Source organism: Blastomonas sp. (assembly GCF_030373265.1).
Classification (GTDB): domain Bacteria; phylum Pseudomonadota; class Alphaproteobacteria; order Sphingomonadales; family Sphingomonadaceae; genus Blastomonas.
Genome location: NZ_JAUCZC010000001.1, coordinates 169,701 through 224,847 on the forward strand (window position 1 = coordinate 169,701; position 55,147 = coordinate 224,847).

Sequence of the window (55,147 nt, forward strand, 5' to 3'; positions counted from 1 at the left end):
AGATGCGGCATATGTCCGAACAGGCCCGCTTTGGGCTGGAACAGGGCATTCCGGCGGCTGTGGTTCAGAAGAACGGCGATCTCGTGCGGCTGGCACCGGGCAAGCCCGGCGTCATCAGCCGCGAGCGCGCCGGGCGTCTGGTCCTCGATGGCGATGTCATCCTGCCCGCCGATGGCATGACGATGGCCGAGCGGCGCAAGCTGGCGGTCAACGGCCAGGTCAGCGTCGCGGTCGCGCTCAGCGCGCGCGGGGGCCTGATAGGCGACCCGGTGGTGCGCTGCCTCGGGCTTCCGGTCGAAGACGATCTCGATGCGTTCATCGCCGAGACCATCGAGGATGTGCGCGAGGCGATCAGCAAACCCGGCAAGTCCAAGCCGCGGGGCCGGCGCGACCGGTCGGAAGGCAGGTCCGAAGGGAAGGGCGACGACGTGCAGGAGGCTATCCGCCTGGCCGTGCGTCGTGCGGCAACCCGCTGGACGGGCAAAAAGCCCGTTGTCACGGTCTTGATGATCGCGGGCTGACGACCCACTTGGGCGCAAGGAAACAGGAAACACGCGCATGAGCTGGACGAGCATCGCTGCCATTTATCTGCTGTTCTGGGTGATCACCGCGTTCGTGGTGATGCCCTTCGGCGTGCGGACTGCGGACGAGTTAGGGATCGAGAAGGTCCGCGGCCAGGCCGACAGCGCGCCCGCCAACTTCAGGCCCAAGCGCGTGATGCTGATCACCACCATCGTGTCGGCCGTCGTTTTCGGGCTGTTCTATGCTAATTACCTGAATGGCTGGATCGGCCCATCCGACGTCAACATCTTCGGCAGGCCACCGGGGGCAGACTGACGCTGTGTGGGGCCATCGGCGGGTCACACGAATAATATGAGACTTTGGCGCACTTTGCTGCTATAGCATGGTCATCGCGCGATCGATGATCCAAGCCAGCGCGCGACTGAGAGACTCGCGGCATCCATGCTCCACGCTCTTGCTTGCGCAGCAACAAGAGCAAACGCATGCCAGATATCAACCAGCTTTTTGACAATCTCCACGTTGCGCACATGCGCGCGTTGCATTCGCCCAGCGCGGATGAACGCGACATGCAGCGCAGCCTGGCGTGCGTCGAAGAGCAGCGCGTTCATGCGATCGCGTATCCACAGCCGGGCAGTTTCATGCCGGGCTGACGCCATTCGGACGCCGGGCTTGCCGCAAGGCTGGCCTCCAGCGTCCGCATCTTCGCGTGCAATGGCCGGGACCGGGCGTTGCACAGGTCGAAATCGAACTTCCGGTCCCGACTAAGCAGGGGGAACTGTCCGCAATTATGTGCGGCCCCGTGCAATCTACTCGTAAGGAAATGACTATGCCTATTGGCACCGTAAAGTTTTTCAACGCCGACAAGGGCTATGGTTTCATTCAGCCCGATGATGGCGGCAACGACGCGTTCGTTCACATCAGCGCCGTTGAAGCATCGGGCATGCGTACGCTCGATCGCGACCAGCGCGTGAACTTTGAGCTCGAGCAGGATCGCCGCGGCAAGATGGCGGCTGTCCGTCTTTCGGCTGCTGCCTGATTCTCAGGTGCTAGGGTGCGGGGTGGCGATTGCGCCGCTCCGCAGCCTGACCGATACCTCCAGAATGACCCAAAGATTTACGAGGGTTTAACATCTGCCGCCTAGCGTCGCTCCTGGTACAAAAGGGGCTGCAACATGCTGGACAGACTGCTGCGAGATCACGTGCTGATCCGCGAAAAGGCGCAGGTGCTGCTGCATTTGCTCGATAGCGAGACAATGCCCTCGCGCGCCGTCCTGGCGGAGACGCGCTGGAATCTTGGCAGCCTCATCATGCAGCATCTGGCGTATGAAGATCGCCATCTCTACGCAAAACTCCTGCACGACAGCCGAGCCGATGTCCGCGAAACCGGGCGCCAGTTCCACAGCGATCTTGCCACGCTTTTCGCTGCTTATGCCAGCAATGCCCAGCATTGGACGCCCGACCGCATCGCACAGGACTGGGATGGCTTTCGCGCCGATGCCCGCAGGATGACCCTGGCGATGTTTGCCAGAATCGATCTGGAAGAAGCCGAGCTGTATCCGCTCGCAGCCGGTGCGGCGATCGACCTGAAGACCAATTTCGCTCCGACCACCAACTGGACGCGTGAGGCATTTGCGATCAAGGACGCCATCATTCAGGGCGCCCACAAGCCCATTGTCTGACGGCATAAGTTGCAGCGCGCGATAAGGTTTTAACTGGCGCGGTAATCGTCTAAGCGCTTGCGCCATGTCCGAGACGAATCCCGATATTTTGCCCGCAGGTCTTGCCGATCTGCTCCCCCCGCGCGCCGAACAGGCAGCGCGGCTTACCCGCAGCGCGATGGATGTGCTGTCGGGCCATGGCTATGATCGCGTCTCGCCGCCGCTGGTGGAATATGAACGCTCGCTCGCTTCGCGGATGCAGGGTACCGGGCGGCAGCATCTTTTCCGTATGGTCGATCCCTCGTCGATGCGCACGCTCGCCATCCGCTCGGACATCACGGTTCAGGTCGGTCGCGTTGCAACAACCCTGATGGCGTCGGCGCCGCGCCCTTTGAGGCTCAGCTATGCCGGCCAGGTGCTGCGCATCGCTTCCGACCAGCTGAATCCCGAGCGCGAGCGTTTGCAGATCGGTGCAGAACTCATCGGTCACGACAATATCGCCGCAGCGCAGGAGGTGGTTCGGATCGCCATCGAGGCTCTGGCTCAGGCCGGGGTGACCGGCATCACGGTCGATCTGACGTTGCCCGATCTGGTCGATACCCTCGCATCCACCGCCTTTCCGATGCCCGCCGGCCAGATTTCCGCGGTGCGCCGCGAGCTCGACATGAAGGATGCAGGCGGTCTGACCGCCTTGGGTGCGGATGCCTATCTGCCGTTGCTGTATGCCATGGGACCATTCGAGGCAGCGATCGCTTCGCTGGCGGCGATCGATGCCGGCGGCGCGCTCTCCAGCCGGATCGCGGCATTGCGCCAGATCGTTGCCGCGCTGCCCGATGATGTCACCGTGACGCTGGATCCGACCGAGCGGCACGGCTTTGAGTACCAGAGCTGGTTCGGCTTTTCGCTGTATGCCGATGGCTGCGCCGGCGCGCTCGGCCGCGGTGGCACCTATGCCATTCCCGACGGCAAGGGTGGCGAGGAGGTTGCGACCGGCTTTTCGCTCTACCCGGACGCCTTGCTCGACATCGCGTTGACCGATGATCAGATTTCCGTCGGCAAGTTGTTCCTGCCCCTGGGGCACGATCAGGCGGTGGCCGCGAGGCTGCGGGCAATTGGCTGGCGGACGCTCGCTGCGATCACCGAAGCCGACGATGCCGCCGCGCTAGGCTGCACCCACCGGCTCGAAAACACTGAAACGGTACTGATCTGAGGGTGTCTCGTTCAGAAGGCCGCCAGAAACGCTGTCACGGCCCTGGTATGGGCGTTGTCCTCTGCGCCCAGATTGCGGTTGATCGTCATGTGGTTCTCGCCCTCGACCGACCGCACATCCGCCCGCGATCCGGCGGCGCGCAAGGCTGCCCCGAGCGCGTTGGATTGGACAGCGGCATCCTTGCGATTTGCGACATGCATGATCAGCCATTGACCGGCATTGGGCGCCGCGCTGTGCGTTATCGGTGACAGCCGCGCCTGGCGCGCAGGGGCGGTCCCGAACGCGGGGGTATATAGCTGCTTGGCGATCAGCGGCTGGTCCTGCATCTGCCGCGCCACGTCATAGGCTGCCCCATCGAGCAGGATAACGCCTTTGATACGCGCCATATCGGCTTTCAGATAATCCGGGTCGGTAGCGACGAGCGCAGCAAGGTGCGCGCCCGCGCTATGGCCCATGATCACGATGCGGTCCGGATCGATCCCCAGCGCGCGCGATTCGGCCACAAGCTTTCGCAAGGCCGCCGCGACGTCTTCGGCCTGTTGCTCGACGGGCACCTCAGGCAGCAACCGGTATCCCGCCGAGGCAAAGGCCCAGCCTTTGCGCATGAAGAAATCGGGCTTGCCCTGCACCATGCTGCGGTTGCCATTGCGCCAGCCTCCGCCATGAATGTAGACGATCAGGGGATACCCTGCGGTTGGTCGGTCCTGTTCAGGCAGATAGATATCGACCGCCTGCCTTGGGTCGTTGCCATAGGGGACGGTGGTTGCTTGGACATCGGTGGCAGGTGCTCCCGGCCCGGCCCCACGGCGATTGGCGATCGCCTGCACGAATTGCATCTTGCAGCCTTCGGACAGCGCGTCGGCGCGGTCCTGCAGGCACGCGCGGATCCCTGATCGCTGGATTCCGCACAGCCTGACGACCTCGCGGCGGCATTCACGATCCACCCGCCGTTCGCGGCCGCTGGCCTGTGTTGCCAGCACCGGTGCGATCAGTCCTGCTGTCACGATCAGCCCCAACAGCTTCCATCGCATGGCCACGCTCCTGCAATCGCTCTGTGATTGTGCCCAGGATGCCTTGGCAGAAGCGGGCGCGTCCATTCTCGAAGTGCATTAATTTGTATCAAGTTTTGCCCTTACGCACTGGACGCCGCCCCGCGCCGTCACTAGGACGAGCGCGTTTTGCGCGCCGCTGATCGGTGCGTCCATCTTTCAAAAAGGTTGATGTCGTGGCCAATGTTACGGTGATCGGCGCCCAGTGGGGCGATGAAGGCAAGGGCAAGATCGTCGATTGGCTCGCCGAGCGCGCCGATGCGGTGATCCGCTTTCAGGGTGGACACAATGCCGGTCACACCCTCGTGATCGGCGAGAAGGTGTTCAAGCTTTCGTTGCTCCCCTCGGGCATCGTGCGCGGCACCTTCAGCGTCATCGGCAATGGCGTGGTGCTCGATCCCTGGGCACTGCGCGACGAAGTCGCCAAGCTGCGCGGGCAGGGGGTCGAGATCACCCCTGACAACCTCGCCGTCGCGGATAACTGCCCGCTGATCCTGCCTTTTCACCGCGATCTCGACGCGCTGCGCGAGGATGCCAGCGGACAGGGCAAGATCGGCACCACGCGCCGCGGCATCGGCCCTGCTTATGAGGACAAGGTTGGCAGGCGCGCGATCCGCGTGTGCGATCTGGCGCATCTCGATGCGCTCGATCCGCAGCTCGACCGCTTGTGCGCGCACCACGATGCGCTGCGCGCCGGGTTCGGCGAGCCACCGATCGATCGTGCGGCCCTGCTCGCCGAACTCGCCGAGATCGCGCCGTTCGTGCTCGAATTTGCGCAGCCGGTCTGGAAGCGCCTCGGTGAAATCCGCCGTGCCGGTGCCCGGATGCTGTTCGAAGGCGCGCAGGGCGTGCTGCTCGATGTAGATCACGGCACCTATCCCTTCGTCACCTCGTCGAACACCGTCACCGGCACCGCCTCGGGCGGCAGCGGCCTCGGCCCGCAGGCGAGCGGCTTCGTGCTCGGCATCGTCAAGGCCTACACCACCCGCGTCGGCTCCGGCCCGTTCCCGACCGAACTGCAGGACGAGGTCGGCCAGCGGCTCGGCGAACGCGGACATGAGTTCGGCACCGTCACCGGGCGCCAGCGTCGCTGCGGCTGGTTCGATGCGACGCTCGTGCGTCAGGCGTGTGCGGTGGCGGGTGTGACCGGCATCGCGCTGACCAAGCTCGATGTGCTCGATGGCTTCGCCAAGCTCAAGATCTGCACCGGATATCGGCTCAACGGCAAGGTGCTCGATTATTTCCCCGCGCATGCGGGCGATCAGGCCGCAGTTCAGCCGATTTACGAGGAAATGGACGGCTGGCACGAATCGACCGCGGGCGCGCGGAGCTGGGTTGACCTGCCCGCGCAGGCAATCAAGTATATCAAGCGGGTGGAAGAGCTGATCCAGTGCCCGGTGGCGCTGGTATCGACGTCACCGGAACGCGAGGACACGATCCTGGTGCGCGATCCGTTCGCGGACTGACGATCGGCATGAAGGGGGGATTTCATGTCCGAAGACACGAGAACGCCCTTTGGTGACCAACCGTCCCAGGCGCCAGGTTCCTATCGAATAGCAGCGGACAATCCGCACACCGCCTTTCTGGTAGAGGCAACCGGCTGGCCGTCGGACGGCATCGTGCCGGCGGCCAGCGCCGCCGCCGCGGCGGCCCATATCCATGCCTTTGACTGGCGACGGGCGGCGCCCGCGCGCGATGTCCTGGACGCTCTGCCAGGCGATGCTGCGATCCTTGCGCTTGTCAGCCTCGAGACGATCGATGTGGTCGACGTGCTGCTCCACGGGCGCAACGCGGCCTGTGTGTTCGGTGACGCGCCCGTACTGATCGCCATTGCGCTGTCCGATCTCGACGCGGTGCTTGGTACCGGCCGCGCGTTCGATCCCAACCGGGCCGAGAGGGCACGCCTGCAGGCGCTGGCGCTGGAACTGGCCCGGCTGGCCGAGCAACTGGGTGCGATCACCACGGGCGAGGATGATGCTCCCGATACGCTCGCCGACCGCAGCCTTGCCTATCGCGCCGAGGTGGGAGGTGATCGCAGCCCTTCGATCCCGCCCAATCCCCAGCGAATCCGTCACCTGATCAGCATCCGGCGATTGCGCGAGCGCTTCTTCAGCTCGGACCTGTTTGCCGATCCTGCCTGGGATATCCTGCTCGATCTCGCAGCCTCGCGGCTGGAGCATCGCTCTGTCTCGGTCTCCAGCCTGTGCATTGCGGCTGCCGTCCCGCCAACCACCGCCCTGCGCTGGATCCGGCTGATGACCGAGCAGCAATTGCTTGAACGCCGGGCTGATCCTGTCGATGCCCGCCGCATGTTTGTCGACCTGTCCGACAGCGCCTTTGATCAATTGTGCGGCTGGTTTGCACTGGTCGATGAGCGCGGCGGGCTGGGCGGTTGAGCAGCATGCGACGTTGGTTTGGCGCGATGGCTTGTTAGTATCAGCGCTTGCGCCTAATTTGGCGGCATGACCAGCCCGTTCACCGAACTGAACGACCGCGCGCGCGACGTTTTTCGCATCGTCGTCGAAAGCTATCTCGATACCGGGATGCCCGTCGGCTCGCGGACGATCTCCAAGTCGTCCACCGTCAGCCTTTCCCCTGCGTCGATCCGCAACGTGATGCAGGATCTCGAGGAACTGGGGCTGCTCGCCGCGCCGCATACCAGCGCCGGGCGGATGCCGACCGAACAAGGGTTGAGGCTGTTCGTCGATGGTATGATGCAGGTCGCCGAACCCTCGATCGAGGAGCGCGCCGCGATCGAGAAACAGCTCAACAACGCAGGTCCCATCGAGGCGGCGCTGGCGGCGACGACGCAGGCGCTGTCGGGCCTGTCGGCGTGTGCCGGCATCGTCATGGTGCCCCGGCGCGAGCCGGTGCTGCGGCAGATGAGCTTCGTGCGATTGTCCGACACTCAGGTGCTCGCGGTGCTGGTCGGCAATGACGGCAGCATCGAGAACCGCGTGCTGGAGATGAGCAAGCGGGTCACCGAAAGCATGCTGGTGCAGGCGGGCAATTTCATCACGGCGCGGCTGTCCGGACGCAGCCTGCCGCACGCCCTGCTGGCGCTTGAGGCGGAGATCAACAGTGAGAAAGATGCGCTTGACCAGGCCAGTTCCGATCTCGTCCGGCGAGGTCTGGCCTTGTGGTCGCGGGACGGGGCGGACCGCCCTGTGCTGATCGTGCGCGGCCAGGCCAATCTGCTCGACAACGATGCGGTTGCGGATCTTGAGCGGGTGCGGCGGCTGCTCGACGAGCTTGAAGCGATGCAGGACATTGCCCATCTACTCGACAGCGCACGCGAAGCGGCGTCAGCCCGGATCTTCATCGGCGCTGAAAACAAATTGTTTTCGCTTTCCGGGTCATCCGTGATAGCGGCGCCGTATCGCGACGGCGAGGGGCGCGTCGTCGGCGTGGTCGGGGTCATCGGCCCCACCCGCCTCAATTATGCGCGGATTGTACCCATGGTGGACTTTACCGCGCAAAGCCTAACCAGATTGATGAAATGAGCAGGACAGACGTGATTCAGGACGACAAAGTGACGCAGGACAACCCGACCAACAATGCCGAGCCCACCCGGCCGCTCGACCCTGATGCCGCCGCCGAGCTCGAGGGCGTGCCTGAGAGCCTGAAGCAGCAAGGCGACGACCAGTCGGCGCTCGAAGACCGCATCGCGGCGCTGGAAGCGCAGCTGGCAGAAGCCAAGCAGGACGTGCTTTACGCGCGCGCTGACACCCAGAATGTGCGCCGCCGTCTCGAAAAGGATGCGCAGGATGCGCGCGCGTACGCCGCGACCGGCTTTGCCCGCGACATCCTTTCGGTGTCGGACAACCTCACCCGTGCATTGCAGCTGATCCCCGAGGATCTGCGCGAGGACGAGAAGTGGAAGGGGTTGGTTGTCGGGCTTGAAGCCACCGGGCGCGAGCTCGACAATGTGTTTTCCAAGCACAGCATTTCGCGGATCGCTGCGATCGGCCTGCCGCTCGATCCCAACCAGCATCAGGCGATGATCGAATTGCCCAGCGAAGACGCAGAACCCGGCACCGTGGTGCAGGAACTGCAGGCGGGCTATATGATCAAGGACCGCCTGCTGCGCCCTGCGCTGGTGGCGGTTGCCAAGAAGCCCGACTGATTTCGTCGTCATTCCCGCGAACGCGGGGTGACGGTGTGATGGGCTGACCGGCTATACCGGAAACGGCAGTATCTGCCGGTAGGTATGCAGCGGCGGTGCGCCTGGCACCCCGCTGCCCTGCCGGATCAGGAAAGCATGGCGAACCAGCTCCGCCTGCTGCTCGAGCCCGTATTTCTTGAACGGCTGCCCGGGCTTGATCGCATAATCATAGCGGCAGAACGGATGGCGCCGCAGGGGCAGGAAAATGCCCTGCTGGTACTGCCAGACATGCACCATCTCGTGGATGAAAAGCCCCTGACGGCTCATGCTTGCGCAACTGAAATCGTCGCAATAGGCGCTGCCGCCGGGGTGAAAATGGATATGCCCCGTCGGCGCCATGACGGTTTTGCGCGGCTGGAAAAAAATCCATTTCTTCAGGCGGATGCGAACAGTGTCATACGCGATCGCGTCCCCGAATACCGACCGCGCAAGCGCAACCTCCGCAGCTTCCAGCGGCCTGTCGATAGGCTCTCGGCCCATTAATGGCTCATGCCGCCTGCATGGTCACCGCTGGTCTCGCCCGCCGGCTCGATCGCCCGGATCGCAGCGGTTGCTGCAATCTTGTCGCCATTGGCAAATGTGAATATGAACTCGGCGTTGCCACGGTTGCGCGCGCCCTGATCGACCCCCCAGACCATCACGTGCTTGCCGCCGGGCTCGAATTCGACCTTGCCGCGGGCGGGAACAGCCGCCGCGCGCAGCGGGCGCATCATCGACATGCCATTTTCCTCGACCGTTTCGTGCATCTCAAGCCGCAGGATCGATGCCGAACTCACCGACCGCAATTCCGTATCCTTCGGCCCGCCGCGCACCGTGAAATAAAGGACCGAAGGGCTGCCCTCTACCGGCGACAGCTGGATATAGGCCTTTTCGACGAGCAGCTGTGCAGGCGGCTGGCAACCTGCCAGCAGCGCCAGGGCGAGTCCGGCGACAACCAGATAAAGCATTCGAAACATGATGCGCGGGTCCTCCTGTTGGCTGTGCCGTAATCGGCCAGCCCCTGCTTGGGCATGATGTAGATACTGCCACGCCTTGTGCCAAGCGAAAGCAACCCTATATCCGCCGACGGGGACGGAATCGCCGGATGCTTGGGGGCATACCGACGGTACGTAATCTTTCATCTGCATAACGAAAGTCACGTGGGAAAAGCACTATGGCAAAAGTAATTGGTATCGACCTTGGCACCACCAACAGCTGCGTGTCCGTCATGGACGGCGACAAGCCCAAGGTTATCGAAAATTCCGAGGGCGCGCGGACCACGCCGTCGATCGTCGCATTCACCAAGGACGGTGAGCGGCTGGTCGGCCAGCCGGCCAAGCGCCAGGCGGTCACAAATCCTGAGAACACCGTGTTCGCGGTCAAGCGCCTCATCGGTCGTCGGTTCGACGATCCGCTGACCAAGAAGGACATGGAACTCGTTCCCTATAACATCGTCAAGGGCGGCAACGGCGATGCCTGGGTACAGGCCGGCGGCAAGGACTATTCGCCTTCGGAAATCAGCGCGTTCACGCTGCAGAAGATGAAGGAAACCGCCGAGAGCTATCTGGGCGAGACCGTCACGCAGGCCGTCATCACGGTTCCGGCCTACTTCAATGACGCCCAGCGTCAGGCGACCAAGGATGCGGGCCGCATCGCTGGCCTGGAAGTGCTGCGCATCATCAACGAGCCGACTGCGGCCGCGCTGGCCTATGGCCTCGACAAGAACGACGGCAAGACCATTGCGGTCTATGACCTTGGCGGCGGTACCTTCGACATCTCGGTGCTCGAAATCGGCGACGGCGTGTTCGAGGTGAAGGCCACCAACGGCGATACGTTCCTGGGCGGCGAGGATTTCGACTCCAAGCTGGTCGAGTTCCTGGCGGAAGATTTCAAGAAGGCCGAAGGCATCGACCTTACCAAGGACAAGCTTGCGCTGCAGCGTCTGAAGGAAGCTTCGGAAAAGGCCAAGATCGAGCTGTCTTCGGCACAGACCACCGAGGTCAACCTGCCGTTCATCACGGCCGACCAGAACGGTCCCAAGCATCTGGTCAAGATGATCAGCCGTTCGGATCTGGAAAAGCTGGTTGCCGATCTGATCAAGCGCACGCTCGATCCTTGCAAGAAGGCACTCGAAGATGCGGGCCTCAAGGCGTCCGACATCGACGATGTCGTGCTCGTCGGCGGCATGACCCGCATGCCGCGCGTGCGCGAAGTGGTGAAGGAATTCTTCGGCAAGGAGCCGCACACCGGCGTCAACCCCGATGAAGTCGTCGCCATGGGTGCCGCGATCCAGGCAGGCGTGCTGCAGGGCGACGTCAAGGACGTGCTGCTGCTCGACGTCACCCCGCTGAGCCTCGGCATCGAGACGCTGGGCGGCGTGTTCACCCGCATGATCGATCGCAACACCACGATCCCTACCAAGAAGTCGCAGACCTATTCGACCGCTGACGACAACCAGCAGGCCGTGACGATCCGCGTCTTCCAGGGCGAGCGTGAAATGGCGGCGGACAACAAGATGCTCGGCCAGTTCGATCTGGTCGGCATCCCCGCAGCCCCGCGCGGCGTGCCGCAGATCGAGGTCACCTTCGACATCGACGCCAACGGCATCGTCAATGTGTCGGCCAAGGACAAGGGCACCGGCAAGGAGCAGCAGATCCGTATCCAGGCATCGGGCGGTCTGTCCGACGCCGATATCGATCAGATGGTCAAGGATGCCGAGCGTTTCGCCGAGGAAGACAAGAAGCGCCGTGAGGCCGCCGAGGCGAAGAACAACGCCGAGAGCCTGTTGCACAGCACCGAAAAGCAGCTCGAGGAGCATGGCGACAAGGTCGATGCCTCGGTGAAGGGTGAGATCGAAACCGCCCTGGCCGAGCTGCGCACCGCGATCGAAGGCGGTGAGCCCGAGGCGATGAAGACCAAGACCGAAGCGCTGGCGCAGGCTGCGATGAAGCTGGGCCAGGCGATCTACGAGAAGGAGCAGGCGTCAGCTGCCTCTCCGGCGGCCGATGCGGCCCCGGCTGAAGACAATGTCGTCGACGCCGAGTTCTCGGAAGTTGACGGCGACGCGAAAAACTGATTGCCGGATTGATGACCGACAGTCCGGCCGGGCGGGAAGAGCTGGCAGGGTGGCATTGGCCACCTTGCCCGTGATCCCGCCCGGTCGCTGCATGAAGAATCGCGACCGATGACTATGGCCACTACCACCGATTATTACGAGCTGCTCGGCGTCTCGCGCACCGCAGACGATGGCACGCTCAAGTCCGCCTATCGCAAGCTGGCGATGCAATGGCACCCGGATCGCAATCCGGGCGATGCCCATGCCGAGGCGCATTTCAAGGCGATCAGCCAAGCCTATGACTGTCTCAAGGACCCGCAGAAGCGCGCCGCCTATGACCGTTATGGGCACGAGGCGTATGAAAGCGGCATGTCCGGCGGCGGCGGTCGCGGCGGACCCGAAGGCTTTTCCGACCTTGGCGATATCTTCGATACCATCTTCGGTGGCGGCTTCGGCGGCGCCGGCGGCAGGCGGGGACCCGCGCGCGGCGCGGACCTTCGCTATGACATGGAGATATCGCTCGAGGAGGCCTATCACGGCAAGGCCAGCGAAATCACGATCGACGTCGCGGCGACCTGCGAGACCTGCGATGGGGCAGGCGCGGAGCCCGGCACCAAGGTGCGCACCTGCAATCTGTGTGGCGGTAGCGGCAAGATGCGCGCCCAGCAGGGCTTTTTCGTCGTCGAGCGGACCTGTCCCAATTGCCATGGCTCGGGCCAGGTAATCGAAAATCCGTGCCGTGCTTGCCGCGGCGAGGGCCGGGTCGACAAACAGCAGACGCTTTCGGTGGATATTCCGCCGGGCGTGGACAATGGCACCCGGATCCGTTTGTCTGGCAAGGGTGAGGCTGGCCCCAAGGGGTCGCCACCCGGTGATCTGTATATCTTCATCCATGTTGCGCGGCATCGCATTTTCGAGCGTGACGGCACCACCCTGATCACCCGTTGCCCGATCAGCATCACCACGGCCGCTTTGGGCGGCGAGCTGGAAATCCCGGGGCTCGACGGCAAGCGCCACCGCATCACGATTCCTGCGGGCATCCAGTCGGGCAAGCAATTGCGCCAGCGCGGTGCGGGCATGCCCGTGCTGCAGGGCAGGGGGACCGGCGACATGGTGATCCAGATCGATGTCGAGACGCCCACCCGGCTCTCGGCGCGCCAGAAGGAACTGTTGCGCGAGTTCCAGGAAACCGAGACGGGGCAAGAGAGCCCGGAAAGCACCGGCTTCTTCGCAAAGCTGAAGGAAATGTGGGACGGGATCGGCGAGTAAACCCCGGCTGACCTGCGCTATTCGGGCGGGGTCAGCGCGGGAACGTTTCTCGCTGCGTCTTCGGGCGATATGCCCGGCGGCGGCGCGGCAGCGATAGTTTCCTGCCGCCGCATGACCCGGCCCGCGCGCTTGATGGCGGCGCGGACACGCGGATACGTGCCGCAGCGGCACAGGTTGCGGATGGCATCATCGATCTCGGCATCGCTGGGCTCGCTGTTCTTGCGCAGCAGCACGCTGGCGGCAATGATTATCCCCGGCGTGCAGAACCCGCATTGCACCGCCTGTTCGGCAACAAACGCCTGCTGCACCGGATGGGTGCGGTCACGGCTCAGCGCCTCGATCGTGGTGACATAGCGCCCCTCGACCTCGGCGATGCTGACCAGGCACGAGCGGATCGCTTCGCCATCGACCACCACCATGCACGCGCCGCAATCGCCGTTACCGCAGCCATATTTGGTTCCGGTCAGGTTCGAGGCATCGCGAAGCGCCCACAGCAGCGGAGTTTCGGGATCAAGCCGATACTGGACCGGGCGATCGTTGACGGTGAACTTGGTCATGGGATCAGCGCATAACCGGGGGCTGCGGGCCTGTCACCCGCAGACCTGCGTGGCCATGCATCCATACCAAATCAATCGCGCCAGCTGGGGTCGATCTTGTCGACCTTGCGCACCATGGCGGCAAAATCGGGCACGCCCGCGCCCATCGGCAGTTGCACCTGGCTGAGGTCACGCTGGTGGACGTCGATGACATCCTGCGACACCAGCAGCGGCTTGCCCATCGACATCGTCGCCAGCTGGATCTCGCAGGCGCGCTGCAGCGCCCAATAGGTGATGAACGCCTCGGGCAGGGTGCGGCCCATGACCACGGGGCCATGGTTCTTGAGCATCAGGATGCGCTTGCCGGTCACCGCTTCGACCAGACGGTCGCCTTCCTCGGCGCGCACGGTGACGCCCTCGAAATCATGATAGGCGATATTGCCGATGAAATTGCAGGCGTAAAAATTGGTCGGCTGCAGCCCGCCTTCGACCGAGCACACCGCCATGGTGGCGGTGGTGTGCGTGTGGATGATGCAGTGCATCTCGGGAATGCGCTTGTGGAACACGCTGTGCTGGGTGAACCCTGCCTTGTTGACGGGGTAGGGCGACCCATCGAGCTTTTCGCCTTCGGAGTTGATCTTGACCAGATTGGACGCGCACACTTCGCTGAAGTGGAGGCCATAAGGGTTGATCAGGAACGCGTCTTCCTCGCCCGGCACCTTCAACGTGATGTGGTTGTAGATCATTTCCGACCAACCCATCATGTCGAATACGCGGTAACACGACGCCAGGAGCTTGCGCGCCTCGTGCTCTTCGGTGGACATCTGGTTGCTGGGCTTCAAGGCGGTGGCCATCACGCTCTCCTGTCATTATCTTTGGTGGCTATGTGCAACCTGTATCGCATGACAAGCAACGCCGATGCAATCCGGCAGTTGTTCGGTCCGCATGTTGGCGGCGTGACCGTCGCCGATACGAATCTGCCGGCGTTCGACGCGATCTATCCCGATTATGATGCGCCAGTGATCATCGGGGACGGCGAGGCGGCCAAGCTCGGCATGATGCGCTGGGGATGGCCGCCGTTTGGCGAGGTGAAGCGGCCGATCACCAATGTGCGCAACTTGCAGTCGCCTATGTGGCGCAACGCGCTGGCTAATCCGCAGCGCAGGTGCCTGGTTCCGGTCACTGCGTTCTGCGAGTATGGCGCGCAGCCGGACCGGGTCACGAAACGCAAGCCGCAGCACTGGTTTGCGCTTCGATCCGGCGAGCCCTTTGCTTTTGCAGGGATATGGCGCCCCACTGATGCGGGCGCGCGCTTTGCCTTCCTGACCTGCGAGCCGAACCGCATGGTGGGCGCAATTCACCCCAAGGCGATGCCGGTGATGCTGACGGGCGAGAGCCTCGGCACATGGCTCAACGCCGCATGGCAGCAGGCGCAAGATTTGGTGCGTCCTTTCGACGACGCGTTGATGTGCGAACTCCAACCCGACCCGACAACCGGTGCACCCGTGCCACAACCCGGACTGTTCGGCTGATTATCCGCGAAATCCCTTGAAAACGCCGTCATGCACTGGTAACGGCCTGCTCGTGACCGACAGTCTTTTGACTGGCGTGCCCTTGACTATTGGTTGTTTATTAGCCTTTACCTTATGGCTTCGGCATCCGTTTTCCGCGCCCCATGGCGTGGCGCGAGCGGGTTGCTGGCCGGCAAAGAATATGGAGCTGACGTAAGTTTATGCAGATTCTCGTACGCGATAACAATGTTGACCAGGCGCTGCGGGCGCTCAAGAAGAAGCTGCAGCGCGAAGGTGTGTATCGCGAAATGAAGCTGCGTCGGCATTACGAGAAGCCCTCGGAAAAGCGCGCACGCGAAAAGGCTGCTGCGGTTCGCCGTGCACGCAAGCTTGAGCGCAAGCGCATGGAACGTGACGGCGCCAAGTAGGCCCGTTACAGCATCACGAGATTGGCGGAGCCGGTTTACCGATTCGCCGCAACAGCCCCGGGTTGCCACTCCCGGCCTTTGAACAGGCCAGGAAATGCCCCGGGGTTCGTGGTACGATAACCGGAGGCTGCCATGTCCGTTACACACGTTCCCATCCCGCCGATCGCCAAAGGCTCGCTCACCAAATTGTGGCTGGGCGTCGCTGTAGCCGTGCTGGTCGCCGGTGGCGCCGCCTGGGCTGGACTGCAGGGCGTTCCGCAGTCTGCAGCCGGCTTCATGGCCAGCAATGCCGATGAGCCGGGCGTGGTGACAACCGAGAGCGGGCTGCAGATCAAGGAAATCACCAAGGGGACCGGTCCTTCGCCGACCGACGCCGACGTGACGTTGATCAATTACGAGGGCACCCTGGTCGACGGTACGCCGTTCGACGCCAACGAGCGCGTCCCGATGCCGGTGGCCGGTTCCATTCCCGGCTTTTCCGAAGCCCTGAAGCGGATGCAGCGCGGCGGCAAGTACCAGCTGTGGATCCCGCCCGAGCTTGGCTATGGGCCTGAGGAAAAGACCAATCCCCAGACGGGTGAGGTGGTCATTCCCGCCAACAGCCTGCTGGTGTTCAATGTCGAGCTGGTCGAATTCATTCCCGAAGTGCAGTTGCGCGCGATGCAGCAGCAGCTTCAGGGTCAGGCAGGACCGGGCGGTCCGCCTCCCGGGGTTCCGGGCATGCCGGGCAACTGACATCCAGATATAAAAAGGCCGGTGTTTTCACCGGCCTTTTTTGTGTTTGCATGCGGTAGAGGCGGTTGATCGGGCTGCTCAGCAGCCTTCGGGTCTGACGACCTCGAACTTTTCCACCAGATCGCGAAAGAACTGCGGCACAGGTGCCGGCCTGCGTTCGCGCATATCGAGGTGGACGTAGCTGATCGTGACAACGTTGAGCAGTTCGTCATCGCGAAACATGGCGCATTGGCTGGTCATGCTGGAATTGCCGAAGCGCACCATCCTGACCGCCAGATCGATCAGATCGTCGGCCAAAGCGCTCGCCCTGAAATCGACCGAAGCATACCGGACCATCATGTCGTGGTCCGGGCCGAACAGATTGAAGCCGCCGGTCTCCGGCAAGCCGCTGGCCTTGCGCAATTCGCGAAAATATTCGGTGATGCCGACATCGGCAAACATCAGATAGTTCGCGTTGAAGACGATATTCTGCATATCGACCTCGTGATAATGCACCCGTTTGGGTGCGATGGCGCGGAACATGGCGCGGTTGGGCGCGTCCGTCATAGTCTCATTCCCCTGTCTTATGCGTTTGCCCGGCTGACTGGCGCAAAAAAAGGGGGGCGTAAAGCCCCCCTATATCCCTGTTTTCAACCGGTTACGTTTCTCGTGCCGTACCGGCTGTGACCAAGCCCGGTCAACTGTGAGATGGATCAGAACTTGAAGCGGACCGATCCACCATATGTGCGTGGCTGGTTGGGGTAGCCCGAAACGCTGCCCGCCTGAGCAACCGAATCGAACACCGTGGTGATGTACTGCGCATCGAGCAGATTACGGGCCCACAGGCTGACCGCCAGACCGTTGGTCAGCTCCAGCGTGGTCGATGCGTTGACCAGGTTCACCTCGCGGCGGAACTGGCGAGCACCAGCCTGCTGGTTGCCCGGACCAAAGGCGTTCAGGCCCTCGATGATCTGGACGTCGCTTTCGTACGCATAGTCGCCACGGACCGACCAGGTCATGCCGCTTGCGAACTCGTGGGTGTAGCTGCCGCCCATCGAGGCCGACAGGGCCGGGATGCCAGCCGGGGTGGTGCCGCTGAGATCGCCGAACGCCGAGTTGACGAAGCTGTCATAGGTCGGATCGAGATAGGTCATCGCCACGAAGATGTTTACGCCGGGTGCTGGCTGAACCGTGCCGTCGAACTCGATGCCGAAGGTGGACTGCTCACCCGCATTAGCCAGCGCAAAGCCGGTGCCGGTGAAGATGTTGCTCTGGAAGCCCTTGATCGACTGCTGGAAGACAGCAAGGTTGAAGGCAACCAGCGGCCACTGCGCCTTGAGGCCGGCTTCATAGACTTCCGAGTTTTCCGGGCCGGCAAAACGCGAACCGGTGGTCAGGTTGGGCAGTGCCAGGCCGGCATCGCGGATCGGCGAGGCAGCCGGGTTGTTGACCGGCGAACCGGGGATGAAGTCGGCCGCCGAGGGACGCGAATCGCGGCCCAGGTTGAACGAGCTCGCCTTGAAGCCAGTTGCGTAGGTCAGGTAGACATTGACGTTATCCGTGACTTCGTAGTTCGCGCGGATCGTATAGGCGAAATCGTCGTCCTTCGTGCGACCATCTTCCACCGCATTGGGGAAGTTGAGGTAGGGCGGCAGGAACTGCAGCGAACGCAAGCCAAGCAGCTGATTGACCGCAGGGTTCAGGTTGTTGGCCCGTGCGAATGCGGCAGATCCAGCCTGAATCTGGCCGAAGATCGCCGGTTGTGCAGCCGCGAATGCTCCGATCTGGGCAGCGTTGGCAAGGCCCGGAAGGCCGAGCGCCTGTCCGACCGACGTGGCGATACCCTGCTGGGTGATCAGCGTGTTGCCGATTGCAACGAAGTCCAGTGCCGAGAACGGATCGGTGCTGACCGCGTTCGAGGCGACCCGCTTCTTGTCCTTGGTGTAGTTGAAGCCGAAGGTCAGCGTCAGGCGATCGACAGGCTTGAAATCGACCTGACCGAAGAACGAGTAGCTGTCGTTCTTGTAGTCATACGAATCGAACAGGCCCTGGCCCTGGCGGAAGAAGGTGCCCTGCGGAACGCCAAGCTGCCCTTCGATGAGCGGAGCGCTGAATGCGCCGCCCGATGCTGCGCCGATCAGGGTGCTGGCATAGGTGCGGAAATCGCCGCCGAACGCCAGCGCGTTGTCGACATTGATCTTCTCGTTGAAATAGAAACCGCCGAGCAGGAAGTTGAGCGGGCCATCGAAATCGGAGGCGATGCGAACTTCCTGGGTGAAGGTCTTGATCGCGGTGTCGGCCGAGTTTTCGCCGATCAGGTCAGCGCTGGTGAAATCCGAATCCTGGTCGGTGAACGAACGCACTTCGCGATAGGCGGTGATGCCGGTCAGCGAGACCGCGCCGAGGCTGTAATCGGCCTGGAGCGAACCACCGTAGTTCTCGATCTTGTTGATCGAGGGGAAGTTGTTGCGCACCTGGTACGAGAACGGCGATTCCGGCTCGATCGGGCGAGGGTCGCCGCTGGCGAGTTGGAGGGCGCCGAAAATGCCCGGCACCGAACGGATGTTGGCGGCGATGCAGCAATTCTCGTCGATCTTGTCATAGTCGCCGATCAACCGGACGCTGAGATCCGAATTGGGCTCCCAGAGCAACTGGCCGCGAACGCCCCAACGATCACGATCGTTGAACCTGGTGCCCAGGTTCAGGTCGCGGGCGTAGCCATCGCGCTTGTTGATGTTGCCGGCGATGCTGAAAGCCAGCGTTTCGCTGATCGGGCCGGTGATGTCGGCCTTGAGGATGCGGGCGTTGAAATTGCCATAGGTCGCTTCGACCGAACCGCCGAACTCGAACTGCGGACGCTCGGTAACGATGCTGATGATGCCGGCCGATGCGTTCTTGCCGAACAGGGTCGACTGCGGACCGCGCAGCACTTCGACGCGCTGGATGTTGGGCAGATCGCCGATCTGCGCTGCCGAGCGCGAGCGATACACGCCGTCGATGAACACGCCGACCGAGGGCTCGATGCCCGGGTTGTTGGCGCCGTTGCCGAAGCCGCGAATGATGAAGTTGGTGTTGGCCGAGCTCTGCAGCTGCGAAACACGAAGCGAAGGCACCAGGGTCTGCAGATCGATAAGGTCGCGGACCTGTGCGTCTTCGATGTCTTCACCGCTGGTCACCGAAACGGCGATCGGGGTTTCCTGCAGCGTGGTTTCACGCTTCGAGGCGGTAACGATGATGACGTTGCTGTTGATGTTGTCGGCGTCCTGCTCGGCATCCTGTGCCAGCGCGGTGCCCGGCATTGCGAGCGTGCCGAGAGCAGCGCCGGAAAGCAGAATCGTTCTCAGGCGGGTGTCGGTGAATTTCATGGGTTTGTACTCCCCTAGGGTGACTGACAAAACGGCCCGATTGCTCCGGGCGCTGTTTGGGTTGGCACCGTCCTTATGTCTGGTGCGCCTAAGCCACAATTAAAAAGCGTAGGAAATGAACGCGATTGCGTGCTTCGCGTGATAAAATTGCAACGAAATAACGCTATGCTGCGCCGACAATTGCATCCCAAGCAATTGTGCGTCGCAGCATTCCGTTAACGTCAACGTATAGCGATGAGAATCGGCGACTTAGCCGATGGGCGCGCAGGCTCGCTCAAGCCACTCGAGTGCATCCCCCGCCACTTGCGGCGCAACGATATCCCACACCTTGGCGTGATAGCGGTTCAACCACTCTCGTTCGTGCGTGCTGAGCAGGTCGGGCTCGATCGCATTGCGATCGATCGGCGCGAAGGTCAGCGTCTCGAAGCCCAGCATCGGTTGCTCGGCACCGGGGATGTCGATCTCCTCGACCAGCACCAGATTTTCGATCCGGATGCCGAACTCGCCGGCCTTGTAATAGCCTGGCTCGTTCGAACAGATCATGCCGGGGCGCAGGGGCTCGCTCATGCCGCCAAAGGCCGCGATGCGCTGCGGACCCTCGTGCACCGACAGGAAGCTACCTACTCCGTGGCCGGTGCCATGCGCGTAATCGACGCCTTCGGCCCACAGATACTGGCGTGCGAGCACATCGAGCTGGCCACCGGTGGTGCCGTGCGGAAAACGGATCGTGGCAAGCGCGATATGACCCTTGAGCACCTGGGTGAAGCGGCGCTTCATCTCTGCCGTCGGCGTGCCGATGGCGATGGTGCGGGTGATGTCGGTGGTTCCATCGAGATACTGGCCGCCCGAATCCACCAGATACAGGCTGTCCATCACGATCGGCAGGTTGGTCTCTTCGCTCACCCGGTAGTGGCAGATTGCGCCGTTCGACGATGCGCCCGAAATCGTGTCGAACGAGGTGTCGACCAGCAGGCCGGTCTGCTCGCGGAAGGTCAGCAATTTGGCAGCAGCGGACAATTCGGTTTCGCCGCCTGCGGGACCGGCGATCGACAACCAGTGCAGGAATTGGCTGACCGCTGCGCCGTCTCGCGACTGCGCGGCGCGCTGGCCCGAAATCTCGGTTGCGTTCTTGGTCGCGCGCGGCAGAACGCTGGGATCGCGCCTGGCGACGATTTTCGCGCCCGCGCCTTCGAGCCGCGAGAAGATCGCCGCCACTGCGCGCTCGGGGTCTACCGCGACGGACTTTCCGGCCAGGGCATCCAGCCCTGCCTCGAACGCCGCATAATCGTGCAGCGCAACCTGGTTGCCCAGATGTGCCCGCAAATCATCGCTGACCTTTTCGGGCGCGACATACAGGTCGGCGGTGCCATCCTTGCGGACGACGCCATAAGACAGTGCAACCGGCGTATGGCTGATGTCGGCACCGCGAACGTTGAACACCCAGGCGACCGAATCCAGCGCGGTGATCACCGCTGCATCCAGCCCTTCCTCGCCCAACCAGCGTGCAATGTCTGTGCGCTTGTCCGCAGAATCGCGGCCCGCATATTCGGTCGGATGCGGATTCATCGTTGCGGTCGGACGCTCGGGCTGGTCGTGCCAGACGGCATCGACCGGATTGCTGCCGACCTCGACCAATTCTGCGCCGCGCTTGGCCAGTCTGGCGGTGGCCTGCTTCACCCAGTCGCGGGTGTGCAGCCAGGCATCATAGCCGATCCGCCCGCCCTCGGGCGCGTTCTGGCCCAGCCAGTCGGCAACGCTTTGCTGCGCGGTACCGACATAATCGTAAAGCCGTCCGTCGACCTGATCCCGCACCTGAATAGTATAGCGTCCGTCGATGAAGATCGCGGCCTTGTCGGCGAGCACCACGGCGGTTCCTGCCGATCCGCCAAAGCCGGTCAGCCATTCTAGCCGCTGGGCATATCCGCCGATATACTCGCTCATGTGTTCGTCACAGATCGGCACGACAAAACCGTGCAGTCCTTGACGCTTCAGTTCTTTGCGCAGCTCGGCCAGACGGGCTTCATGGGTGGACATCAGCATAAGGCGGCAGCAACTCCTTGCAAAAGCGGTAAGGCAGCAAGATAGAGATATTCCGCGTCCGGCGCCACCCCGTCGCAGCTGGTACCGCAACCGAAAGCTGTCATCATGCCGATCTGCCCATCGCTGCGATCCGCCATCGCCCTTGCATCGCTCGGAGCTGCCCTGGCGATGTCGCCCACTGTTCACGCCAACGAAAGTTCATCCATGTCGCAAGCCACCACGCCGCCGATTGCCCCGCAAAAGCCACACAGCTTCGAACGCCATGGCGTGACCCTCCAGGATCCCTGGCATTGGCTGCGCGATCCGGGCTATCCCAAGGTCGAGGATGCTGAAATCCTGACCTATCTGAAGGCGGAGAACAGCTGGTTCGAGGCGCAGATGAAGCCCCAAGAACCCCTGATCGAGACGTTGTTCCAGGAAATGAAGGGCCGGATCAAGGAAGATGACGCTTCCGTTCCCCAGAAGGACGGCGATTGGCTGTACTGGGTCGAGTACGAGCAGGGCGCGCAATACAAGAAATGGTATCGCAAGCCTGTGGCCGGCGGCGACAAGGTGCTGCTCCTCGATGAGACCGAGCTGGCCAAGGACGCCGAATACTTCCGGCTTGGCGCGTTTTCGGTGAGCCCCGACGGCAATCTGCTCGCTTATGCGGTGGATGATGACGGGTCCGAACGGTTCGATGCGCGGATCAAGGATCTGACCACCGGGGAGATCCTGCCCGATGTCATTCCCGGCACCTTGTCCTCGCTGATCTGGCGCGCCGATTCCGGTGCGCTGCTCTATGGCCTCGCCAACGACAACTGGCGCACCGACAATGCGCGGCTGCACGTGCTGGGCACCCCGGTCGAGAGCGATGTCGAGCTCTACAAGGAAGCCGATGAAGGGTTCCGCGTCGATATCGGCACGACCTCGTCGGAAAAATACATCGTCATCGCCACAGGGGATAACGAGACCAGCGAGATCCGCCTGGTGCCTGCCGACAATCCGCAGGCCGAGCCGATCCTGATCCGGCCACGGCAGAAGGGCGTCGAATATGCGGTCGAAGAGCGCGACGGGACGCTGTTCATCCATGCCAATGATGAGCACATCAACTTCCGTCTGGCGACCGCGACCATTGCCAGCCCAGCCGAGTGGACGACGCTTATCGCGGGGTCGGACGAATTCTACATGACCGACGTGACCGCCTTCAAGGACTTCTATGTCGTCGAGGGCCGCCGGGCAGGGCTCGATCAGATCGAGATCCGTGATTATGCCGACCCGTCGAAGGTGACACCGATCACATTCCCCGAGGCAAGCTATTCCGCGTCGCTCGGCGACAATCCCGAATTCGACATGACGGTGTTGCGGCTGGCCTATGAATCGATGGTTACCCCCGACACGGTCTATGACTATGACGTCGCCAGCGCGAAGCTGACGGTGCTCAAGGTGCAGGAAGTGCCGTCGGGCTATAATGCGGCTGATTATGTGACCGAACGGGTGATGATCGCCGCGCGCGACGGGACGCAGGTCCCGGTGTCGGTGATCTACCGCAAGGGCTTCAAGCAGGACGGCAGCGCGCCGCTGCATCTTTATGCCTATGGTGCCTATGGCTATTCGATCCCGCCCAATTTTTCGGTTACCCGGCTGAGCATGGTCGATCGCGGCTTTGCCTATGCGATCGCGCACATCCGCGGCGGCGACGATCTCGGGCGGCAATGGTATCTCGATGGCAAGCTGGCCAAGCGGACGAACACGTTCAACGACTTCGTTGATGTCGCCAAGGGGCTGATCGAGCGCGGCTACACCTCGAAAGGCAGAGTGACCGCCAGCGGCGGGTCCGCCGGTGGCGAGTTGATGGGAGCGATCGTCAATTCCGATCCCGAGCTGTGGGGCGCGGTGGTGGCGCATGTGCCATTTGTCGATGTGCTCGCCACCATGCTCGACGGATCGCTGCCGCTCACTCCTGGCGAGTGGCCCGAATGGGGCAACCCGATCACCGACAAGGCCGCTTTCGATCTGATCCGGTCGTACAGCCCCTACGACAATGTCGGCGCGCATGCTTATCCGCCGATGCTGGTCACGGCGGGGCTCAACGACCCGCGGGTGACCTATTGGGAACCGGCCAAATGGGTTGCCAAATTGCGCGTGACCAAGACCGACGACAACATACTGCTGCTCAAGACCAATATGGGCGCCGGGCATGGCGGAAAGTCGGGCCGGTTCGATTCGCTCAAGGAAACCGCCGAGGAATTCGCCTTCCTGCTGTGGCAGATGGACATGACCGGCAAGTGACCGCCAGCGGGGGCTAGGTCCGCGGGCAATGGGGCAGGGCAGTGCTTATCCGCTGCACGGCCCCAGCTGCTCGAGAACGTAGTTATAGTCGCGCCGCGCCAGATCATTGTCGGCAGGCGTATCGGATACCAGCGCCCGCGCAGGGATCTGAGCGGGAAGCGAACACGCCAGACGATACCACAACAGGGTACCGGGACGCGGCGGCGCGGCTGCCTCGTCGACGATTTCGGTCAGCGACACGGCCCATCGGGGCGCAAGGCCGGGGCGACGCAGCACGCTGATCGACACCGGCTCGCCATTGGCGGTGGCGAGGAATATCTGGGTTTCACCTTCGCCTTGAAGATTGCCGCGCACATGCAGCGCCTCGCGGATGCCGCGAATGACAGGGGGGGCATCGGGCGTGACCAACTCGGTGACGATCGCGCGCACCTGTTGATCGGCGGCCGGGCTCCATGCGATCTGCGCATTCTTTGAGATCAATTGGACCTCGCCAGGCCGCGCGCCGGGGCGTGCAAACAGAAGGAATTGTGCCTTTCTGAGCTTGGGCACCCGTCCGCGCGCGTCCCGTGGAACGTCCACAAGGTAGCGAATCGATTCGGAAACGCCCGCTTTTCCGCGGATGAGATTCATAACCTCGGCCTCTACAAACAACCGCGCCATGTTGGGGGGAACGTCGGGCGCGCGGTCAGCTTCCACGGTGATGGTGCGTGAAACCTCCACCTTCAGCACCAGCGGCGCTGTGTCCGCCAGCCTGGCAATCGCCACGTATTCTGAATCCTCAGCCACCGGCAAAGCTTGCGCATACAAGGGAATTGCGGGGAAAATGGCGCCTGCGAGAGCGGTCGCGACGGCAAGACTGGTCAGGGCGCGGGGCATGGATCATTCTCCTAGCAAAGCTGGGTGGAGTGGTGGCTTTCGGAGCTCAAAGGTTAATTCAAACTGAATCCATTTAAGCGATTGCCTGCTGATAAGTTGCGCGTTAAATCCTCATTCGGGCAAGAGAAAAACAAACCAGAGGCTGAAATGCGTCGGAACCGCGGAGCAACCATACAGGTTGCAATCCGCAATCCATGCGTTTGAAGCACCAGCCGCGGTCATCGGCTGGTTTGTCCGGGTGTCGCAGATTGCAAGATAGGCGCTATCCGGGGGACAGGTTTAATAAGGGTAAGGAGCGTCGTTTCTGAATGGCCTATGCTGATCAACAGGCAAGCGGAAACAAGATAGTTTCCCTCGTTGTCGTAGCGGTGATCCACATTGTGGTGATCTATGCCTTGGTAACGGGACTTGCATATAGCGCGGTCAAAACGGTCGCGGAAAAGCTGAACGTCGTCGACGTTCAAGAAGAGGTTGTGGAGGAAACACCTCCACCACCGCCGCCGCCCGACCAGCCGATAACTCCACCGCCGGTCGTCACGCCTCCGCCTATCGTGCGGACGCCGCCAACCACGGCACCGACCATCACCACAACCAACACTCCGCCGCCGGTGTTTATCCCGCAGCCTATCGCTGCACCGCCGCCGGCTCCGCCTGCTCCGCCTCCGGCGCCTTCGAAGGCATCGGGTGCATCGCCACGCGGCAATCCGGGCAGTTGGGCCACGCCAAACGATTATCCGGCGCGTGCGCTCCGTGAGGAACGCACCGGTACCACCCGGTTCCGTGTGAACATCGGTCCCGACGGCCGTGTCACCGATTGTCAGATTACCGGATCGAGCGGCCATGCCGATCTTGACGAGGCAACCTGCAAGAACGTGACCCGCAGGGCCCGCTTCAAGCCTGCGCAGGACGCAGCAGGCAATGCGATTGGGGATACCTGGGCGAGTGCTGTTCGCTGGGAAATCCCGAGGTAATCTTTGGACTGGATGCCGCTGCGGCGGATTGGGTTTAGGTTTTGGTTTTTAGACGCTCCGATTTTTGACGGCGCTCTATATATTCTCTGAGAGGAAGTTTTGATGTTGATTGAAATGCTTGCTGCGGCTGGAGCTGAAGCGCCGAAAAATGCGTTTGGTTTCATGGAAGCACTCGAACAGGGCGGTGTGATCGCATACGCGACCGTCGGTATCCTGGGGATCATGTCGTTCGGTTCGTTCTTCATTCTGTTCACCAAGCTGTTCGAACAGCAGAAGGTTCTTTCGCAGGGCCAGAAGATTCGTGACACGTTCTGGCGTGCAGGCAGCATCAAGGAAGGTGCCGCCAAGCTCGACAAGAACACCGCGTATCGCCAGATCGTCGACGACGGCATCAAGGCTCAGGAAGAGCATGCCAAGCTGACCGATCCGGTCGAAGCGCATGACTGGCTGCACGGTTCGCTGAACCGCTCGGAAGCCGCGATCAATGCCAAGCTGGCTGGCGGCCTGCCGTTCCTGGCAACCGTGGGTGCAACCTCGCCGTTCATCGGTCTGTTCGGTACGGTTATCGGTATCTACCGCGCACTGATCAAGATCGGCATCTCGGGTTCGGCATCGATCGACCAGGTTGCTGGTCCGGTTGGTGAAGCACTGATCATGACCGCACTGGGTCTGGGCGTTGCTGTTCCCGCCGTGCTTGCCTACAACTGGCTCCAGGCTCGCAACAAGCAGATCGCTGCTCAGCTGAGCGCGTTCTCGACCGACGTTCTGGGTTACATGGCATCGAACGGTGCGGTTGTGCCGGCCGCTCCTGCGGTCCCTGGCAAGCCGGCTCCGGTTGCCAAGCCTGCTGTCGCAGCGCCGATCAAGAAGTAAGAGACCTTTCATCGATCCGGCGGGTTGTTTGCAGAAACGCCCGCCGGATGGTGATGTCAGCATCTGGCGCATTCACCTGCCGCCAGATTGACGCTGGCGACGAGATGCTCGTGATTGCTGCGTGCGGATGCGCAAGGCAAAACCAATCCGGTGCCATTTGGCTCGGTAAGTAGAGAATAGGATTTATTGCGATGGCAATGAGCGTTGGAGGCGACGGCGGCAAGGAAAAGCCGATGTCTGACATCAATACGACGCCGCTTGTGGACGTCATGCTGGTGCTTCTCATCATCTTCCTGATCGCGATTCCGGTGGTTATCCAGACTGTTGACGACCTGACCATTCCGGTCGTCGAGTTCGAACCAACCGAAACCAAGGCTGAAAACATCCTGCTGTCCGTCACCACGACCGACACGAATGGCTTGAGCCCTGGCGACACCGGATTTGCCGGGGCGAGCCCGAACGGCGAATGTCGCGTGTATGTGAACGTGACTCCGGTTAATGATGAGGAATTGCTTGATATTGCTGTAAAGCGGCTTGAGGCGATCATTGAAACAGCAGGCGGTGTAGAAAACCTCGAGGAAGAAGATTTGCCTGAGGTTCATATTCGTGGCGATATCAATGCTCCGTATCGGTGCATTGGCGGCGCGATCTTTACGATGCAGCGTGCTGGTTTTGCCAAGGTTGGCTTTATCTCCTCGCCGATCGATCTGACCGCAGTTTGATTGAGGCCGTGGTCAACACGGCCTCCACTTGAGACATTTGGAGTAGCTTGATATGGCAATGAGTGGCGGCAGCGATGATGGCGAGCCGATGATGGAGATGAACACGACGCCGTTGATCGACGTCATGCTCGTGCTCCTCATCATGTTCATCATCACCATCCCGGTCCAGACCCATGCGGTCAAGATCGACCTGCCGGTCGACAGCCCGACACCTCCCGAGGTGTTGATCGAACCGGTAAAGAACAAGCTGATTGTGGATACCAGTGACACGCTTTTGTGGAACGGAACTCCGGTATCGCAGAGTCAGCTGGCTGGCATTCTGGCGCAGACACGCAACATGGATCCCGAGCCGGAACTGCAGTTCCAGCCTGACGCCCGCGCCCGCTACCAGATCGTCGATGAAGTTCTGGTCGTGATCAAGCGCAGCGGTGTGACCAAGCTGGGCTTCGTGGGTAACGAGCAGTATGGCTCGTTCCAGAAGGCAGCCGGCGAATAACCGGACGACCTTCTTTCAAGAGTCAAAAAAGGGGCGGCGTAGCGATACGCCGCCCCTTTTTGTTTGTCCTTCGCCTGGGTCGTCAGGCGTTGCGCTGCCGATCCGAAAGTTGGCGAAGCGTCGCAAGCGCGTCGCGCAAGGCTGCGTCCATATCCTCGTCAGCCGGGGGCGAAGCGCCCGTCGGTTCGTCCTGTGCGGTCACACCGCTCTCGGCGGCGTCCGGTTGCGTGTCCTCGAGGGTCACCGAGGTCTCGATGTCTAACGGTCCCTGCAAACGCGCGATTCTGGAGGCGGTATCGTCTACTGCCTCGGCAGCGTCATCCGCTACCGCCGGCGTCATGCGCAGGCGAAAGCGCGATGCGCTGCTCCCGTCCGACCCGGGATCAGGCTGAACTGGCGCTGGCGTGAAGGCGGGTGGCACCGCCGCAACGCTGGCGGACATACGGCCACCATCCGCCGTTGCAAACGCGCGCTCCCGACGCCGCGCTAGGCCACGCTCGAGGCGGTCGAGCAGCTCGGGAATGGCAATCTGCGTCAGATCGTCCGGATCCGCGTCAGACAGCGCATCGATGGCCGGGCTGTCATCAACTGTGTCGGCGTTCACCATCCGGTCGGCATTGGCGGCCCAGGTTTCGCTGTCGTCATCCTTCGAGGCGAAATGCTCCGCCGGGGGAGCAAAGCGCATCGCTGGGTCGCCAAAGGCAGCGGGCGAGGGGGCCGGTTCGGCCGCTGGCGCAAGCGCCATGCTGGCGTCGAGATCAAGCTGCTGTTCGTCGGGGCTGGGGCTCATGGCCTCGTCGGCTTGCGCAGCCTCGTTCGTGTCGGTCGGGCTGTCGAACGGGACGCCCAGATCGCTGTTCGCCATGATGGGCGCGCGGACCGGTGCGTCGGGGTGCTGGTCACCGACCCGCATCCGCAGACGGTTGAGATCGGCAAAGTCGGTGACCTCGTCCTCGTCCGGCTCCGCCTTTCCAAACCTCAAGGTCCGCAGCCATCCGCCCAGCTTCGAGAGGCCCGAGCCGCTGCGCGCCGGGACCGCTTCGCTTTCGGGCGAGTGGTTGGCCGCATCCGTCTTCACAACAGTTTCATACCCCATAACGTCGTTCTCCCCGCGCGGCAGCAACGCCAGCAGCGCTCCAGCCGTCAAAGTTCCTAGTCCCGTACTCAGCGCCAGCCGGGCAGTGGTGCCCAGCGGCGGCGCGGCAGCGGGCAGCAATTCGGCGATGCCATAAGCACTCACGAAGCCCTCGATAGCGTTCATCGGAATGAAGCTGCTGCCGACGGCGGCTGCGAGCCCACCTCCCATCGCGATCGCGGTGGGATAGCGGACGCGGGCCGGCGATCCGGCCGCTATGCCGTCTTCTGTGCCGTCGTCTCGCGTGTCGCTTGTCATGGTCAAACCTGTAGCTGCGCCCTGATCAGGCGGCGTTGCAAATGCGCGTGCCTGCGCGATCGTCTAGCATGCGGTGGTAAACGGGTTGATAACGCTCGACGTTGCGCGCCCAGTTGCGTTCCTCGGCAACAAAGGCGCGTGCAGCCTGACGCCGGGCATCCCAGGTATCGCGTGCGGCAACAAGGTCCGCGAGGGACTGGGCGATGGCAGCGGGGCTGTCGGGTGCGAACAGGGTGCCGGTGAGCCCGTCGGTGATCAGTTCGCGATGCCCACCGACATCGGATGCTGCGACCAGCCGGCCCTGAGCCATCGCCTCGAGCGGCTTCAACGGGGTAACCGTTTCGGTCAGCCGCATGGCCTTGCGCGGGTAGGCCAGGATGTCGATCAGGCTGTAGTAGTGCTCGACCTCGTGATGCGGCACCCGGCCTGCAAAGCAGATGGCATTGGAGGCAGGCGAGGCGGCTACCTGCGCGCGCAGGGCAGCTTCGGCGGGGCCGCCGCCGACCAGCAACAGCCGGATGTCGGGATCGCGCGCGAGCAGCAACGGCATGGCCGCGATCAGGTCGTCGAGGCCTTCATAGGGATAGAAGCTGCCGATAAAGCCGATCACCGTCTTGCCGACGAGGCCGAGCGCCTGCGCCCGTGCAGGGTCTGCCGGCACCGGCGTGCCGAACATTTCCATATCGACGCCATTGGGGGAGACCATGATCTTGGAAGCGGGGAAGCCACGCGCGATCAGATCGTCACGCAAGCCGTCGCAAATCACCGCGACAGCGTCGGCGCCAGCCACCGCGCGGTTTTCCATCTGGCGGGTAAGCCAATATTTGGGCGATCCTTGCGTGCCGGTGCCGTTGCCGACTGCCGCATCTTCCCAGAACGCGCGGATTTCATACAGCACCGGGAGGCCAAGCTTCTTGCCAACCCGGATCGCGGCCAGACCGTCGAGCGCAGGCGAGTGGGCGTGCAGGATGTCGGGTTTCCATATCGCGCAGGTGGCCTCGGCAGCGCGGGCGAGCGCGGCAATGTCGCGCCATTCGCGCAGGCCTGGCGGTCCCGACACGCTTTCCATTGTGCGGTGGAAGGTCAGCCCATCGTGCACCTCGACGGGCTCGACCGTGCTGCCCTCGGGCAGCGACGCTTGGTGGCGGACGCTGGTTACGCCGCGCACCTCAAGCCCCGATCGCTGCTGGGCCTTCAGGATGGCGCGGGTTCGAAAAGCATAGCCGCTGTGCAGCGGCAGGCTGTGGTCGAGAATGTGGAGTATCCGGGTCATGACGGCCAAACCTATGGCGCAAAAGGTTTAACGCCGCGTCAACCCATTGCGGTTATGGCTTTAGACTTCGCTGCGCCCGGTGCATAGTCGCTCGTGCCAAAGGGATTACAGGACCGCAATAATGGTCGATAATTTTGCCATTGCGGTCTCCCATCTGCTTGTCGCGCTGACGGCGTGGCGTCTCGTCTGGCGCCCCGACCTCGACAAGGAGGATCCACCGGCCAAGGACGATGCCCCCAGCGGTTTCTTCCGCGCCAGCACCACCGATCGACCGACAGGCGGTTCTGATGCGTGACCTGGCCTTTGTCGGCTTCCTGATGGCGTTCCTGGCGCTGGGGTTCAAACGGCCATTCATTTTCGTGCTGGCCTATGCCTATGTCGATATCGTCGCACCCCAGCGGTTGAGCTACTGGATGCTCAACGCGGTGCCGGTTTCGCTGATCGTCTTCGGCCTGGCCTTCCTGGGCTGGCTGATCGCAGACGACAAACGCGACATGCGCGTGTCCTTCCGCCAAGGCGTGATGGCGCTGCTGTTGGCATATTGCGCCTACACCACCAGCGTTGCCGACTTCCCGGTCGACGCGGAGGGAAAATGGGCGTGGGTGTGGAAAGCGCTGATCTTCGCGATGTTCCTGCCTTTGACGCTCCGCACCAAGTTGCGGATCGAAGCGCTGGCGCTGATGATGGTGCTGTGCGCGAGTTCGATCATCATTACCGGCGGCATCAAGACCATCGCATCGGGGGGCGGGGGCTATGGCGTGATGCGGCTGCTGGTCGATGACAACAGCGGTCTCTACGAGGGGTCTATCATCTCGACGGTGGCGGTCTGCATCATCCCGTTGATCCTCTGGCTTGCCAAATTCGGCACGATTTTTCCGACCGACTGGCGCGTGAAGGGCTTTGTCTATGCGTTGGTTTTCGCGTGCCTGTTGATCCCGGTGGGGACGCAAGCGCGGACCGGCCTGGTGTGCATCGGCGTGCTGGCGGTGCTGATGCTGCGATTCGTCCGCTACCGCTTTCTCTATGCCGGAGTGGCATTCGCGCTGGCCTTGGTCGCGGTGCCGTTCCTGCCGCAAAGCTATAGCGACCGCATGGCGACGATCGGCGAGTATCAGGCAGACCAGTCCGCATCGACGCGCGTTGCGGTGTGGGCGTGGACCTGGAACTACGTCAAGTCCAACCCGCTGGGTGGCGGCTTCGAGGCCTATCTGCAGAACAAGGTCAAATTCGATACCGTCGCTGCCACCGGGGATGGCCCCAACACCCAGATTGAAAAGCAGGAAATCACCGATTCCGGACGTGCCTATCATTCAAGCTATTTCGAGATGCTCGGAGAGCAGGGCTTCGTCGGCCTGACGTTGTGGCTGATCATCCATCTGGGCGGCATCTGGCGGATGGAGGTGGTCCAGCGGCTTCACCGCAAGCGCAACCGGCCCGATGAAACCTGGGTCGTGCCGCTGGCACTGGCGCTGCAGAACGGCCAGATCATCTACATGGTGGGCTCGTTGTTTGTCGGCATCGCGTTCCAACCGTTCATCTATATGTTGATAGCGCTGCAGATCGGCCTCGATACCTATCTGGCGCGGCGTCGCAAGGACGCGGCTTTTCGTCCCTTGGCGCCCGTGAAACCGGCCACGTGGGTTGCATGAGCCGCCCGGGTTGCCTAACTGGCGGGGATGACTACCAATGCGCCTGCGGGTAACGGACCCGCCCTCGTTGAGCCGATCACGGCGGAAGATGTCGAACGCAGGCTGAGCGGGCTTTGGACCTGGCTTAGCGATCATGCCGTCGAGATCGCGATCGCTGCCGGCATCGGCACCGCAATCTATCTGGCTCTGGCCTATCTGCAGCGGCATGCGCGAATCTACGCTTACCGCCAGGAAGACAGACTTTCACTGGCCGCAATCGTTGCGCGGACCCTGTCCAAGACCAAGCAGTATTTCCTGATCATGGTCGCGGTGCGTCTGGTGGTCGGGTTTTCCGAAGCTCCCGTCGGCATCGTCCAGACCGTCAGCTTTCTGTTCACCGTTGCTTCGGTGTTCCAGGTCGCGATCTGGGCACGCGAGATCATTCTGGGGATGATCGAACGCCGCGCGACGGTGAGCGACGATGCCGGCAGCGAGACGCTGGCCAATGCGATGTCGCTGATCCGCCTGCTGGTGACGGTGGTGCTGTTCGCGATTGCATCGATCATGGTGCTCGACAATCTGGGCGTCAACGTCACCGGCCTGATCGCCGGTCTGGGTATCGGCGGCATCGCCATCGGCCTGGCCGCACAGGGCATTTTTTCCGATCTGTTTGCGGCGCTGTCGATCATCTTCGACAAGCCTTTCAAGCGCGGCGAGACGATCGGGTTCGATTCCACCACCGCGACGGTCGAGAAGATCGGGTTGAAGAGCGCGCGCTTGCGCTCGGTGAATGGCGAAGAGATCATCATCTCGAACACCAATCTCCTGTCGAAGCAGATCATCAATTATACCAGGCTCAACCGCAGGCGGACGCGCTACATGATCGGATTGATCTACCAGACGCCGCCGGAACGCGCGCGACTGGTCCCCGAGATGGTGCGCGAACTGGTTGAGCAAGCCGGTGGCGTGTTCATCCGCTGTGGCTTCGTCGGCTTTGGCGCGAGCTCGATCGACTTCGAGCTCGATTTCGACATCATGAGCGCCAACTTCGACGAGGTGTTCGAGGCCCGGCACCGGATCGGACTCGCCATCCTGGAGCGTTTCAACAACGAAGGCTTCGAGTTTGCCTATCCGACCCAGACGTCGTTTACCGCGGCGCCGGACGGGCGGATGGTGCTGCCCTATCCCGAAGGCGGCTTTGCGGTCACGGTCGACGGTCAGCACTGAACGAGCGATTCGTACAACTGCTGAGCCTTTCCGTTTGCGTAAAGCAGTGTGCGGGCGGTGCATGCCGTAGCGGCGTGCTCTCGGGCCTTGTATCGAGCTCGGAAAAGCGCCAAAAGGCGCCAGTTCATTCGGCGCGTTGTCAAAAAGGGCGATCGCTGAACCATCAACAGGAGAGCGAATATGAGCGCAATTTCCGCGCAGGAAATGCAGGGCATGGTCGGCAACACGCTGGGCACGTCCGAATGGCTGCTGGTTGACCAGGAGATGATCAACAAGTTCGCCGATGCCACCGGCGATCACCAGTTCATCCACGTCAACGAGGAAATGGCCAAGATGACGCCGTTCGGCGGAACCATTGCGCATGGTTTCCTCACGCTCTCGCTGTTCCCGGTGCTGATGGCCAAGTCCGATTGCCCGCGCGTCGACGGCGTCAAGATGGGCGTCAACTACGGTGGTAACAAGGTTCGCTTCCTGGCGCCAGTGCGCTCGGGCAAGCGCGTGCGCGGCCATTTCAAGCTGCTCGAACTTGAAGAAAAGCGCCCCGGCCAGTGGCAGCAGACGCTGGAGTTCAGCGTCGAAATCGAGGGCGAAGAAAAGCCCGCCGTCATGGCCGAGTGGATCAGCCAGTTTTTTGTGTGATTTGACCGGCGCCGAGCGACTTTCGCTCGCCGCCTGACAGGAGAATTTCCATGCGTGATGCAGTTATCGTTTCCACCGCCCGCACCCCGATCGGCAAGGCCTATCGCGGCGGTTTCAACGCCACCCCGTCGCCGACGCTGGCCGCCCATTCGATCCGCGCTGCTGTCGAGCGCGCCGGCATCGAAGGCGGCCAGGTCGATGATGTCGTTATGGGCGCCGCTCTCCAGCAGGGCGTGCAGCACACCATCGGCCGCACCGCCGCGCTGCGTGCCGGCCTTCCCGTCACCGTCGCCGGCATGTCGATCGACCGCCAGTGCTCGTCGGGTGTGATGTCGATCGCCACCGCCGCCAAGCAGATCATCGTCGACCGCATGGACATCGTCGTCGCTGGCGGCGTCGAATCGATCTCGATGGTGCAGACCCCCGAAATGCGCGTCGCGCCCGATCCGGAGCTGCTGGCGATGCACAACGATGTGTACATGCCGATGCTGCAAACCGCAGAGACCGTCGCCAAGCGCTACAACATCAGCCGCGACCGTCAGGACGAATACGCCTATCGCTCGCAGATGCGCACCGCCGCTGCCCAGGCCGCGGGCAAGTTCGACGACGAAATCATCCCCGTGAAAGCGAAGATGGCGTTCAAGAACAAGGAAACCGGCGAGGTCACGATGACCGATGTCGAAGTGACCAAGGACGAAGGCAACCGCGCCGACACCACGCTGGAAGGCCTGAAGGGTCTGCAGCCCGTGATGGGCCCGGGCATGAACATCACCGCCGGCAACGCCAGCCAGCTCTCCGATGGTGCTTCGTCGTGCGTGATCATGGAAGCCAAGATTGCCGAGCATAAGGGCCTGCAGCCGCTGGGCCGCTATGTCGGCATGGCCGCCGCCGGCACTCAGCCTGACGAAATGGGCATCGGCCCCGTGTTCGCGGTGCCGCAGCTGCTCAAGCGCTTCGGCCTGAAGATGGACGATATCGGCCTGTGGGAGCTCAACGAAGCGTTCGCGGTGCAGGTGCTGTATTGCCAGGACGTGCTCGGCATTCCCGACGAGCTGCTCAACGTCAATGGCGGCTCGATCTCGATCGGCCACCCTTATGGCATGACCGGCGCGCGCTGCACCGGCCATGCGCTGATCGAAGGCAAGCGTCGCGGTGCGAAATATGTCGTCGTGACGATGTGCGTCGGCGGCGGAATGGGCGCCGCAGGCCTGTTCGAAGTCTTCTGATCCTCCGTTTAGTCTGGTCCATTCCGGACCAGACTTCGGTTCTGTAATGCCGACCGGTTCCCGATACTTCGCTCCGGCTGTGATGGCCGGAGCGAAGGAGGGAGTATGTCAGGATTCGATCACGCGGCATTTGCCGAGTTTGTCACCGGCTTGAACTTGCGATTTTTCAAGCCGTACGAGTTTCTGGTTACCGGTGGCAGGCACAGCGATCCGCACAGCCCCGCGTTCGGCAAGAATACGCTGCCGCCCAGGGAGTTGTGGAGCAACATGGCGCGCACCGCACAGGTGCTCGATGCCTTCCGCTTGCGGATCGGCGCGCCGGTCCGCATCACCAATGCCTACCGCAGCCCCGAATACAACCGCGCGATCGGTGGTGCCAAGAACAGCCAGCACATGAAATTCAACGCGCTCGATTTCGTGGTCGAAGGTGGCAGCACCGTCGGCCAGTGGGTGCGGACGTTGCGGGTAATCCGCAACGAGGAACAGATGTTCAAGGGCGGGATAGGCCAGTATTCCAGCTTTGCCCATGTCGATACGCGCGGCGTCAACGTAGACTGGTAATGGGCGAGCAGCCGCGACGCTTGTGGGAACGGCTTGCCGGGCCAGCCGTACCATCCTGTATCAATCACAGGAGACCCCCATGTCCGATACCCATGAATCGCTTGACGCTTTTTGGAGCGCACTCGACTCCAGCCCGTTCCTGATGTTGGGTCTGCCCGCACAGGCGGCGCACAGCATGCCGATGACCGCACAGTTCGATGACCGTCACGGCTCGATTTGGTTTTATGGTTCGCGTTCGAGCCGTCTGGTCGAAGGCTTGACCTCGACCAACAGCGCGATGGCGCAGTATGTCGGCGAGGGGCACAAGCTGTTCGCATGCATCGCCGGCTCGCTGACGATCGACAACGACCCAGCGATCATCGACAAATTCTGGTCCAATTCGGTGGAAGCCTGGTACGAACAGGGCAAGTCTGACCCGGATTTGGTCATGCTCCGTTTTGATCCGACCGACATCGAAATCTGGCAGGCAGACATGACGTTGGTCGGGAAGCTCAAGATGATGTTCGGTGGCACGATGAGCGCCAAGGATCTCGAGGGCAAGCACGTCGAAACCGCGCTCTAAACCACTCGTCGGCGCCCAAGAACGCTGACAGCCGATTTCGCCGCCCGCCCGTAAACCGAGCGGGCGGCGACACCTCATTCGGGTAAGCTGATCACGCCGCCTGAAAAGCGGAATCCGCCTTCGCGGTCGCGCGCAAGCAGGGCAGGTCCATCGAGATCGACCCAGTCGGCGGTCTGCGCCAGATGGAAGGCGGGGTGGATACCCAGGCTGGTCGACAGCATGCAGCCGACCATCGTCTTGAGCCCACGTGCCTTGGCGGCCTCGCTCAGCCGCAAAGCCTCGGTTAGCCCGCCTGCCTTGTCGAGCTTGATGTTGATCGCGTGAAAACTGCCGGCAATCCGGTCGATATCCTCGGCGACGTGGCAGCTCTCGTCGGCGCAGAACGGCAGTGAAGTTGTTACCGTTTCGAGGTCGTCTTCCAACCCGGCCCCCACGGGCTGTTCGATCAGTTCAACGCCAAGCTTCTTCAGCGACGCCGTCATCTCCTGAAGATCGACATCCGCCCACGCCTCGTTGGCATCGATGATCAGCCGGGCATCTGGCGCGCCGATGCGTACGGCCTCCACGCGCAACAGATCATCCACGCCATTGAGCTTCAGCTTCAGCAAAGGATAGCCATTGGCCGCGGCCTTCGCCGCATCCGCCTTCATCGTTTCGGGGTCGTTGAGCGAGATGGTGAAGGCCGTGACGAGTGGCCTTGGCTCGGGAAGCCCGGCGAGCAGCCACAGGGGCTTGCCCGACGCTCGCACTTCCAGGTCCCACAAGGCTGCATCGAGCGCGTTCCGCGCCGCGCCCTCCATCATCGTCTGGAGCAGATCCTCGCGAAGCAGCGGGCGGTTCTGCCGCGCCCGAGTCTCGATCGCCTCGGCGCACAGCTCTGCGGTCTCGCCCTCGTAATAGATCGGCGTGCCTTCGCCGCGCCCCACATGGGTACCGTCGGTGACCTCGCAATAGACGACATCGACATCGGTCTTTGCGCCACGGCTGATGATGAAGCTGCCATCGACGGCAAAGCGTTCGACGCGAACGGTCTTGAGGTTAATCATGCGCGCCCGATAGGCGGCGCGCGGCGAGGCGGCAAGGGCCAAACAGGCCAGTTGCCGCCCCGATCCGCATTCAATTGTGCGCTGCGATCCAGTCTTCGACCACGGGGGCGATCCGTTCGCGCCACTTGCTGCCGTTGAAGATGCCGTAATGGCCTACCTTCTCAGCCATCAGGTACTTCTTTTTCGCCTTGGGCAGCTTGGGGGCAAGCGTCAGCGCGGCGCGAGTCTGGCCCAGACCGCTGATATCGTCGCGTTCGCCCTCGATCGCGAGCATCGCGATATCGGTAATCGCGCCCGGATCGATGCGCTTGCCGCGATGCATGAACTCGCCCTTGGGCAGGCTGTGAGTCTGGAAGACGTTTTCGACCGTCTGCAGATAGAACTCCGCGGTCATATCGCAGACCGAGCGATACTCATCGTAGAAATCCTTGGTCGAATCAGCGCTTTCATCATCGCCGGTGACCAGATGCTTGAACATCTCCCAATGGCTCATCATGTGGTTGCCGAGATTCATCGACATGAACCCGGTAAGCTGCATGAACCCGGGATAGACCTTGCGCCCGGAACCTTTGTACTGGAATGGTACCTTGGCGATGACGTTTTGCTCGAACCACGCCAACGGACGTTTGGTAGCCATGGTGTTGACCGCCGTGGGCGCCTCGCGGGTATCGATCGGGCCGCCCATCATTGTCAGCGACTTGGGGCGACAGGGGTGTTCGTCAGCCGACATCAGTGCGGCGGCGGCAAAGCTGGGCACCGAGGGCTGGCACACGGCGAGCATGTGCGCGCCAGGGCCGATATGCTCGAGAAAACCGACCAGATAGTCGATGTAATCGTCCAGGTCGAAGTTGCCCTCGCTCATTGGAACGTCGCGGGCATCGGCCCAGTCGGTAACGTACACCTCGTGCTTGGGGATCATCCGCGCGACAGTGCCGCGCAGCAGAGTGGCATAATGGCCCGACATCGGCGCAACGATCAACAGCCGCGGCGCGTCGTCAGGCAGCATCGCATGCCGGAAGCGCAACAGGCTGCCGAACGGGCGTTCGAGCACGACCGCTTCGTCCACGGCGCTGGCGACACCGTCGATATCGACCGTTTCGATGCCGAACGCCGGCTTGCCATAGGGCGCCGATGCATGCGCGAAAACTTCCAGCGCGGACGCCAGGATCGGCTGCCCGCCCCAATAGGTCATCGGGTTCAACGGGCTGTTGAGCATATTGGCGCCCATCGTCGCGATGGCGCTCGCGCTCGAGAGAAACGAGCGCTGAAGTTCATAAGCGTGGTAAAGCATGTAATTCCCCTGCAAACCGCCGTGTCCGCTTGGTGCAGCTCTGTCCGGAGGCCTCTCAGCCTCCAATGTTGCGCTGCACCCATAAAAACACAAGCGATTTACGCATAACATGGGTCCGAGGTTGCCCGACATGACCGTTACACAGTCCGGTTAACGGTTCACTTAAACGCGTATCGCGGGGCACGATCTCTAGGGCGCGTGCCGTCGCTTCCGAAACGCTATGGCCTGCCAAAATCGTTGAGTGGAACTGGCAGGCCTGCTAGGCGCTCTGCCATGGCGCAAACACACATTTCAACAGCCTCTGACGTGGCTGTCCCTGATCAGGCCGGCGCAGCATCGGCGGTGGTGGCCGACGATACCGCCCCTGCCAAGGGTAAGCGCGGCAATCCGCGCCAGATCGGCAATCTGGCGATGATCATGCGCTTTGCTTCGGCCTATCCCAGGCAGATTGCCTGCGCCATGCTGGCATTGACCGTCGCTGCGGGGGCGACTTTGGCCATCCCTGCCGGGTTTAAGATGGTTATCGACCGCGGCTTCGATGCCGGCGGCAGCACCGAGGATATCGGCCGCTGGTTTCGCTACCTGTTCATGATCACCGTTGTGCTGGGGCTTTCGACCGCGCTGCGCTTCTATTTCGTCTCCTGGCTGGGCGAGCGCGTCGTGGCCGATATCCGGCTTGCGGTGCAGCGCAACCTGCTGCGGCTGGCGCCCAGTTTCTTCGAGACTAACCGTCCTTCCGAAATCGCCTCGCGGATGACATCGGATACCGCGATCGTCGAGCAGGTGGTGGGCACCACCGTTTCGGTCGCGTTGCGCAATCTGGTGGTCGGCATCGGCGGGATTGCCTATCTGTTTTCGCTCGCTCCCAAGCTGACCGGCATGCTGCTGCTGGGCATCCCGGTGATCGTGCTCCCCATCGTCTTTATCGGCCGCAAGCTCGAAAAGGTCGCTCGATCGAGCCAGGATCGAGTCGCCAATGTCGGCGCCACGATCACCGAAGTGCTCGCGGCTATGAAGATCGTCCAGGCCTTCGGTCAGGAAGACCGCGAGGCGAACCGCTTCGGCGAGGCTGTCGAGACCACCTTCGCCACAGCGCGCCGCCGCATCACGCTGCGCGCCAGCCTGACCGCCGTTGTTATCACTCTGATCTTCGGCGCGATCACCATGATCATGTGGCAGGGCGCGGTCGACGTCATCGAAGGGCGTCTGTCGGGCGGCGACATCGCGGCATTCGTGCTCACCGGCGGCCTGGTCGCGGGTGCCTTCGGGGCGCTGACCGAAGTCTATGGCGACCTGCTGCGTGCAGGGGGGGCCGCCGGACGGCTCAACGAACTGCTCAACGAGCAGCCGGAGATCCGCGCGCCCGCCAACCCCATCGTTCTGCCGGTGCCGCCGCGTGGTCAGCTCAGCTTCCAGAACGTCAGCTTTGCCTATCCCACGCGGCCCGACACCTTGGCACTCAAGGATTTTTCGCTGCAGGTCTCCCCAGGGGAGACCGTGGCGATCGTCGGGCCGTCAGGTGCCGGCAAGTCCACATTGTTCCAGCTGGCGCAACGTTTCTACGATCCGCAAGCAGGGTCGGTCCGGATCGATGGCGTGGCGCTGCCCTCTGCCGACCCCGAAGCGATCCGCCAGCGCATGGCGTTCGTTCCGCAGGACAGCGTCCTGTTTGCCGCCAGCGCACGCGACAACCTGCGCTATGGCAACTGGACCGCCACCGACGAGCAGATCTGGGATGCGGCCCGCGCTGCCAATGCGGAAGAGTTTCTGCGCAAGCTGCCCGAGGGCCTCGACAGCTATATGGGCGAGGGCGGTGCACGGCTCTCGGGCGGGCAGCGTCAGCGGATTTCAATTGCCCGCGCGCTGCTGCGCAATGCGCCGATCCTGCTGCTCGATGAAGCGACGTCTGCGCTGGATGCCGAGAGCGAAAAACTGGTTCAGAACGCGCTCGAGCGGTTGATGCAGGGGCGCACGACTTTGGTCATCGCGCACCGGCTTGCGACGATCCGCTCGGCCGACCGCATTATCGTGATGAGCGATGGCGCCATCGTCGAGCAGGGCACGCATGACGAACTGTCGGCACGCAGCGGGCTGTATGCACGGCTGTCCAGCCTGCAATTCACCGAAGGGCCGCTGGCGGCGGAGTGATGGCGGTGCCATCGATGTCGCAAGCGCCTGATTCTCTGCCGGTTGTCTCGTGAGAATACGCCGCACGCTGGCGTTGACGTCGCTCTTGTTCTTTCTGGGCACCGGCGCGTTCGTCGCGGATTCTCCTGTACCGCCCAACACCAGCCAGCAGATCGCGCTCAAGCGCCCGGTCGATCTCCCGCCGCTGCCGCACCGTATGGGCGAGGGACCGCTCACCCTGGTGGATGGCTGGGAGCTGGAAAGCGACAACAGCGACTTTGGCGGCTTCTCGGCCTTGCATGCGATGGGCGGCGGCCGGCTGCTGGCGCTCAGCGATGCCGCGATCCTCGCGGGCTTTACCATGCGCGATGGCGCGATAGCCCATGACAGCTTCGTTGCGCCGCTGCCGGTGCGCAAGGGCGAACGCAGCACCAAGTACGACCAGGATTCGGAAAGCCTGGCACATGATCCTGTAACGGGGCGGTTCTGGGTCGGATTCGAGCAGCGGCACCGTATCCGACGCTATTCACCAGGATTTGCCCGGGCCGAGGCTACGGGGCGGCCTGCGGCGATGGCCGACTGGCCCAAGAATGGGGGCGCAGAAGCTATCCTGCGCCGCGCGGATGGCAGCTTTGTCGTTTTCGCCGAGTCCCATCGAGTGGAGCCGGGGGTGACGGCCGGCCTTATCTTTGCGGGCGACCCGGCCGAACCGGGTACGAAATCCCGGTCCTTCGCGTATCGTCCCCCGGAGGGCTATCGCATCACCGATATCACGGCGCTGCCCGACGGGCGGCTGCTGGCGCTGCACAGGCGCTTCAGTTTCGTCAGCGGGGTCAGCGCCAAGATCGGCGTCATCAAGGCGCAGGCGGTGTTTCCGGGGGCTATGGTGACGCCCAGGGTGATCGCCACCTTGGAGCCACCGCTCCCAGTCGACAACATGGAGGGGATTGCGGTCGAGCGCGAAGGCGGCAAGACAATTGTCTGGATCATTTCGGACGACAATTTTCTCATCGTCCAGCGCAGTTTGTTGCTGAAGTTCGAGTTCAGCGAGGTGCGCGCTTCGCCACGACCTTGATCTCGGTCCTGCCCTCGGGGAGATACAGGCGAGTAACCTGGATCGCAGTCCATGCCGGGAAAGGTGGCGCGAGATACTGCTTCTGCACCGCAGACATCGGACCGATCTGCTTATCGATGTCGGTGTGGTAGCTGGTGACGTCAACGACGTCTTCCCAGCTGGAACCTGCGCGGATCAGGATATCGCTGATCCTGCGATAGGCGCGATTGAACGCGGCCTCGTCGGCATCGGGGCCAACCACGATACCGGACAGGTAGATCGTGCCATCATGCAGGATAACCGCATCGCTGAAGCCGGCGCTCTCCTGGAAGGCGCGTTCTTCGGCGTTTTCGGAATACAGCACTTGCGCCGTCGTGCGCGACCCTGCCAGGGCAGGGTGCGACACGGTAGCGAGGCCCAGCGCGCTTGCGATCAGCAAGACGCGCTGGCGGGCCATGTCAGGCCGCTGCCTTGGCAAGCTCGCGCTTGATCTTGGCAGCGCGGGCCGAGAGTTTTTCTTCGCTGGTCTTGATCAACCAGTTGTCGAGGCCGCCGACATGTTCGACCGAGCGCAAGCCCGCGGTCGAAACGCGCAGCTTGAAGCTGCGGTCGAGCTTTTCGCTCATCAGCGTGACGTTCTGCAGGTTGGGCAGAAATACGCGCTTGGTCTTGTTGTTGGCGTGGGACACATTGTGGCCCACCATCCGGCCCTTGCCGGTCAGTTCGCAAATCCGCGACATGGTGTAAGAATCCTGATGAAACGTTGTGTTTATGAAGCAGCGGCGGTTAGCGGCAGAGCGTGCCCAAGTCAACCTTTGCCGAAGCGCGTAGGCGATCCTATGCGCGAATATTGCTGGCAGGGCAACAGCGATGGAGTTAGGGGCGCGCTGATGACACTGGATCATGCCCGCAAATTTGCTGCCCAGGCGCTTGACCTTGCCAGGCTGGCCGCCTCGCTTGGCGAGGTTCCGGTGGGCGCGATCGTGGTCCGACAGGGCAGGGTGATCGGGGAAGGGCACAACCAGCCGCGTGCACTGCACGATCCGACCGCTCATGCAGAGATCATGGCCATCCGCGCGGCTTGTGCCGCGTTGGGGGACGATCGGCTCACAGGATGCGAAATGTGGGTAACGCTGGAACCGTGTGCGATGTGCGCCGGCGCGATCGCTCACGCCCGGATCGCAAGACTGCATTATGCTGCGAGCGACCCCAAGGGTGGGGCGGTGGAGCACGGCCCCAGACTGTTCCAGCAGCCCACGGTGCTGCACAAGCCCGAGGTCTATGCAGGCGTAGGCGAGGCAGAAGCGGCAGGGCTGTTGAAGGATTTCTTCCTCACCCGCCGCTGAACCCGCATGGCAAGGGGGTCAGATCGCCGAAGGGTTGGCGATCAGCCGCAGCAGCGTGCCATCGGCATCGACCATGTAACCGATCCGCTCTCCCGAAGCTTCGGCCTTGGGACGATGCAGCCGCGGCCAGCCTTCGGTCGTTTCGGGAATGCCGGCGGCGACCGTCTGATCGATGAAGGCGTCGAGATCATCCAGCCGCAGGCAGCAGCTGAAACAGCTTGTCGCAGGGTCAAGCTCGGCATGCAGAAAGAATTCCAGCGTCAATCCGCCGCGCGCCAGAATCAGCCACCCCTCGTCCCGCCATTCCCGCTCGAAGCCCAGACCGGCGTAGAAGCTCTCGGTACGGTCGAAGCTGCGGGAAGGGAGATTGGGGGTGGCGTGATCCATCAATCAGTGAACGAACCTCGCCACCACGTCGCGATAGCTGCGCGAGACCTTCACCTGCGCGCCCGATTCGAGCACCAGGAAACACTCGCCGTTGGTGTGCGGCTTGACCTGGCGGACAAGCCCCAGATTGACGATGGTCGAGCGATGGACGCGCTGGAAGTTGCGCGGGTCTAGCCGCTTTTCCAGATCCTTCATCGTTTCGCGCAGGATCAGCGAATTGTCGCCGGTGTAGATGCACATATAGTCGCCTGCCGCATCGATCCGCTCAATGGTGTCGACATCGACGCGGAAAATCTGGCCGCGATCCTTGATGTTGATGAGCTTTTCGTAGCGGTTCGACCCTGCGGCCTCGTCGTCCTCGCCAAAGTCGAGCGCCTCGACCGCGTCGGGCGCGACTTCGTTGAGCACGTTCATCAGCTTGTCGGCCTCTTCGCGGCCCTTCTTGTCGCGGATGCGCTCCCGGATGCGGTCTATCGCATCGGCGAGCCGGACATCATCGACGGGCTTGAGCAGATAGTCGACAGCCTGGGCTTCGAATGCCTTCACGGCATGCTCGGAATACGCCGTGCAGAACACCACCAGAGGTGGTTCGATGTCCATGATGCCCTTGACCACCGAAAAGCCGTCAAAGCCTGGCATCTGAATGTCGAGGAACACCAGATCCGGCTTCAGCGTCTTGATCTTGCGGATCGCCTCGCGCCCGTTCAGGCAGGTGTCGATGATTTCGATGTCGTCAAACTTTTCCAGCCGAAGCTGCATGCCCTGAATGGCGAGTTTTTCATCGTCGATCAGGATGGTGCGGATGGTCATGCCTGTAATTGCCTTTGTTCGCGTGTTTCAAACGGAATTTCGATAATCACGCTATAGCCGCCCCCGGGTGATGATCGCGTCTCAAACCGGTGATTGTTGTCATAAGCCTGGGACAGCCTGTCCCTGATATTCGCCAGCCCGACCCCGGTTGACGCATTGGCCGTAGTGCCTTGCTTCTTCAATCCGGGCCCTGTGTCGGTTACGGTGATACGCAGCAGAGGTCCGATGAGTTGCGCTGAAATCGTGATGTCGGCACCGTCCTCTTTCGGCGTCACGGCATATTTTATGGCGTTCTCGACCAGCGGCTGCAAGAGCAGAGACGGAAGAAGCGCAAAGGCAGCATTGGGTTCGATGTCAAAATGCGCGCGCAAACGCTCTTCGAAGCGCATCTTCTCGATGTCGAGATAGAGCTTCAGTGTCTCCACCTCCTGCGCCAGCGTCACCCGCGCGGTCGGCTCGTTTGCCAGCGTATAGCGCAGGAACGACGACAGCCGCGAGAGCATCGCATTGGCAGGCTCGGTCTGCTTGAGCAGCACCAGCGTCGAGATGCTGTTGAGCGTGTTGAACAGGAAATGCGGGTTGAGCTGGTAGCGCAGCATGGCCAACTGGGCGCTGGTCGCCTGATTCTCCAGCCGCAGCATCTGGTCCTGCTGCTCCTCGATCCGCAGGAAGAAGTTGATCGCGTAATACAACGCCGACCAGGCACCCAGCAGCGTAAGGTCGAGATAGAACGCGCCCAGCAGGATGGCGGTAAAGTTGCTCACGCTGCCAGGACGATACAGTGTCGCCACCCACGCATCGACAAAGGCGAACAGCGCCGAGCCGGTCAGCAGCACGATCAGCGTGATCCCCCAGGTAACCAGAGGCTTGCGATCGATCAGCGTCTGGTAGATCACCCCCATCACCAACGAGATCGAATAGCCGGTGATCGTCGCGATGATGATCGGCACCAGGAATGAGATCGGCTGGCCGTTGGCGAGCCCCGAAATGCCGCGCAGCGCCAGGGCTCCTGCCCAACCCAAGGTCTGCAGGTTCCAGAAAGCCCGATTCTTGTTGGCAAAGAACGGTGTCGGCTTGAAGGGCAGCATCGCCATAGGGAACACGGCTTAGCCGGATTTGTGCCATCACCCCAGAAAATTTTGGCCCACTAATTTTTGCATCGCCGGCGGTGCTGGGCTAGGCTTGGCACAACGAGAACGAGAGGATCCGCGCGCATGAGCGACACCACCGACACCCTGGCACCCGAGGACCGGGCCAAGTTCACCGCCATGACGAATGGTACCCAGGAAGACTGGGCGATCATCGCGGGCCAGTATCGCGACTTTGCCGGGGGCCTTGCCGACCGTGTTCTCAAGCATCTGCGGCTCCTCGACGGCGATTTCGGCGGCTTTCCGATCGACCGGATGCAGCACAGCCTGCAGACCGCGACGCGCGCGCATCGCGATGGCCGCGACGAGCCCTATGTCGTGATGGCGCTGCTCCACGATATCGGCGACACATTGGGCAGCTACAACCACCCAGACGTCGCCGCAGCGATCATCAAGCCGTTCGTATCGGAGGAAATCCACTGGATCTGCGCCAACCATGGCGCGTTCCAGGGCTATTATTATTTCCACTACATCGGCGGTGACCGCAACGTCCGCGAGAACTTCCGTGGTTCCCCGTATTTCGAGGCCTGCGCGGAATTCTGCGAAAAGTACGATCAGGCAGCGTTCGATCCGGATTATGCCAGCGAACCGCTCGAATTCTTCGAGCCGATGCTGCGCCGGGTTATGGCCCGGCCGATCAACTCGATGTACGCCAAGGCGGTCGAGGCGGCCTGAGACCTTATGCGCTGGTTGGGATTGGCACCGGGTCTCGTGTTTTTGGCAGCTTGTGGACCGCCGTTAGATGAAGCTCAGGTCGGAGCGTCCAGCAGCGAGGTGACCACGACCAACCCCGTCGTGTATTTCGAGATTCCGGTAAGCGACATGCAAAGGGCCGTGCGCTTCTATGAGGCCGTGTTTGGGTACGAATTGAGGCGGGGTACGGTCGACGGCTATGCGATGGCGTTCTTTCCACGAGCCGACGGCAGCCGCGGCGCGAGCGGGGCGCTGGCGCAGGGGAATGTATACAAGCCCGCCAAGGCAGGGCCTGTGCTATATTTCGATGTTGCGGATATCGATGCCGTGCTAGCGCGCGCTGAAGCGCAGGGAGCCGCGATCCTTTACCCCAAGAAAGACATCGGCGAAGCCGGCTTTGTAGCCGAGATCGAAGATAGCGAGGGTAACAGGATCGCGCTGAGCGCGGCGAAAGACTAGTCTGGCAGTCGCGCACCGGTACAATCGTGAGATCATTATTTCGTCTGCCGCTTCACCGCCCGACGTGGGTGAGGCCGAAGCGGGGTTGGGGTGTCGCCGTCTGCGACCGACCGACACCCCCGTGTCATCCCTTCGGAATCCCGCAGGCACTCAACGCGCAGCGTTGTCAGCGTACAGTCCGTCGACGGCCTTGCTGACCAGAATGTTCACCGCGACCCGGCGGTTCTGCGCCTTGCCTTCTTCGGTCATGTTGTCGGCGACAGGGTCAGCCTCTGCCATGCCCGCGGGGGTCAGCATGCGATAGGGCTTCCACTTGCACTGCTGCTGCAGATAGTTGATCACGCTGGCAGCGCGCTTCTCGCTGAGTGCCTGGTTGTACTCCTGCTCGCCATCGGCATCGGTATAGCCCACGACCAGCATCAGTGCATTGTCCATCTGCTCTGCGGAGCCCGCAGCGGCGCACAGCTGCGCCTTGGCATCTTCGCTCAACTGCGCCTTGGCGGTGTCGAAATAGACATTGGTCGTCGCCTTGACGTTATACTGGTCGATATCGCCCATGCGCCCGCGCAGTGCCTCTGTCGCGGCCGACTGCTCGGCGAACTGCTGCGAGGTTCCGGTACGGATCATCGATGCGGTCTTGAAATCGGTATTCTTGAAGGTGATCTGGCTCGCCAGCAGGGCATCGCCCGATTGCAGCGTCTTGATCGTCAACGGCAATCCGTTGAGCAGCGCGCCGTCATCCAGCGTGGTGCGGCTCGCCCCGAACAGTCCGCCGGTCGCGCGCACCCGGGTCTGGTCATTGATCTGGAGAATGGTGCGAGCGCCGTCTTCGGTCTGGACCTGGATGCGGTCGCCCTGACGCGCGGTGAGCACGCCCTTGATCTCAGGACCTTCGGTCATGGTGGCAGGATCGGGGAGCTGTTCACCCTGTGCCATGACATCGGCCTGCAGGGGCGGGGACTCTTGCGCAACGATGGCGGTAGACGCCGAGAGGGCCATCGCGACGACAGCCATACGGATGCCCGAGGGCTTGGCATGAAAATGCATTGAGGTGTTCCTTGAGGAATAAATTCGTCCCTGTCCCCCGGAGATGGTCTGGCAGGCGATTCTGTTCCCGGAGCGACTCGGAAATCACGGCGAAACGTAGCGTTCCATGCGGTGAGGCGAGGAACGCCAAGCCACCAAAAGGAAATTGCCCGCTATTTGAGCGGCACCACTGGCGCGGCCAGCAGCGGCGGATACCAGCCGCGCGGATCCCTGGCTGCAGCCACCAGCTTTGCCATTTCCGCCTCGAAGAGACCGACCCGCTTTTTCCAGCGGTAATGCGTTGGCGCCGAGAATATGCCCTTGCCGCGCTGCTTGCCATAGCGCGTCCAGAACCGGACAGCGCCGCCCGGATCGTACCCGGCATTTGCCATCAGCCAGATTGACAGCCGATCAGCCTCGATCTCGGTGGCGAGTGTCAGGCGTGCACTGCGCCCGATTTGCTGGAGCAGGCCGCGCTGGACACCTGCCTCGTTGAGCCGCTTGCGATGCTCGAGCAGATTGTGCGCCATCTCGTGCGCCAGGATCGCGGCCAGTTCGTCGTCGTCGACCATGAAATCGAGCATGGGGACGGTGATGCCGACGATATCGCCATCCGCCGAGGCCCCGTAGTCGCCGCTGGGGCGAAGCTCGAAGCGGCTGCGGCAGGCTGGCGTGCCGGTCAGGGTGAAATCGATTGTCTGGCCATCGCGCAGCACAGTTAGCGTGACTGGCCCGGCGCTTAGTTCCGAGCGCAGCTTCGCGTCTGCCCAAGCGACCGGACGATAGGCCTCGGGCTGGTCGATGGCCTCAAGCTCGGCCGGGGCAGCGCCAAAGGGCGCGCCGTTCAGCGCGACCACTGCATCATCGGCGCGAACTCCCGCCCGGGCGGCTGGCCCATCGCCGACCAGCGCCAGCACCGCGTAATCCCGCGCAAAACCGAACGAGGATTTGGCGGCCGCGGCATCGGGGTACTGGCCGATATGGTGCAGCGTCAGCCCACCGGCGTTTTCGGTCGACCGGCAGAACGGGGCATTGGCGGTGGCAAGGCGGTAGCCGACCGAGAGCACCCGGACATCCGACGCGCGCAGGTCGTTAAAGGCCGCGCTTTGCCCGGCTGCGGGATTTGCAGCGGCTGGCAGAACCGAGCCGATGGCGGCCATGCCCAGCGCGAGCGTCAGCGCCCATCGCTGGTAGATCCGCATGCGGCTCAGCCCGCAGCCGTTTTTGCGGCGCGAGCCTCGTCAATGGCAGCTTTCAGCTCGTCATAACCGACCGCGCCGTTGAGCACCTTGTTGCCCACCACCCAGCTCGGTGTGCCGCTGAACTCGAGCTGCTGCGCGATCCGGATGTTGCCGTCGATAACCTCATCCGCCTGTTTCGTGGCGACGAAGCTGCGCGCCGCAGCCATGTCCAGGCCTGCAGTCTTCGCCGCCTGCTCGATGGTCGCCTGGCTGGGGCGACCTGCGTTGAACATCGCCTTGTAGAATGCGAAATACTTGTTCTGCCTCGCCGCGGCCATGCCCCAGGCAGCGGCTATGCGGCTTTCATCCGAGAGGATGGGCAATTCGTGGAAGACGACCTTGAGGCCCTTGTCCTCGCTCACCAGCCGGGTCACGTCGCTGACGCTCTGGCGGCAGAACCCGCAGGCGAAATCGGAATACTCAACCAGCACGACATCGCCTTCGGGGTTGCCCGCATAGGAAGCAGCAAACGGCGTCTCCACTTCGGTCCTCACCGAAGCGATGCGCTTGGAAGCCTGCTTGCCTTGCAGCCGTTGCATCGCCTCGGGGATAATCTCCGGGTTTTCCAGGATATAGGCGCGGACGATCGCCTCGATCGCGGCCTTGTCCTTGGTGTCGAATCCGGCTGCTGCTGCCGCGGCATTGGCATCGGTTCCAGCTTCCCCGGTAGCCGGCGCGGTGAGCCCGCCGCTCTGCCACATGAAGGTGCCGATTCCGGCTGCGATGGTGAGAAGTGCGGCAACAGCCATGAACAGCCAGTTCCTTGATTTGGGCTCGCCTGAGGAGGGGGTGGGTGATGTCATGGCGGGCCTTCGGTTGATGGTAATAAGGGAAGTGGCTCGACGCTTAACGGCGTCGCGACTGGCGTTCAACCGCGTCGCGGGCCAGAATGGCGATATCCTGTGCGCGGATGAAGTCTGTGCTGCCCTGCGGCAGTCCGATCATCGCTTCTTCTGCGCTGCGCAGCGCAAGCTCGGCGTTGCCCTGCAGCACATAGCGTTCCGCGCTGGCAAGGGCTGCACGCGGTCGGTCGCCGCGGCTTTCATAGACGACACCCAGTTGATACCAGGCAAACGGGTTGCCCGCGTCGCGGGCCAGCGATGCGCGGAGCACGCGCTCAGCCTCGGGCAGGTTGTCAGGGTCTTCGGTGGCGATCAGCGCATGACCGTAAACCCCTGCGATCAAGGACTGGGCATTGGTGTTGGCCACCGCCTTTTGCAGCGGCGCGAGCGCTTCATTGGGTCTGCCCGATTCGAGCAGGATCTGGCCGTAGATTTCGAGGAAATAGGGGTCGTCGGGTGCTTCAGCGAGCAGCGAGCGGACCTCTGCCAGCGCCTTGTCGGGATAGGCGCTCTTGTGCCAGGCATAGGCGCGGGCATAGCGCCCCGCCACGCTCTGATCGGTTTCAGGATAATCGCGCAGCGTTTCGGGCGGATCGGCGACATAGCCGACCAGCTTGGCTTTCACCCGCTGAAAACGGGCTTCCAGTTCGGGATCGACGGGCGTGTTATAGGCAGGGTCGTTCTCGTAGATTTCCTGCAGCAGCGTGATGCGTTCGCCCGATAGCGGGTGCGACCGGTTGTAGCTGTCTTCCTGCGGGATCGCGAGGCGGAACTCGAGATTTTGCAGACGCTTGAAGAAATTGATCGAGCCCCTGCCAGTCAGCCCGGCCTGCGAAAGATATTTCGCCCCGGCAACGTCCGCTCCCGCTTCCTCGCCACGGGTGTGGGCCAGGAACTTCCCGAGCGCTGCCTGCTGGCCGGCGCCCATGATCCCCAAGCCAGCTTCACCGGCACCGGCAGCCATCGCCGCGATCCCCAGCAGCAGCGACAGGATGGTGATCTTGCTCGCCTTGGACGCGCTTTCCGAGCGCGTGATCGAGTGGCCCAGAGCGATATGCCCGAGTTCGTGCGCGATCACGCCCTGGACCTCGTTCACGCTGCCCGCCGCCTCGACCAATCCGCTGTGAATGTATACATCCTGCGTTCCGGCGACAAAGGCGTTGATGCTTCGGTCGTTGATGACCACGACGTTGACATTCGATGGCAGCAGTCCGGCGGCGATGATCAGGTCGCGCGACATGTCGGCGAGCAGCGCTTCCGTTTCCGCGTCGCGCAGGATCGATTGCGCCGAAACAGGCTGTACCGCAAACATCAGCAAGGCGCAGACGGCCAGCATCCGGGCCGCGAACTGCCTGACGGTCTTGTTCCAGCCTGCTGTGTCCGTGTTCATTGCCACCCGTGTTTTCTAGCCCGAACGTCGTGTCCTGTCATGCCGCCCCATGATCGCACGGCGATGAATGGCGTATGAAATCCGCCGAAGAGATCGACAGCCTAGCGCGGCGAGGCGGCATTGGACAGCCTTGCCCGCCACAATCCGACAAAGCGTGGGGTGGTCCGGTCAGGCGAAGCTGAGCTGTTCGAGGAACGCACTGCTGGCGCGGCGCAACTGGCTTGCCTGCTCCTGCAAGCGGGCAGTTATCGTCCGCATATCGGCGGCCATCTGCCGGACCTGCTCGGCATGGCTGCTGACGTTGCGTGCGGTTTCCTCCATGCTGCGGGCATCGCTCGCAACCTGGCTGACATGGTCATTGATGTCGCAGGTGGCCTTGCCCTGGTCGGCGATGACGGACGCGATGTGAACCGCACCGGCATTTACCACGTCGATCTGGTCGGCGATCGAGTTGATCGTTGTTTCCGCCAAGGTCATCTGGGTCCGGATGCCATCGACCGTGTGGCCCACCGAGTTGATCGCGCCGCGGGTCTGGCCGGCCAACTGCTTGACTTCATGGGCGACCACCGCAAAGCCGCGCCCGGCTTCCCCGGCGCGCGAAGCCTCGATGGTGGCATTGAGCGCCAGCAGATTGGTGTGCGATGCGATCTCTTCGATCAAGTTGGCGATCTGGGACGCCTTGGCGGCTTCCTCTGCCAGCGCGCCGATCGCTTCGCTGCCTTCGCGGGACGATGCCCGCGCAAGGGTTGCGGCGCGGTGCTGCTCGTCGATCTGGTGCGCAATGGTGCTGGCCGAAGTGCTGAGCTGGCTTGCCGCAAAGGCGACATTTTGCACGGACCGCCCGACATTGTTGGCCCGGCTCGTCACCATCGCGGCACTCGCGCCGGTTTCCTCGCCGATTGCACCCAGTGCGTCGGAGCAGTCGGCCAGCCGGGACAGCGCATCGCTCAATTTCTCGACCGTCTGCACCACTGATTGTTCAAATGCCCCTGCGAGGCTGGCCATGCCCGCCCGCCATTCGGCGGCATGGCGGTTGCCCTGTTCGGACAGCATCTTGTGCGCCTTGAGATCAAGCTCGGCCTGGCCCTTGAGCTGCTCCTGTTCGAGCGCGAACTGCTGCTCGCGGGCTTCTGCTAGCTCGCGAGACTGGATGATGGCGTGCGCGAAAAAGTTCCAGATCAGGATGTTGGTCCGCCACAAGGCGAACAGATAGACCAGCAGGAGAAGGTAGAGCGAGGCCGGCACCCTGGTGTCGGTCAGCTCTATGGCAAAGACGAGCCCAATCCCCGATCCGACCAGCCAGATCAGGTTGGTGGTGGGCAGGGTAAACGAGCCCATCGCCCCTACGGCGATGTGCGCAATGGCGACCAGCAGGCCCAGGACGCGGATGCTCTGGCTGGGAGACATCAGCATGCCCATCGTGATCGCCGACCAGCCGACCGCGGCGAAGATGATAACAGCGCGCAACCACAGGTTCAGCGCAACCAGCGCTGGATCGAGATCATGGTCGTCCGCGCGCAGGCGTAACGCCCGTAGATGAATCAGACAGAATGCCGAGACCGCAAGCACGATCATGATCGATCCGGCAAGCACCCAGCCCGAGCCCGTGCTCCCCCAGCTGAACCAGCTCACCACCGGGCCGGTGATCACCACCGCCGGAACCAGGGCAACCGAGCCCTTGCTGGCGTGCAGGAACTGCGCCAGCCGAAAGGCCCGCCCTGCGTCGGAATCGGCCGTGAGGTCGGTTCTGACGATGCCCGGTGCAATGCGCGCGTGCACGGATATATCCAGCCACAACTGGCGTGACATTCGGGCGTCTCCTTTAGCTTGTCGGTCCGCGCTATCACCAACAAGGTTAAGAAGAATTTACCAAACCGTATACAATTTTTGCGCTACAGAACGTATTTGCTCAGGTCGGTGTTTTTGGCGATTCCGCTGAGCTGCGCCTGCACATATGCCGCATCGATCTTGATCGTCTCGCCGCGATGATCCTCGGCACCGAAACTGATTTCCTCGAGCAGCTTTTCCATCACGGTCTGCAAGCGCCGCGCGCCGATATTCTCGACCGATTCGTTGACCGACGCGGCGATCCGAGCGACCTCGCGCAGCGCATCCTCGGTAAAGTCCAGTGTCAGATCCTCGGTGCCCAGCAGAGCGGTATATTGCTCGGCGAGATTGGCCTTTGTCTGGGTGAGGATGTGGTAGAAATCCTCTTCGGTCAGCGCCTTGAGCTCTACTCGGATCGGCAGGCGGCCTTGCAGTTCGGGCAGCATATCGCTGGGTTTGGCGATGTGGAACGCGCCCGACGCGATGAACAGCACGTGGTCGGTCTTCATCGGGCCGTACTTCGTGGCCACCGTGGTGCCTTCGATCAGCGGCAGCAGGTCGCGCTGAACGCCTTCGCGGCTCACCGATCCGCCACGCACGTCCGACACCGCGATCTTGTCGATCTCGTCGAGGAACACGATGCCATTGGCTTCGGCGTCGGCCAGCGCAACCCGGGCGACATCATCCTGGTCCATCCGCTTTTCGGCTTCTTCCTCGATCAGTTTGTCCCACGCATCGGCGAGCCGCATCTTGCGCGGCTTTGTGCGCTTCTGGCCGAACGCCTTGCCCATCATGTCGGACAGGTTGATCATGCCGACCTGGCCGCCCATTCCGGGGATTTCCATCGGCATATTGGGAGTGGCATCGACCTCGATCTCGACCTCGGTGTCGTTCATGTGGTTGTCGGTGATCCGCTGGCGGAAGCTCTGCCGGGTCGCCTCGCTCGCATTGTCGCCGACAAGCGCGTTGAGCAGCCGCTCCATCGCCGCTTCGGAGGCCGCTTCGCGAACGTTCTCGCGCCGGCGTTCCTTTTCCAGTCGCACCGCGTCCTCTACCAGGTCACGCGCGATCTGATCGACATCGCGCCCGACATAGCCGACTTCGGTGAACTTGGTGGCCTCGATCTTGATGAACGGCGCATCGGCGAGTTTGGCCAGCCGCCGCGAAATCTCGGTCTTGCCGCAGCCCGTGGGGCCGATCATCAGGATGTTCTTGGGCGTAACCTCGTCGCGCAGGTCGGCCGGCAGCCGCTGGCGCCGCCAGCGATTGCGCAGTGCCACGGCAACCGCGCGCTTGGCGTCCTGCTGGCCGATAATGTGCGCATCCAGTGCGGCAACGATGGACTTGGGGGTAAGCATGTCTGTCATTCAGGGTCTTCTATGCAAGGAACGTGTTGGATTACAAATTGGGGAGTGCCCGCATCGGCTTCAAGCGCAGCGCCACCCCGCCATCAGGCGGCGATGCGATTCGACGATGTCGGCAATGTCCTGCGGCTGGGGTTCGGCGGTGTATTCGCCTCGCTCGAACGTCCCGCCCAGCAGGATGCCGTCGGAGCGCGGAAACATGTAGCCGGCGCTGAGCGCGTAGGCGTAGTCGACCTCGGGCTGCGGAATCAGTACGGCGAGCTGCCCGCGCACCGGGACGAGTTCGGTGTCACCGAACAGCGCGGCCGCGCCCAGGCCGGTACAGTTGAAAACCAGCCGCTCGGGGAGCGCGGCGACATCGTATGGCGATTGGAACCGGCGCACCTCGATCCTTCCGCCTGCGATGCGGATATCGCGCAGCAGCCGCTCCATGAACCGCCCGGTCTCGACATACATCGTTTCGTAGCGGACGACATTGTCGAGCGGGAAGGGGTGTTGGTCCGCAGCGAGCCGCGCCCGGCCGGGGAACATCAGGTCGGGTGGAATTGCGCCTGTCCTGCGGGTCTGGTCGTAGGTTGGAAGCCAGCGGACACCGTAATCCTCACCGACCATGATCTGAAAACGGCGCCGGCTGTAGTCTGCAGCCGCGGCTGCCTGGTCGCGCCATTGCGGCGTCACCATGGCGTCGTCGAAATGCCCCGCCGGATAAATCTGCCCGCCGGCGATGTTCGATGTTGTGCCCGGCGGCAGCGTGTCTGTGTAGATCGTGACGGGATACCCAGCCTCCTGCACCAGCCGCGCCGTAGTCAGCCCCATGATCCCCGACCCGATCACCGCGACGGGGCCCGAATGCCCGGGCAGGCCGAGCGCTGTCGCCA

Annotated in this window: 57 protein-coding genes (2 of these 57 only partly in view); 31 read left to right on the forward strand and 26 right to left on the reverse strand. The window is 62.5% G+C overall.

Annotation, left to right across the window (positions count from 1 at the left end; translation table 11 throughout):
• Together QUV11_RS00775 and QUV11_RS00780 are read left to right on the forward strand one after the other, a co-directional pair.
• A protein-coding gene (locus QUV11_RS00775; RefSeq protein WP_300879986.1) for a ribonuclease J crosses the window boundary here: on the forward strand, positions 1 to 521 show its 3' portion. 1,165 nt of this gene lie to the left of the window's left edge; 521 of the gene's 1,686 nt are visible here — the last part of the coding sequence; its start codon lies off the left edge, out of view; the stop codon is at positions 519 to 521.
• A 37-nt stretch (positions 522 to 558) separates the two neighbouring features.
• Positions 559 to 837, forward strand: coding sequence for a DUF1467 family protein (locus QUV11_RS00780; protein WP_300879987.1), 279 nt, complete (start codon positions 559 to 561; stop codon positions 835 to 837).
• 71 nt (positions 838 to 908) lie between these two features.
• Here QUV11_RS00780 and QUV11_RS00785 read toward each other — a convergent pair whose 3' ends face one another.
• On the reverse strand, positions 909 to 1,130 hold the full coding sequence (locus QUV11_RS00785) for a hypothetical protein (RefSeq protein WP_300879988.1): 222 nt from the start codon (positions 1,128 to 1,130) through the stop codon (positions 909 to 911).
• A gap of 218 nt (positions 1,131 to 1,348) precedes the next feature.
• Here QUV11_RS00785 and QUV11_RS00790 point away from each other — a divergent pair, with 218 nt between their 5' ends.
• From QUV11_RS00790 to QUV11_RS00800, 3 genes are all read left to right on the forward strand, one after another.
• Positions 1,349 to 1,558: a cold-shock protein gene (locus QUV11_RS00790; protein WP_017671033.1), complete on the forward strand. Its 210-nt coding sequence runs from the start codon at positions 1,349 to 1,351 to the stop codon at positions 1,556 to 1,558.
• A gap of 135 nt (positions 1,559 to 1,693) precedes the next feature.
• Positions 1,694 to 2,200, forward strand: a complete 507-nt coding sequence (locus tag QUV11_RS00795; RefSeq protein ID WP_300879989.1) for a hemerythrin domain-containing protein — start codon at positions 1,694 to 1,696, stop codon at positions 2,198 to 2,200.
• A gap of 64 nt (positions 2,201 to 2,264) precedes the next feature.
• Positions 2,265 to 3,389 (forward strand): ATP phosphoribosyltransferase regulatory subunit, encoded by a 1,125-nt coding sequence (locus QUV11_RS00800; protein ID WP_300879990.1) that lies wholly within the window; start codon positions 2,265 to 2,267, stop codon positions 3,387 to 3,389.
• 11 nt (positions 3,390 to 3,400) lie between these two features.
• Here the strand turns inward: QUV11_RS00800 and QUV11_RS00805 are convergent, their stop codons facing one another.
• Entirely contained in the window at positions 3,401 to 4,420 is a 1,020-nt protein-coding gene (locus QUV11_RS00805) for an alpha/beta hydrolase (protein ID WP_300879991.1), read from the reverse strand.
• Positions 4,421 to 4,614: 194 nt separating this feature from the next.
• On the opposite strand from QUV11_RS00805, the gene QUV11_RS00810 reads away from it, so the two are divergent.
• The 4 genes from QUV11_RS00810 (at position 4,615) to grpE (ending at position 8,564) form a co-directional block, all read left to right on the forward strand.
• Positions 4,615 to 5,904, forward strand: a complete 1,290-nt coding sequence (locus QUV11_RS00810) for an adenylosuccinate synthase (protein ID WP_054133000.1) — start codon at positions 4,615 to 4,617, stop codon at positions 5,902 to 5,904.
• A gap of 24 nt (positions 5,905 to 5,928) precedes the next feature.
• Complete coding sequence (locus tag QUV11_RS00815) at positions 5,929 to 6,834, forward strand: winged helix DNA-binding protein (protein WP_300879992.1); 906 nt, start codon at positions 5,929 to 5,931, stop codon at positions 6,832 to 6,834.
• Positions 6,835 to 6,900: 66 nt separating this feature from the next.
• The gene (gene hrcA, locus QUV11_RS00820) at positions 6,901 to 7,941 is read left to right on the forward strand and encodes a heat-inducible transcriptional repressor HrcA (RefSeq protein WP_300879993.1); all 1,041 of its coding nucleotides are present in this window, start codon (positions 6,901 to 6,903) and stop codon (positions 7,939 to 7,941) included.
• On the forward strand, positions 7,938 to 8,564 hold the full coding sequence (grpE, locus tag QUV11_RS00825) for a nucleotide exchange factor GrpE (protein ID WP_300879994.1): 627 nt from the start codon (positions 7,938 to 7,940) through the stop codon (positions 8,562 to 8,564). Before hrcA ends, grpE begins: the two co-directional genes overlap by 4 nt.
• A 51-nt stretch (positions 8,565 to 8,615) precedes the next feature.
• Here grpE and QUV11_RS00830 read toward each other — a convergent pair whose 3' ends face one another.
• Both QUV11_RS00830 and QUV11_RS00835 read right to left on the reverse strand, forming a co-directional pair.
• Positions 8,616 to 9,083 carry a vgr related protein gene (locus QUV11_RS00830; protein ID WP_300879995.1) on the reverse strand — a complete coding sequence of 156 codons (468 nt, stop codon included), beginning with the start codon at positions 9,081 to 9,083 and terminating at the stop codon, positions 8,616 to 8,618.
• Complete coding sequence (locus QUV11_RS00835) at positions 9,083 to 9,559, reverse strand: copper chaperone PCu(A)C (protein WP_300879996.1); 477 nt, start codon at positions 9,557 to 9,559, stop codon at positions 9,083 to 9,085. Before QUV11_RS00835 ends, QUV11_RS00830 begins: the two co-directional genes overlap by 1 nt.
• Before the next feature lie 197 nt (positions 9,560 to 9,756).
• Here QUV11_RS00835 and dnaK point away from each other — a divergent pair, with 197 nt between their 5' ends.
• A complete protein-coding gene (gene dnaK, locus QUV11_RS00840) occupies positions 9,757 to 11,658 on the forward strand; it encodes a molecular chaperone DnaK (RefSeq protein ID WP_300879997.1) in 1,902 nt (633 codons plus the stop codon).
• A 114-nt stretch (positions 11,659 to 11,772) separates the two neighbouring features.
• Complete coding sequence (gene dnaJ, locus QUV11_RS00845) at positions 11,773 to 12,906, forward strand: molecular chaperone DnaJ (protein WP_300880053.1); 1,134 nt, start codon at positions 11,773 to 11,775, stop codon at positions 12,904 to 12,906.
• A 17-nt stretch (positions 12,907 to 12,923) separates the two neighbouring features.
• Here dnaJ and QUV11_RS00850 read toward each other — a convergent pair whose 3' ends face one another.
• Both QUV11_RS00850 and QUV11_RS00855 read right to left on the reverse strand, forming a co-directional pair.
• Positions 12,924 to 13,463: a (2Fe-2S)-binding protein gene (locus QUV11_RS00850; RefSeq protein WP_300879998.1), complete on the reverse strand. Its 540-nt coding sequence runs from the start codon at positions 13,461 to 13,463 to the stop codon at positions 12,924 to 12,926.
• A gap of 71 nt (positions 13,464 to 13,534) precedes the next feature.
• Complete coding sequence (locus tag QUV11_RS00855) at positions 13,535 to 14,296, reverse strand: class II aldolase/adducin family protein (RefSeq protein ID WP_300879999.1); 762 nt, start codon at positions 14,294 to 14,296, stop codon at positions 13,535 to 13,537.
• Between the two features lie 30 nt (positions 14,297 to 14,326).
• Here QUV11_RS00855 and QUV11_RS00860 point away from each other — a divergent pair, with 30 nt between their 5' ends.
• The 3 genes from QUV11_RS00860 to QUV11_RS00870 all read left to right on the forward strand — a co-directional run bounded on the left by QUV11_RS00860 (position 14,327) and on the right by QUV11_RS00870 (position 16,116).
• Positions 14,327 to 14,974 (forward strand): SOS response-associated peptidase, encoded by a 648-nt coding sequence (locus QUV11_RS00860; RefSeq protein WP_300880054.1) that lies wholly within the window; start codon positions 14,327 to 14,329, stop codon positions 14,972 to 14,974.
• Between the two features lie 200 nt (positions 14,975 to 15,174).
• Positions 15,175 to 15,381 carry a 30S ribosomal protein S21 gene (gene rpsU, locus QUV11_RS00865; RefSeq protein ID WP_007688176.1) on the forward strand — a complete coding sequence of 69 codons (207 nt, stop codon included), beginning with the start codon at positions 15,175 to 15,177 and terminating at the stop codon, positions 15,379 to 15,381.
• Between the two features lie 132 nt (positions 15,382 to 15,513).
• Entirely contained in the window at positions 15,514 to 16,116 is a 603-nt protein-coding gene (locus QUV11_RS00870) for an FKBP-type peptidyl-prolyl cis-trans isomerase (protein WP_300880000.1), read from the forward strand.
• Positions 16,117 to 16,194: 78 nt separating this feature from the next.
• Here the strand turns inward: QUV11_RS00870 and QUV11_RS00875 are convergent, their stop codons facing one another.
• The 3 genes from QUV11_RS00875 to QUV11_RS00885 all read right to left on the reverse strand — a co-directional run bounded on the left by QUV11_RS00875 (position 16,195) and on the right by QUV11_RS00885 (position 21,494).
• Positions 16,195 to 16,662, reverse strand: a complete 468-nt coding sequence (locus tag QUV11_RS00875; RefSeq protein ID WP_300880001.1) for a thioesterase family protein — start codon at positions 16,660 to 16,662, stop codon at positions 16,195 to 16,197.
• A gap of 146 nt (positions 16,663 to 16,808) precedes the next feature.
• Positions 16,809 to 19,460, reverse strand: coding sequence for a TonB-dependent receptor (locus QUV11_RS00880; protein ID WP_300880002.1), 2,652 nt, complete (start codon positions 19,458 to 19,460; stop codon positions 16,809 to 16,811).
• A gap of 249 nt (positions 19,461 to 19,709) precedes the next feature.
• Complete coding sequence (locus tag QUV11_RS00885; protein WP_300880055.1) at positions 19,710 to 21,494, reverse strand: aminopeptidase P family protein; 1,785 nt, start codon at positions 21,492 to 21,494, stop codon at positions 19,710 to 19,712.
• Between the two features lie 210 nt (positions 21,495 to 21,704).
• Between QUV11_RS00885 and QUV11_RS00890 the strand changes: the two genes are divergently transcribed.
• The gene (locus tag QUV11_RS00890; RefSeq protein ID WP_300880003.1) at positions 21,705 to 23,771 is read left to right on the forward strand and encodes a S9 family peptidase; all 2,067 of its coding nucleotides are present in this window, start codon (positions 21,705 to 21,707) and stop codon (positions 23,769 to 23,771) included.
• 45 nt (positions 23,772 to 23,816) lie between these two features.
• Here the strand turns inward: QUV11_RS00890 and QUV11_RS00895 are convergent, their stop codons facing one another.
• On the reverse strand, positions 23,817 to 24,647 hold the full coding sequence (locus QUV11_RS00895) for a hypothetical protein (RefSeq protein WP_300880004.1): 831 nt from the start codon (positions 24,645 to 24,647) through the stop codon (positions 23,817 to 23,819).
• Positions 24,648 to 24,955: 308 nt separating this feature from the next.
• Between QUV11_RS00895 and QUV11_RS00900 the strand changes: the two genes are divergently transcribed.
• The 4 genes from QUV11_RS00900 (at position 24,956) to QUV11_RS00915 (ending at position 27,709) form a co-directional block, all read left to right on the forward strand.
• The gene (locus QUV11_RS00900; protein WP_289618691.1) at positions 24,956 to 25,618 is read left to right on the forward strand and encodes an energy transducer TonB; all 663 of its coding nucleotides are present in this window, start codon (positions 24,956 to 24,958) and stop codon (positions 25,616 to 25,618) included.
• Between the two features lie 102 nt (positions 25,619 to 25,720).
• Positions 25,721 to 26,491 (forward strand): MotA/TolQ/ExbB proton channel family protein, encoded by a 771-nt coding sequence (locus QUV11_RS00905; protein WP_300880005.1) that lies wholly within the window; start codon positions 25,721 to 25,723, stop codon positions 26,489 to 26,491.
• A 191-nt stretch (positions 26,492 to 26,682) separates the two neighbouring features.
• Positions 26,683 to 27,213: a biopolymer transporter ExbD gene (locus tag QUV11_RS00910; RefSeq protein ID WP_300880006.1), complete on the forward strand. Its 531-nt coding sequence runs from the start codon at positions 26,683 to 26,685 to the stop codon at positions 27,211 to 27,213.
• Between the two features lie 52 nt (positions 27,214 to 27,265).
• A complete protein-coding gene (locus tag QUV11_RS00915) occupies positions 27,266 to 27,709 on the forward strand; it encodes a biopolymer transporter ExbD (RefSeq protein ID WP_300880007.1) in 444 nt (147 codons plus the stop codon).
• A gap of 82 nt (positions 27,710 to 27,791) precedes the next feature.
• On the opposite strand, the gene QUV11_RS00920 is transcribed toward QUV11_RS00915, so the two are convergent.
• Positions 27,792 to 29,102 (reverse strand): hypothetical protein, encoded by a 1,311-nt coding sequence (locus tag QUV11_RS00920; protein WP_300880008.1) that lies wholly within the window; start codon positions 29,100 to 29,102, stop codon positions 27,792 to 27,794.
• Positions 29,103 to 29,127: 25 nt separating this feature from the next.
• On the reverse strand, positions 29,128 to 30,375 hold the full coding sequence (locus QUV11_RS00925; RefSeq protein ID WP_300880009.1) for a TIGR04063 family PEP-CTERM/XrtA system glycosyltransferase: 1,248 nt from the start codon (positions 30,373 to 30,375) through the stop codon (positions 29,128 to 29,130).
• 121 nt (positions 30,376 to 30,496) lie between these two features.
• Here QUV11_RS00925 and QUV11_RS00930 point away from each other — a divergent pair, with 121 nt between their 5' ends.
• From QUV11_RS00930 to QUV11_RS00960, 7 genes are all read left to right on the forward strand, one after another.
• A complete protein-coding gene (locus QUV11_RS00930; protein WP_300880010.1) occupies positions 30,497 to 30,670 on the forward strand; it encodes a hypothetical protein in 174 nt (57 codons plus the stop codon).
• The gene (locus QUV11_RS00935) at positions 30,663 to 32,024 is read left to right on the forward strand and encodes a putative O-glycosylation ligase, exosortase A system-associated (RefSeq protein ID WP_300880011.1); all 1,362 of its coding nucleotides are present in this window, start codon (positions 30,663 to 30,665) and stop codon (positions 32,022 to 32,024) included. The genes QUV11_RS00930 and QUV11_RS00935 overlap by 8 nt, the downstream gene beginning before the upstream one ends.
• Before the next feature lie 27 nt (positions 32,025 to 32,051).
• The gene (locus QUV11_RS00940; protein WP_300880012.1) at positions 32,052 to 33,230 is read left to right on the forward strand and encodes a mechanosensitive ion channel domain-containing protein; all 1,179 of its coding nucleotides are present in this window, start codon (positions 32,052 to 32,054) and stop codon (positions 33,228 to 33,230) included.
• Between the two features lie 180 nt (positions 33,231 to 33,410).
• Complete coding sequence (locus QUV11_RS00945; RefSeq protein WP_300880013.1) at positions 33,411 to 33,869, forward strand: MaoC family dehydratase; 459 nt, start codon at positions 33,411 to 33,413, stop codon at positions 33,867 to 33,869.
• A gap of 50 nt (positions 33,870 to 33,919) precedes the next feature.
• A complete protein-coding gene (locus QUV11_RS00950; protein WP_300880014.1) occupies positions 33,920 to 35,095 on the forward strand; it encodes an acetyl-CoA C-acyltransferase in 1,176 nt (391 codons plus the stop codon).
• Positions 35,096 to 35,200: 105 nt separating this feature from the next.
• Positions 35,201 to 35,656: a D-Ala-D-Ala carboxypeptidase family metallohydrolase gene (locus QUV11_RS00955; protein WP_300880015.1), complete on the forward strand. Its 456-nt coding sequence runs from the start codon at positions 35,201 to 35,203 to the stop codon at positions 35,654 to 35,656.
• 79 nt (positions 35,657 to 35,735) lie between these two features.
• On the forward strand, positions 35,736 to 36,218 hold the full coding sequence (locus QUV11_RS00960) for a pyridoxamine 5'-phosphate oxidase family protein (RefSeq protein WP_300880016.1): 483 nt from the start codon (positions 35,736 to 35,738) through the stop codon (positions 36,216 to 36,218).
• 74 nt (positions 36,219 to 36,292) lie between these two features.
• Here QUV11_RS00960 and QUV11_RS00965 read toward each other — a convergent pair whose 3' ends face one another.
• A complete protein-coding gene (locus QUV11_RS00965; RefSeq protein WP_300880017.1) occupies positions 36,293 to 37,264 on the reverse strand; it encodes a dipeptide epimerase in 972 nt (323 codons plus the stop codon).
• Between the two features lie 70 nt (positions 37,265 to 37,334).
• Complete coding sequence (locus QUV11_RS00970) at positions 37,335 to 38,555, reverse strand: polyhydroxyalkanoate depolymerase (protein WP_300880018.1); 1,221 nt, start codon at positions 38,553 to 38,555, stop codon at positions 37,335 to 37,337.
• 345 nt (positions 38,556 to 38,900) lie between these two features.
• Here QUV11_RS00970 and QUV11_RS00975 point away from each other — a divergent pair, with 345 nt between their 5' ends.
• Positions 38,901 to 40,703 (forward strand): ABC transporter transmembrane domain-containing protein, encoded by a 1,803-nt coding sequence (locus tag QUV11_RS00975; protein ID WP_300880056.1) that lies wholly within the window; start codon positions 38,901 to 38,903, stop codon positions 40,701 to 40,703.
• A gap of 73 nt (positions 40,704 to 40,776) precedes the next feature.
• The gene (locus QUV11_RS00980) at positions 40,777 to 41,757 is read left to right on the forward strand and encodes an esterase-like activity of phytase family protein (RefSeq protein WP_300880019.1); all 981 of its coding nucleotides are present in this window, start codon (positions 40,777 to 40,779) and stop codon (positions 41,755 to 41,757) included.
• Here the strand turns inward: QUV11_RS00980 and QUV11_RS00985 are convergent.
• Positions 41,726 to 42,193, reverse strand: a complete 468-nt coding sequence (locus QUV11_RS00985) for a Rid family hydrolase (RefSeq protein ID WP_300880020.1) — start codon at positions 42,191 to 42,193, stop codon at positions 41,726 to 41,728. The genes QUV11_RS00980 and QUV11_RS00985 overlap by 32 nt on opposite strands.
• Position 42,194: 1 nt before the next feature.
• Positions 42,195 to 42,476: a 50S ribosomal protein L28 gene (gene rpmB / locus QUV11_RS00990; protein WP_300880021.1), complete on the reverse strand. Its 282-nt coding sequence runs from the start codon at positions 42,474 to 42,476 to the stop codon at positions 42,195 to 42,197.
• Positions 42,477 to 42,626: 150 nt separating this feature from the next.
• On the opposite strand from rpmB, the gene QUV11_RS00995 reads away from it, so the two are divergent.
• Complete coding sequence (locus QUV11_RS00995) at positions 42,627 to 43,082, forward strand: nucleoside deaminase (protein ID WP_300880022.1); 456 nt, start codon at positions 42,627 to 42,629, stop codon at positions 43,080 to 43,082.
• An 18-nt stretch (positions 43,083 to 43,100) separates the two neighbouring features.
• On the opposite strand, the gene QUV11_RS01000 is transcribed toward QUV11_RS00995, so the two are convergent.
• From QUV11_RS01000 to QUV11_RS01010, 3 genes are read right to left on the reverse strand one after another with little or no spacing between them, the layout of a single operon-like run.
• The gene (locus QUV11_RS01000; RefSeq protein WP_300880023.1) at positions 43,101 to 43,472 is read right to left on the reverse strand and encodes a bleomycin resistance protein; all 372 of its coding nucleotides are present in this window, start codon (positions 43,470 to 43,472) and stop codon (positions 43,101 to 43,103) included.
• Complete coding sequence (locus QUV11_RS01005) at positions 43,473 to 44,279, reverse strand: LytTR family DNA-binding domain-containing protein (RefSeq protein ID WP_300880024.1); 807 nt, start codon at positions 44,277 to 44,279, stop codon at positions 43,473 to 43,475. It abuts the gene before it with no gap.
• Positions 44,276 to 45,373: a sensor histidine kinase gene (locus tag QUV11_RS01010; protein WP_300880025.1), complete on the reverse strand. Its 1,098-nt coding sequence runs from the start codon at positions 45,371 to 45,373 to the stop codon at positions 44,276 to 44,278. The genes QUV11_RS01005 and QUV11_RS01010 overlap by 4 nt, the downstream gene beginning before the upstream one ends.
• A 120-nt stretch (positions 45,374 to 45,493) precedes the next feature.
• Here QUV11_RS01010 and QUV11_RS01015 point away from each other — a divergent pair, with 120 nt between their 5' ends.
• The gene (locus tag QUV11_RS01015; RefSeq protein WP_300880026.1) at positions 45,494 to 46,102 is read left to right on the forward strand and encodes an HD domain-containing protein; all 609 of its coding nucleotides are present in this window, start codon (positions 45,494 to 45,496) and stop codon (positions 46,100 to 46,102) included.
• A 99-nt stretch (positions 46,103 to 46,201) separates the two neighbouring features.
• On the forward strand, positions 46,202 to 46,579 hold the full coding sequence (locus QUV11_RS01020) for a VOC family protein (RefSeq protein ID WP_300880027.1): 378 nt from the start codon (positions 46,202 to 46,204) through the stop codon (positions 46,577 to 46,579).
• A 150-nt stretch (positions 46,580 to 46,729) separates the two neighbouring features.
• Here QUV11_RS01020 and QUV11_RS01025 read toward each other — a convergent pair whose 3' ends face one another.
• The 7 genes from QUV11_RS01025 to QUV11_RS01055 form a co-directional block, all read right to left on the reverse strand.
• Entirely contained in the window at positions 46,730 to 47,626 is an 897-nt protein-coding gene (locus QUV11_RS01025) for an OmpA family protein (RefSeq protein WP_300880028.1), read from the reverse strand.
• 152 nt (positions 47,627 to 47,778) lie between these two features.
• On the reverse strand, positions 47,779 to 48,807 hold the full coding sequence (locus QUV11_RS01030; RefSeq protein ID WP_300880029.1) for a M48 family metallopeptidase: 1,029 nt from the start codon (positions 48,805 to 48,807) through the stop codon (positions 47,779 to 47,781).
• A 5-nt stretch (positions 48,808 to 48,812) separates the two neighbouring features.
• Entirely contained in the window at positions 48,813 to 49,595 is a 783-nt protein-coding gene (locus QUV11_RS01035) for a DsbA family protein (protein ID WP_300880030.1), read from the reverse strand.
• A 97-nt stretch (positions 49,596 to 49,692) separates the two neighbouring features.
• Positions 49,693 to 51,024 (reverse strand): M48 family metalloprotease, encoded by a 1,332-nt coding sequence (locus QUV11_RS01040; RefSeq protein WP_300880057.1) that lies wholly within the window; start codon positions 51,022 to 51,024, stop codon positions 49,693 to 49,695.
• Between the two features lie 222 nt (positions 51,025 to 51,246).
• The gene (locus QUV11_RS01045) at positions 51,247 to 52,887 is read right to left on the reverse strand and encodes a methyl-accepting chemotaxis protein (RefSeq protein ID WP_300880031.1); all 1,641 of its coding nucleotides are present in this window, start codon (positions 52,885 to 52,887) and stop codon (positions 51,247 to 51,249) included.
• Between the two features lie 83 nt (positions 52,888 to 52,970).
• Positions 52,971 to 54,272, reverse strand: a complete 1,302-nt coding sequence (gene hslU / locus QUV11_RS01050) for an ATP-dependent protease ATPase subunit HslU (RefSeq protein WP_300880032.1) — start codon at positions 54,270 to 54,272, stop codon at positions 52,971 to 52,973.
• 60 nt (positions 54,273 to 54,332) lie between these two features.
• Positions 54,333 to 55,147: the 3' portion of an FAD-dependent oxidoreductase gene (locus QUV11_RS01055; protein WP_300880033.1), read on the reverse strand. The gene runs 307 nt beyond the window's last position; 815 of the gene's 1,122 nt are visible here — the last part of the coding sequence; the start codon falls outside the window, past its right edge — the gene reads right to left on this strand; its stop codon occupies positions 54,333 to 54,335.

Coding starts and splice junctions, on each gene's coding strand:
- QUV11_RS00915 (WP_300880007.1), top strand. CDS start 27,266: ATGGCAATGAGTGGCGGCAGCGATGATGGCGAGCCGATGATGGAGATG.
- rpmB (WP_300880021.1), bottom strand. CDS start 42,476: ATGTCGCGGATTTGCGAACTGACCGGCAAGGGCCGGATGGTGGGCCAC.
- QUV11_RS00920 (WP_300880008.1), bottom strand. CDS start 29,102: ATGACAAGCGACACGCGAGACGACGGCACAGAAGACGGCATAGCGGCC.
- QUV11_RS00885 (WP_300880055.1), bottom strand. CDS start 21,494: ATGTCCACCCATGAAGCCCGTCTGGCCGAGCTGCGCAAAGAACTGAAG.
- QUV11_RS00815 (WP_300879992.1), top strand. CDS start 5,929: ATGTCCGAAGACACGAGAACGCCCTTTGGTGACCAACCGTCCCAGGCG.
- QUV11_RS00875 (WP_300880001.1), bottom strand. CDS start 16,662: ATGACGGACGCGCCCAACCGCGCCATGTTCCGCGCCATCGCACCCAAA.
- QUV11_RS01035 (WP_300880030.1), bottom strand. CDS start 49,595: ATGGCTGTTGCCGCACTTCTCACCATCGCAGCCGGAATCGGCACCTTC.
- QUV11_RS00800 (WP_300879990.1), top strand. CDS start 2,265: ATGTCCGAGACGAATCCCGATATTTTGCCCGCAGGTCTTGCCGATCTG.
- QUV11_RS00960 (WP_300880016.1), top strand. CDS start 35,736: ATGTCCGATACCCATGAATCGCTTGACGCTTTTTGGAGCGCACTCGAC.
- QUV11_RS00970 (WP_300880018.1), bottom strand. CDS start 38,555: ATGCTTTACCACGCTTATGAACTTCAGCGCTCGTTTCTCTCGAGCGCG.
- QUV11_RS00905 (WP_300880005.1), top strand. CDS start 25,721: ATGTTGATTGAAATGCTTGCTGCGGCTGGAGCTGAAGCGCCGAAAAAT.
- QUV11_RS00935 (WP_300880011.1), top strand. CDS start 30,663: ATGCGTGACCTGGCCTTTGTCGGCTTCCTGATGGCGTTCCTGGCGCTG.
- QUV11_RS00780 (WP_300879987.1), top strand. CDS start 559: ATGAGCTGGACGAGCATCGCTGCCATTTATCTGCTGTTCTGGGTGATC.
- QUV11_RS01030 (WP_300880029.1), bottom strand. CDS start 48,807: ATGCGGATCTACCAGCGATGGGCGCTGACGCTCGCGCTGGGCATGGCC.
- QUV11_RS00850 (WP_300879998.1), bottom strand. CDS start 13,463: ATGACCAAGTTCACCGTCAACGATCGCCCGGTCCAGTATCGGCTTGAT.
- hrcA (WP_300879993.1), top strand. CDS start 6,901: ATGACCAGCCCGTTCACCGAACTGAACGACCGCGCGCGCGACGTTTTT.
- QUV11_RS00925 (WP_300880009.1), bottom strand. CDS start 30,375: ATGACCCGGATACTCCACATTCTCGACCACAGCCTGCCGCTGCACAGC.
- QUV11_RS00830 (WP_300879995.1), bottom strand. CDS start 9,083: ATGGGCCGAGAGCCTATCGACAGGCCGCTGGAAGCTGCGGAGGTTGCG.
- QUV11_RS00965 (WP_300880017.1), bottom strand. CDS start 37,264: ATGATTAACCTCAAGACCGTTCGCGTCGAACGCTTTGCCGTCGATGGC.
- hslU (WP_300880032.1), bottom strand. CDS start 54,272: ATGACAGACATGCTTACCCCCAAGTCCATCGTTGCCGCACTGGATGCG.
- QUV11_RS01025 (WP_300880028.1), bottom strand. CDS start 47,626: ATGCATTTTCATGCCAAGCCCTCGGGCATCCGTATGGCTGTCGTCGCG.
- QUV11_RS00880 (WP_300880002.1), bottom strand. CDS start 19,460: ATGAAATTCACCGACACCCGCCTGAGAACGATTCTGCTTTCCGGCGCT.
- QUV11_RS00855 (WP_300879999.1), bottom strand. CDS start 14,296: ATGGCCACCGCCTTGAAGCCCAGCAACCAGATGTCCACCGAAGAGCAC.
- QUV11_RS00895 (WP_300880004.1), bottom strand. CDS start 24,647: ATGCCCCGCGCCCTGACCAGTCTTGCCGTCGCGACCGCTCTCGCAGGC.
- QUV11_RS00785 (WP_300879988.1), bottom strand. CDS start 1,130: ATGAACGCGCTGCTCTTCGACGCACGCCAGGCTGCGCTGCATGTCGCG.
- QUV11_RS01040 (WP_300880057.1), bottom strand. CDS start 51,024: ATGCTGGCCGTCTGCGCCTTGCTGATGTTTGCGGTACAGCCTGTTTCG.
- QUV11_RS00835 (WP_300879996.1), bottom strand. CDS start 9,559: ATGTTTCGAATGCTTTATCTGGTTGTCGCCGGACTCGCCCTGGCGCTG.
- QUV11_RS00900 (WP_289618691.1), top strand. CDS start 24,956: ATGGCCTATGCTGATCAACAGGCAAGCGGAAACAAGATAGTTTCCCTC.
- QUV11_RS00910 (WP_300880006.1), top strand. CDS start 26,683: ATGGCAATGAGCGTTGGAGGCGACGGCGGCAAGGAAAAGCCGATGTCT.
- dnaK (WP_300879997.1), top strand. CDS start 9,757: ATGGCAAAAGTAATTGGTATCGACCTTGGCACCACCAACAGCTGCGTG.
- QUV11_RS01010 (WP_300880025.1), bottom strand. CDS start 45,373: ATGGCGATGCTGCCCTTCAAGCCGACACCGTTCTTTGCCAACAAGAAT.
- QUV11_RS00795 (WP_300879989.1), top strand. CDS start 1,694: ATGCTGGACAGACTGCTGCGAGATCACGTGCTGATCCGCGAAAAGGCG.
- QUV11_RS00790 (WP_017671033.1), top strand. CDS start 1,349: ATGCCTATTGGCACCGTAAAGTTTTTCAACGCCGACAAGGGCTATGGT.
- QUV11_RS00985 (WP_300880020.1), bottom strand. CDS start 42,193: ATGGCCCGCCAGCGCGTCTTGCTGATCGCAAGCGCGCTGGGCCTCGCT.
- QUV11_RS00955 (WP_300880015.1), top strand. CDS start 35,201: ATGTCAGGATTCGATCACGCGGCATTTGCCGAGTTTGTCACCGGCTTG.
- grpE (WP_300879994.1), top strand. CDS start 7,938: ATGAGCAGGACAGACGTGATTCAGGACGACAAAGTGACGCAGGACAAC.
- QUV11_RS00995 (WP_300880022.1), top strand. CDS start 42,627: ATGACACTGGATCATGCCCGCAAATTTGCTGCCCAGGCGCTTGACCTT.
- QUV11_RS00870 (WP_300880000.1), top strand. CDS start 15,514: ATGTCCGTTACACACGTTCCCATCCCGCCGATCGCCAAAGGCTCGCTC.
- QUV11_RS00945 (WP_300880013.1), top strand. CDS start 33,411: ATGAGCGCAATTTCCGCGCAGGAAATGCAGGGCATGGTCGGCAACACG.
- QUV11_RS00930 (WP_300880010.1), top strand. CDS start 30,497: ATGGTCGATAATTTTGCCATTGCGGTCTCCCATCTGCTTGTCGCGCTG.
- QUV11_RS00940 (WP_300880012.1), top strand. CDS start 32,052: ATGACTACCAATGCGCCTGCGGGTAACGGACCCGCCCTCGTTGAGCCG.
- QUV11_RS01015 (WP_300880026.1), top strand. CDS start 45,494: ATGAGCGACACCACCGACACCCTGGCACCCGAGGACCGGGCCAAGTTC.
- QUV11_RS01005 (WP_300880024.1), bottom strand. CDS start 44,279: ATGACCATCCGCACCATCCTGATCGACGATGAAAAACTCGCCATTCAG.
- rpsU (WP_007688176.1), top strand. CDS start 15,175: ATGCAGATTCTCGTACGCGATAACAATGTTGACCAGGCGCTGCGGGCG.
- QUV11_RS00860 (WP_300880054.1), top strand. CDS start 14,327: ATGTGCAACCTGTATCGCATGACAAGCAACGCCGATGCAATCCGGCAG.
- QUV11_RS00805 (WP_300879991.1), bottom strand. CDS start 4,420: ATGCGATGGAAGCTGTTGGGGCTGATCGTGACAGCAGGACTGATCGCA.
- QUV11_RS01045 (WP_300880031.1), bottom strand. CDS start 52,887: ATGTCACGCCAGTTGTGGCTGGATATATCCGTGCACGCGCGCATTGCA.
- QUV11_RS00890 (WP_300880003.1), top strand. CDS start 21,705: ATGTCGCAAGCCACCACGCCGCCGATTGCCCCGCAAAAGCCACACAGC.
- QUV11_RS00950 (WP_300880014.1), top strand. CDS start 33,920: ATGCGTGATGCAGTTATCGTTTCCACCGCCCGCACCCCGATCGGCAAG.
- dnaJ (WP_300880053.1), top strand. CDS start 11,773: ATGGCCACTACCACCGATTATTACGAGCTGCTCGGCGTCTCGCGCACC.